Below are 57,671 nucleotides of genomic sequence, written 5' to 3'. Positions count from 1 at the left end.
ATAAATATCAATTCCATGTCGGAACGGTCACAGAAGCTGTATGAGGAACCCTTCGCCAATGTGGAGAGTTCCCTGCGTATGATTGCTAATCTGCAGTCTGTGGGGAAAAATGTGACACTCCTGATATCCACGGAGGATTTGGTGGATGAGGATGAGTATCTGGAAAAGACAAAACAGAGTGTGGAGGATATCGAAATACAGCTGGAAGAGCTGACAACCGGATATATAAGCGGGGCGGAAAAGGTCTCCGAGCTGGAAATCCAGTACGAGGAACTGAACGGGGTAAGAGAGCAGGTGCTGAAGCTGCGGGAGCAGGGGAAGGATGAGGAAGCCCTGGCCCTGTATATCAGCCAGTACGCCCCTAAATTCAATGAGGTAAGGGATACGCTGAGCCAGGTCATTGACTTATCCACGAAAGATGCAAATGACCGTCTGGCGGAGGGAAAAGAAGTGAGTGTCAGGGTGGTGATCCTGCTGCTGCTTCTTGCCGCAGTCAGCGTCGGGTTTACCGTGCTTTTGTGTGTCCTTATCATCAGAAGCGTGATACATCCGGTAAATGAAGTAAAGAAAGCGGCTAATGACATCGCCAACGGCCGCCTTACCACCAGCCTTGCTTATACCTCCCGGAATGAGCTGGGACAGCTGGCGGATGACATAAGAGATACGACGGAAGCCCTTAATCTGTATGTGACGGAGATGAGGAAGAGCCTGACTGCCCTGGGAAAAGGAAAGCTGAATTATCATTCGGATGCGGTATTTAAGGGGGATTTCATTGCGTTGGGAGAAGCAATGGAAGAGATTTCCGGCCTTCTGAGGGATTCTATCCAGCAGATCGGCAGCAGTGCGGAGATGGTATCGGGAGGAGCCGAGCAGGTATCAGGCGGGGCACAGGCCCTGGCACGGGGAGCGGCAGAGCAGGCGGGATCGGTGGAAGAGCTGGCAGTGAGCATCAATGAAATTGCGGAAAGCGTACGGGACAATGCGGATAACGCGGTGGAGTCCAGCCGGCTTTCCGACAAGGTGGGGAACAGTCTCATAGAAAGCGACAAACAGATGCAGGCGCTGATCCAGGCTGTTAATCATGTGAAGCTGAATTCCACGGAAATAACAAAGATCGTACAGGAAATCGAGGATATTGCGTTCCAGACCAACATTCTGGCCCTGAACGCTTCCGTGGAAGCCGCCAGAGCCGGAGATGCCGGAAGAGGTTTTTCGGTGGTGGCCGGCGAAATACGCAGGCTGGCGGCAAAAACCACGGCTGCCTCCAAACTGACGGCAGAACTCATCGACAAGAACTCGGAAGCGGTGGACGTGGGAATGAAAACAGCGGAGTCCACGGCGGAAACCCTAAAGGAATCGGTAACCGGAGCGCAGAAGGTGAACGGCATGGTGGAGAAGATTTCAGAGGTCTGTATCCAGCAGGCTGACGCCATTGCCCAGATCCGGAAAAGCATTGAGCTGATTTCCGATATCGTGCAGGGAAATTCAGCTACTTCCGAGGAAAGCGCTGCTGCCAGTGAGGAATTATCCGCCCAGGCCCAGGTGCTGAAGGAAATGGTGGAACAGTTTGAGCTCTGATAAGCCGGCAGATAAAGGGGAGGCCATGGACCAATATTCGAATTTGGATGAACTATCCAGGGATTTTTTAAAGGAACTGGGCAATATCGGCACCGGAAATGCGGTAACGGCGCTTTCCCAGATGTTGTTGGAGCCGGTGGACATAGAAGTGCCGGAACTGCAGATTATGAAATATCAGGACTGCTGTTCCCTGCTGCGGTCGGCGGAAGAGCTGATGACGGGAATTATGGTGGGAGTAAACGGGGATGTGAAAGGCGTGTTCCTGTTCCTGCTGGATGAAACCTTCACCATGGCGGTACTCGACAACGTTTTGGGAGTAGAAGAACGCAATCTGCTTTCCCTGAATGAAATGGAACGTTCCCTTATCTGTGAAATGGGAAATATCATGTGCGGTTCCTACATAGGCGCGCTTTCGGCGGTACTGGATTTGAAAATGGATGTTACGGTACCGGCTTTGAGCGTGGATATGGGGCTTGCGCTTCTGAGTGCCCCCGTAACGCATTATCTGAGGTTGAGCGAGGATATTCTGGTGATAGACAATCTCTTCCGTCTGGGAGGAAAAGCTTTTACAGGAAGGATTTTGTTCCTTCCGGAACCGGAAGCGCTGGAGAGGATGCTCCGGAGGCTTGGGGAGTGATGCCATGGATAAAATTGCAGTAGGAATCGGAGAAGGGAAAACCGCGGCGGACCCGCAGATACTCATCTCATATGCCCTGGGATCCTGTGTTGGAGTCTGTCTGTATGACAGTGGGAAAAAAATAGCGGGTATGGCGCACATAGTCCTTCCGGGGAAACTATCGGCTGTTAACCGGGAGAATCCGTTCAAGTTTGCAGATGAAGGGGTACGGGAGCTGCTGTGCAGGATGGAGCGCGCGGGTGCGGCCAGGATGCGGATTACGGCCAAGATAGCAGGCGGGGCCAGGATGTTTGAAACAGGATCCGGGCAATGGGAAATCGGGGAGCAGAATGTGGCGGCGGTTAAGCTTGCGCTGGCGGAGGAAGGCATAAGGCTCGTAGCTGAGGATACGGGGAATCATTATGGCAGGACAATATTGTTTTTTGCCGGTGACGGGAAACTGGAAGTCAGAACAGTAAGGCATGAAACAATAGTTCTGTAGAAAAGGCGGAGGAAAGGTATGGAAACTCAAAATAAACAGATTGTTCTGATTGTGGACGACAGTCTGCTTATCTGTGAACAGATCAAAGCATCCTTAAAGGAAGAAAATATCTTTATTACGGAAGCGCACACCGGAGAGGAGGCCGAGGCGATGGTGAAGCAGTACCAGCCGGATCTCATCCTGCTGGATGTGGTGCTGCCGGATGCGGACGGCTATACTCTTTTTGACAGGCTGAAGGCGGCGGATCAGAATGATGCGGCCATCCTTTTTCTCACATCAAAGGACAAGGACGATGACGTGGTAAAAGGCTTTTCCAAAGGGGCCTGTGACTATATCAAGAAGCCCTTTGTCAGGGGAGAGCTGCTTTCCAGAGTACATACCCATCTTCTGATCAAGAAGCAGAAGGACGATCTGAACCGCCAGAACCGGGAACTGCGTACCAATATGGAACGGCTGAATTATATGGCTTTCCGTGACGGCCTCACAGGGCTTTATAACCGCCGGTATGTAGTGGGGGATTTGATGGATGATATCCGGGATCATAACAGGGAAAAAACCCGGAATGTACTGATCCTCGCCGATATCGATGATTTTAAGAAAATAAACGATACCTACGGACATGATGCCGGGGATCAGGCGCTGGTCTGCATTGCGAATATCCTGGAGGGGTTCTGCCGCAGACATAAGGTGGTGCGCTGGGGCGGCGAGGAATTTCTTATCATATTGTTTGACGTAACGGAAGAAGAAGCGTTCCGGATCAGTGAATCCATCCGTGAGGAAGTGGAGCATTTCCCCTTTTTCTACGACAATACGGAATTCACCTGCACTCTCACTCTCGGACTGCATACCTACCATGAGCTGGAGGGGATTGAGGAAAGCATCAGCTGTGCGGATAAGGCGCTGTATAAAGGGAAGCGTTCCGGAAAAAACTGCAGTATCTGGTATGAGAAGGAATAGCAGGCGGAGAGAAAAATGGGATATTTTGAAGCGGATGCGGAAGATATGCTGGAGGTTTACCTTTTGGAAACCAGACAGCTGACCGGACAGTTAAGCGCGGTTTTATTGGAAGCGGAAAAAAAGAATGCATTTGCGGAAGAGGATATTCACAGTATTTTCCGTATCATGCACACGATAAAAAGCTCTTCTGCAATGATGGGGCTGCAGGAGTTATCCTCCATGGCCCATAAGCTGGAGGACCTTTTTGCCTATTACAGGGAAACCTACGGAAAAATAGAAAAGGCGGAACCGGAACTGTATGATCTGCTGTTTGCCGCCTCCGATTATATAGAAGCGGAATTAGACAGGATGCCCCGGGAAGGATATGTGCCTTGCAGTGCGGCGGAAATCGAAGCAAGGACGGACGCTTATCTGGACAGGGCGTCACGCCGGGAGCCGGATGGGGCGGAAGAAGCCGGGGATAGCCAGGATCCGGGGCCTGTGGTAATTCCCGAGGCTTTGAACGGAAAAGAAGGAACGGTGGTGCGCATCGTTTTTGAAAACGGCTGCAGGATGGAGAATATCAGAGCCTTCATGCTGGTGAGGCAGATTGGGAGTCTGTGTTCGTGCGTGGAGACCTGGCCCGGAGATCTGGAAAAATCCGTGGAGGGCAGCAGCTACATCAGCGAAAACGGCGTCTTTATCCGGTTTGAATCGGAGCATAAGCAGGAGGTGCTGGAAAGCCTGCAGAAGGGCCTTTTTGTTGCGGAATGCAGTATCCTGGCGGACAGCCGGCCCCCGGCCCCGGAGGAGCCGGCAGTACAGGAAAAACACAAGCCGGAAGAAAAAGGAAATACCGCAGAAAGCAGGGAAGCGGAGTTTTTCAATGTACGTTCCGACCGTCTGGACCGACTCCAGAACCTTTCCGGTGAGCTGATGCTGCATATGCTCACCTTGGATACGGAGCTGGAAAAGTATGGGCTGGATGACATAAAAGAAGGGACCGCGCACCAGATAAGCCGGCTGATCAGTGAAATGGAAAGAACCGTGATGGAAATGCGTCTGGTCCCCGTAAACAAAATCGTGCCCCGTCTGCGCCGGATCTTAAGGGATATTTGCAGGGATCAGAAGAAAGAGGCCGATCTCATCATCCACTGTGAGGATCTGGAGGCGGATAAGAGTGTGGTGGAATATGCCTCCGAGGCGCTGATCCACATTATCCGCAATGCGGTGGACCATGGTATTGAAACCCCGCAGGAGCGGGAGGCCGCCGGTAAAAGCAGAAAGGGCCGGGTCGTCTTTTCCGCAGAGAGCACAGCAGGGGAGCTGCGCCTGTCCCTCAGTGACGACGGCACAGGAATTGATGAGAAGAGAATCCGGGAACGTGCCAGGGAGCGGGGCCTCTTTACCCGGCCTGAAGAAGAATACGACAGCCAGGAAATACAGGAGCTGATATTGTGCCCCGGCTTTACCACCAATGAGCAGGTGACGGAATACTCCGGAAGGGGCGTGGGGCTGGATGTGGTTAAAACTATCCTGGAGGGAGTGGGGGGAAACCTATATATTCACAGCAGACCCGGCGAAGGGACTACTTTTACCATTGTAGTGCCCCTTTCCCTTGCTACAATGGAATGTATCCGTTTTAAAGTGGGAAATTACCGGTTTTCCATGCCTGCCCGGCATGTGTTCCGGTTTATGGACTGGGAAAAAAGCAGGGACAGCAGGGAAACCATTAATGGAAAGGATTATATCCTGTTTGAGGACAGAATGATCCCGTTTATCGATCTCCGCCGTTTTTACCATCTGGACGGAGAAACACCGGAGAACGCCATTGTTGTGTATATGAAGGGAAATGAAAAGGAAGGCTGTATTCTTGTGGATTCCATGTATGAGCAGAAGCGTATTGTGGTGAAACAGCTGCCCCCTTTATTCGGCCTGGATTTCCGTAAAAAAACCGGAATCAGCGGCTGCAGTATTATGGGTAACGGGAAAATATGCGCCGCGCTGGATACGGATATACTTATCAGCAGATACGAGAGGGAGGATAGGAATGGAAGCCTTTACTGGCAGAGAACTTCTCTGCATTCCGGGAAAAAATAAAAACTATGCCGTGGAAATTCCGTATGTCACAGAATTATGCATACAGATGCGGATATCTTTGCTCCCCTGTCTGCCGGATCATTTTGCGGGCGTCTGCAATTACAAGGGAAATATTGTCCCCGTGGTGGAGCTGGAAAGCGGCCAGAAGGAGGAAACCCGGGGAAAGCGCAGGGATATGGTGCTCCTCATGGAATGGGGGCGGTATCGGATGGGCATCCATTTTACAGGCGAGCCTTATGTGGTAAGCGTAACAGAGGCTGACAAAATCGAAAGCCCGGAGGAAATGGAGCCTTCCGGTATCTGGGCCGAGAAACAAATTTATAAAGCCGGGGATGCCGTTGTTTTTCTGATTGATATAGAAAAAACAATGGAGAGTCTGGTTATTTTTCCGTAACGGCGCCCTGCTTTCCACGATTGGATCCCTGCTGGTGGTCTCCTGAAAACCTCAGGGTTTTTTGGAGGCCTGACCGGGTAATGCCGTCTTGCGGAAGCTGCGCGGCGACATCCCGTAGGCGGCCCGGAAAACCCGGGAAAGATGGGCGGTTGAGGCAAACCCGCATTTGGCTGCGATATCACTCAGGGGCAGCGTGGTGGTTAGAAGGAACTGGTGTACCTTGGCCAGACGTACATTATACAGATATTCCAGAAAAGTGGCGCCTGTGGCTTCATGAAAGAGACGGCAGAAATGATACCGGCTCATATGCACCAGTTCCGCCGCTTCCTCCAGGGAAAGGTTTTCCTGGTAATGCCGGTTGATATAATGAATGACAGTGACGATTTCCGGCTGGATGCTTTTTCCCTCCAGAATATCCGGAAGCGCCGCTTTTTCCGTCAGCTCCGTAAGGAACAGGAGAAGCTGAAGGATAGAGGAGCATACCAGCTTTCCTGCCAGAAACCCGGTCCTTTTGTGGTAGCGTTCCGTTTTCCGGAAGCAGTCAAGGGCTTCGCCGGCCTGCTCCGGGGACAGATGCAGCACGCAGGATTCCAGTTTATCCAGCAGGAGCCGCGTCTCCCCTTCCGTCAGCAGGATGCGGAGAAAGGAAGTCGACAGATTAATGACATAACGTTCATAATATTCCGAGCCGCGGCTTTCGGTGTAATGGATCTCAAAGGGCTTTAAGATATACAGATCTCCCGGCCGCAGGGTGTAACAGATGTCGTTGAGGATCAGGGTCCGTTCCCCCGCCATCTGCAGATAGAACTCATATGTATCATGGTAATGCTGTACCTTCATATCATTTCTTTCCGGGTTCCGGACATATTCCACCAGAAAATCTTCATAGGGGGCAAATGAAGTGTGAAGCATAGGTTCCAGTACCTCCCTCCTGTTATACAGTCGATTTTCCTGCACGGCGTGTGCCGCCTGTAGGGCAGGCAGTACCGGCAGGGGACAGCTTCATTATAAACACAGAATAATTAAATAGCAATATATGAACGGTCAGGCCATACGGAAAGCATTTTTTTTACGGTATTATTAATTGTTGCGTGCTAGTATAGTGCTATAAGACGTGCTATTACAGCAGACAGAAGGAGGAACGGTATGAGGTATGTAAACGACAGGGCGGAAGATATCAAGATCGCATACATAGGAGGAGGTTCCCGGGGATGGGCATGGGGGCTTATGAGTGATCTGGCCGCGGCGGATGACATGAGCGGAAGCGTATATCTGTATGATATTGACCGGGAGGCCGCCGGTAAAAACGAAGTGATTGGAAATAAGGTGAAGGAGCTTGCGGACTGCCGATCCCCATGGGATTACAGGGCGGTGGATTCCATCGGTGATGCGCTTGAAGGAGCGGACTTTGTGGTGATTTCCATCATACCCGGCACCTTTGATGAGATGGAAAGCGATGTGCATACGCCGGAAAAATACGGTATTTACCAGTCCGTAGGAGATACCACAGGCCCCGGCGGACTGATCCGGGCGCTGCGCGTGGTTCCCATGTTTGAGGAAATTGCCCGTGCCATTAAAGAATTTTGTCCCAAAGCCTGGGTTATCAACTATACCAATCCCATGACGGGATGCGTGAAAACGCTGTATCATACCTTTCCCCAAATCAAAGCTTTCGGCTGCTGCCATGAGGTTTTCGGAACCCAGAAGCTTCTGGGGAAAGCGCTGGAAGATATCACAGGGATCCGGGATGCCCGGAGAGAGGATATCCGTGTCAATGTAGTGGGAATCAACCACTTTACCTGGCTTACCGCCGCGCAGTATAAGAACATGGACCTGTTCCCCGTATACCGGGAGTTCGCCCTGAAATACCGGGATACCGGCTTCGGAGAAAAAACAGATGAAAACTGGATGAACCGCTTTTTTGATTCCATGGAAAAAGTGAAACTGGATCTCTTCCTGAAGTACGGGGCTATCGCCGCTGCAGGCGACCGGCATCTGGCGGAGTTCTGCCCCGGATCCTGGTATCTAAGAAACCCGGAAACCGCCCATTCCTGGGGGTTTAACCTTACCCCCGTCTCCTGGAGGAAGGAAGATCTGGAAAAACGCCTGCAAAGAAGCGAAAGGCTGTATCGGGGAGAAGAACAAATGGTCATCCATACCACCGGAGAAGAAGGGGTACAGCAGATGCGTTCCCTGCTCGGCCTCCGCGACCTGGTTACCAACGTAAATATTCCCAATTACGGACAGATCCCCAACCTGCCTCTCGGCGCGGTGGTGGAAACCAATGCCCATTTCAGCGCAGATTCCGTAAGACCTGTCTTTGCAGGCCCGCTGCCGGAGAGCATTTATCCCCTGGTAAGCAGAGTTTGCGGTATCCAGGAACTTACCGTACAGGCTGCGGCCTCCAGAGATCTGGATCTGGCCTTCCAGGCCTTCTGCATGGATCCCAACATGGAAATCGGTCTGGAAGATGCCAAAGACCTGTTCGAAGCCATGATAGAAAACACAAAATCCTATCTGACCATGTACCGCAGATAGCCATTTCGCCGGTGCGGAGAAAAATCATTGGAAAAGTATTGGCATCCTGCCTGAAAAGCGATATACTTAACAACGGAAAACGAAGTATAGGACTGAAACTAGGAGGATGAAGATGAGTATTAGAATTGGTATCCTGGGATATGGCAATCTGGGAAAGGGCGTGGAATGCGCTGTCAGACAGAACCCGGACATGGAACTGGCGGCGGTCTTTACCAGACGTGATCCGCAGACGGTTTCCATTCTGACGGAAGGGGTTCCTGTCTGTAAAATAGAAGAGGCGCCGGACTGGAAGGATAAGATAGATGTAATGATACTGTGCGGAGGCAGCGCTACGGATCTGCCGGTACAGACGCCGGAATTTGCCCGGTATTTTCATGTGATAGACAGCTTCGATACCCATGCAAGGATACCGGAGCATTATGCGGCTGTAGATGCGGCGGCAAAGGAAGGCGGCAAGGTGGGGATTATTTCCTGCGGCTGGGATCCGGGAATGTTCTCCCTGAACCGGCTGTATGCCAACGCTGTCCTTCCCCGGGGGAAGGATGATACCTTCTGGGGGAAAGGGGTGAGCCAGGGGCATTCCGATGCCGTACGCAGGATCGAAGGGGTGGCTGACGCCAGGCAGTATACCATTCCGGTAAAGGAAGCCCTGGACCGTGTCAGGGCCGGTGAAAATCCGGAACTGACCACCAGGCAGAAGCATACCAGGGAATGTTTTGTTGTAGTAAAAGAAGGGGCGGATAAAGGGCGTATTGAAGAAGAAATCAAGACCATGCCCAATTATTTTGCCGACTACGACACCACCGTCCATTTCATCAGTGAAGAGGAAATGGCCCGGGATCACAGCGGCATCCCTCATGGCGGGTTTGTAATCCGCAGCGGGAAGACAGGATGGGAAGAAGAATATGGAAACGTGATTGAGTACAGCCTGAAACTGGATTCCAATCCGGCCTTTACCTCTTCCGTCCTCACGGCATTTGCCCGGGCGGCTTTCCGGCTGGGGCAGGAGGGCCAGAGCGGCTGCAGGACCGTATTTGATATTGCTCCTGCCTATCTGAGCGCCAAAAGCCCGGAGGAGCTGCGCAGCACCATGCTGTAGGATGCGGCGGCACATACCGGAGAAAGTATAATAAAACAGGGCTTCCCGGAGACTTATTCCGTCTCCGGGAAGCCCTGTTTTATTCCGTGCGTCTTTATTAATAACGGCAGCCGCGCCGGCGGTAACAGCAGGAGGGTTCCCCGGGCCTGCAGATACGGTTGGGAAGGCGGGGCCTTCCGGGCCGGAGAGGAAGCCAGCGGGCATAAAGGAGGAGGTCACCTGTGCTGCCCTGCAAAATTACCGTAACCAGGCGCCCGTTTTCCGGGGCATCATACCAGCCGGCAAACCGGTAGCCCGGCCTGGGATCCGGCGGATTTACATAAATATCCGGTGTATTGACCGTGTAGGTATCCGGATTGGTATGGCTGCTGCCTTCCAGGTTTTCATAATGTATCGTATATACGACAGGAATAAGCCAGATTTGGGTTTCGCCAGTACCCAGCCGGATTTCCCACCCTTCAAAGTCCTGAGGCGGTTTTCGGAAGGCCTCTGCATCCTGTGCGCTTAAAACCGGATAAGATGGGGTACCCTCCCCCACTATAATGGGGTTGCCTTCCGGGTTAGGGGAAACATAGCCCGAGTTATCCAGCTGAAGAAGGGAGCCGGAGGATAGCGGCCCTTCCAGAAAAACAACGGCATCCCGGTCTTCGATATAAAATCCGTTGGAAATATCCCTCTGGCCTTCCGTATAAAATTCCCCGTTGTTGTAAATTCCGGACGCATGGGATAAGGCGTTGTTCAAACCGGCGGACCCGAGGGAAGCCTTCTGTGTCATATAAACCTGGGAGCCGATGTCATTATAAATCCCGCCGCCCACAGAAGCCGTATTCAGGGAGATATCTCCGGCGCCCATATTGACGGTGCTGCCTCCGTGGTTACGGATTCCGCCTCCCTGCTTTCCGGCCGTGTTGGAACGGATCGCCGCGCCGTTTACCTCCAGAACAGAGTTTTCCGCCAGACTGATCCCTCCCCCGTACAGAAAAGCTCTGTTTTCAGAAAGCAGGCTGCCGGCATCCAGGATAATATGACAGGGAACTGCGCAGATTCCGCCGCCGTGCCCGCCGAAATCGCTTTCTTCCGTGCCGGCCTGGTTGTTCCGGATCTCCGCCGTGCCGTCCAGGGTGAGCGTGCCGTTATCCGTATTGCAGTAAATCCCGCCCCCGTTTCCAATACGGGATATATTATCCGCCGTCAGGGTTTTGTTGGAAAGCAGGAGGCTGGTATCCGGCCCTCCCATCCATATCCCGCCGCCGCTGTTATTGTCCGCCGTATTGCCTGTGATCCGGCAGCGTTCCAGGTTTGCACGGAGTGTGCCGGTGCCGGAATTTATGCGCAGGGCGCCGCCTTCATAACCCGCCCGGTTCCCTTCAAAGCGTACGTTGCCGGCGGTTAACCGGCTGTTTCCGCCGCCGTTGCTGTAATAAACAGCGCCGCCGCTGCTGCCCGCTTCATTGCCTGTAAAACGGCTGTCTGTAAACACCAGCGTCCCTTCCCCGTTTCCGCCCGCCAGCAGCCCGCCGCCGTGGGATGATGCGCTGTTTTCCGTTATATTACAGTCCGCCAGTTCGAAGGTACAGGCGGCGGTACCGCTGAACAGGGCTATAGCGCCTCCCTGGGCGGAGGCTTTATTATGGGCCAGAATACAGGAATGGAAGGAAAGCCGGGATGCATGACTGCCGGAACGATTCTGCAGCCACAGGCCGCCGCCGCTTCCGGAGGAACCGGATACCGCGGAATTTTGTTCCAGAGTACAGGACTCTGCCTGCAGTTCATATCCGGAGTCGGACAGGAGATAAAGAGCGCCTCCTGTTCCCGCCCGGTTTTCCCGGATAACCGTACCGGAAAGATGGATTTTGGCGGGGGATATCACTGCTGTCATAAAAATAGCGCCGCCGTTGCCTTCCGCTGTATTTTGGGAAAGAGGGGAGGAGGTGGAACTGTCCAGAATATCCCCTTCGTTGGAGCTGTAAAAATAGATGCCTCCTCCATGATAGGCCTGGTTGCCCCGGATAGCAGCTTTGCCGGTGAGGGTAAGCCGAGAGGCGGGACCGCCCCCGCCGCGGTATCCGGAAAAACAGATGCCGCCTCCCGTGGAAGACGCATGGTTTTCCCTGACTGTGGTTTCTCCCTCCAAAGTCAGGGAACATCCCAGGGATTCGGAAAGGGAACGCAGATATAGGCCGCCGCCGTTTGCCGCATAGTTTTCCGCAAGGGAGGCCTGCCCGGTCAGGGTGATCCGGTCATCTGCCGTTCCCGGAAACATGGCGGCCGCACCGCCGGAGGTTTTGGAAACGCAGCCGGTAATCCGGGAATCGCCGCTCATGACCAGGGAGTTGGGGAAGGAAGGATTGGCCTGGAGATAGATGCCGCCGCCCTCCGCAGCGGAATAATTGTTGCGCAGAACAGATGCGGTTTCAAGATAAAGAGAACCGCCGTTTACCCGTATCAGGGAACGGTTCGTGTTGTCCTCCTGTGAATGGGACTGCCTGTTCCCGTCCAGGATAATCCGGGACAGGCGGAGGGAGCCGCCGGACTCAATGCGGAATAAATTATCAGAAAAGGACGCCGCCTTGCTGAGCGTATAAAAGCCCGGAGAAAGGCTGCTCAGAGTTACGCTCCGGCGGACAGGAAGGGAAGCGGTAACGGATATGTCCGCTGTCAGCTGGATGGAAGAATCGGTACCGGCAAGGGCGGATGCCAGTTCCGTTTCATTGGATACCTGTGCCATAAAATATCACCTTTTTGTAACTGTTCCGTACCTTCACAGTTACCCCTTTTACATAATAATTCAAACTTCACAGGGCCATTTGACACCTGTGAAGTTTGAGATAATAACTTATTATATGCATGCGCCCGTGTAAAAGAGCCAGTCAATGGCAGAATAGGCCGGGGCAGGGAGGCGGGTTATGCATCCGGAGTTATTTCAAACAGCTCGTCCGGAGTGCATTGCAGTATGGTGCAGAGCTTTTCTATATTCTCATAACGAATGGCCCGGGTCTCGTTATTGACCAGGCGGTTAAAATTCTGATAGCTCAGATTCATTTGGATATACAGCCAGTATTTAGAGTGGTTTTGCTGGGCAAGAATGTCCAGGACTCTCAGCTTAATCATAATATCATAACCCTTCTTTTTGCTATTATGATATCCAAAATCTACTCTTTACATAACTTATGTATAAAGCATATAATGTATACATTAGATACTATATTTTGGGGGCTGCTGCGGGGAGAACAGATGAATAAAGATGTGGAAAATTACGTTAAGAAAAATGAGGAAATAGAGTTAATTACCGGGCTGTTACAGGAGCCGGATCTGCTTTTCCTGATCATGGACAGGGAACAGAAGGATTTCGTGTATCTTTCCCGGGGGATCCGGAGGCAGCTGGGGATAACCAAGGATGGCCGGATGGCGGATCCGGCCCAGGAGACGGGGGATTCCCTTATCCGGTGGCTGTACTGCCGTCTTATATCGTGGATGAAAGGGGAAAAAAGCGCGTTTTGTGTGTATAACTCCCTCAAAATGAAGAATATATGGCTGCGGGTGCAGGCTTCTTTCCCGGAGAAAGGAAATCCGGCACGGCAGGTCTTTCTCTTCAGTGATATCACCGGGGAGCAGGAAGAGATAGAAGCGCTGCGGGGAAAGCTTGAGGAAGCCGAACGCCGAAGCCGTGAAAAAACCCGCCTTGTCTCCGATATGTCCCATGAATTCCGAACACCTATCAATGCCATTATGGGTATGACCAGGCTGGCGCAGGCCAGTAAAGGAGAGGAAGAAAAACGCAGCCGTTGCCTGGAAAAGGTGGAAAATGCCTGTGCGTATCTGCAGGAACTGGTAAATGATGTGCTTGATATGTCCCGAATAGAACGGGGAAAATATACGGTGGACCAGGAGTCCTTTTCTCTTTCCCATCTGCTTGCGGGCCTGAAGGAGCTGATAGAAACCCAATGCGGGGAAAAACAGCTGAAGCTTACGTTTATCATGGAACAGGTGGTGCACGGGTCGCTTACCGGGGATGAACTCGGCCTGCGCAGAGTATTTTTAAACCTTCTGTCCAATGCTGTGAAATACACCCCCGAGGGAGGACAGATCACCTTCGGAGTGAAAGAGGAAGCGTACAATGACGGAACGGCTCATTTTCTTTTCTGGGTCAGGGATTCGGGAATCGGCATTTCCCCAGGATTTATGGCGCATCTGTTTGAACCCTTCCAGAGAGAAAGAAAAGACGGGAACGTGGAAGGAACCGGCCTGGGCCTCATCATTTCCAAAAGTATTGTGGAGGTGATGGGAGGCAGGATTTGGGCTGAAAGCGAAGAGGGGAAGGGCTCCTGCTTTTTCGTAGAACTTTCCCTGGGAACGGCGGGGACGTAAAACAGAAATGCAGGATGCACCCAAAAAGAGCGGCAGACAGAAATGGGAATGGCTGGCCGGAAGCCGTATCCTGCTGGTGGAAGACAATCCGTTAAACCGGGAAATCGAAGAAGAACTGCTGAAGCTGACGGGAGCCAGGGTGGAAACGGCTTCCGGCGGAAAAGAAGGGCTGGACAGGTATCTCGGTTCTGAGCCCGGTTCTTATGATGTGATATTAATGGATATCCGCATGCCCGGGATGAACGGCTATGACACTGTCAGACAGCTGAGGGCTTCCGGCCGCCCGGATGCATTGACCATACCTGTGATAGCCATGACGGCGGATGTCTTTGCGGAGGATATCCAGGCGGCTTTGGAGGCAGGGATGAATGATCATCTGGCGAAGCCCGTGGATATGGACCGGCTGGAGGAGCTTTTGGCTGCAATTCCTTCGGATATTCCCGGAAAAGAGGAGGGGTAACCGGGATAACAGTTCGGTGAATAAAAAAACAGAATGACAGAGGATGATGGAAATTACGGCCGGGTTGTGTTAAAATAAAAAACATACCCGGCTGACAGCATATCCGGAGAATGGAGTTTTCCGGCCTGACGGGGAGTCCCCGCCGGGAAAAACAGACAGCCAGGACGCAGGTGCCCTGCGACCGCAAGCTGTTCCAAAGTACATCAGCACACTCCCGTGTGCACACCGCCTGCGGCTGTACATTTCCACAGCTTACGGAATCGGTGTATTGTGTCAGCCGGTGTATCCGGCAGCAGTTAAGGCTCCTGAGCTTCCGGTTCAGGAGCCTGCTGCGTTGCCGCCGTTGTATTCGGAATCAGAATCGGCATCCGGAAAGGAACTATGCGATGGGAAACACACAGCTTTGGAAATATTGTACCACACGCCAGTGCCAGGATTTTATCCTGTCCCTCCGCCTGATCCCCGGCGGGGAGAAAATGAGCCGGGAAAAACAGCTGGCCTGCCTGTATACCCTGAGTAACCAGGGCATAAAAAATTACCGCCGGGTGACAATAGCCAAAAAAGGGGGAGGCAGCCGGCAGCTTCTGGTTCCCTGCGGTCTTTTAAAGGCAGTGCAGAGGAATATTCTGCACCATGTGCTCGATGAAAGGCCGGTATCCCCCTGCGCCCTGGCTTACCGCAAGGGGACGGATATCCGGGCAAATGCATCTGTTCATCTGGGTAAAAATAAGGTACTGAAGCTGGATATCAGCCATTTTTTCGACAGCATCCTGTTTCCCCGGGTATACGGCGCGGCGTTTCCCGACACTCTTTTTCCTCCTGCGGCGGCGATGCTCCTTACCAGCCTTTGCTGCTGTAAGGAGAGGCTCCCGCAGGGGTCCCCTGCATCGCCCGCCATATCCAATCTGGTAATGCGGCCTTTTGATGAATATATGGAAGGCTGGTGCGGGGAACGGGAAATCACCTATACCCGATATTGTGATGACATGACCTTTTCCGGCAGTTTCGATGCCCCAGCACTTATCACCAAGGTGAGAAGCTACCTGGAGGCCATGGGATTTTCCCTGAATGAAAAGAAAACGAAACTGCTTACAGAAGGTGTCCGCCAGTCTGTGACAGGGATTGTGGTGAATGAAAAGCTTCAGGTTTCCCGGGACTACCGGAAAAAGCTGCGGCAGGAGGTTTACTACTGCAGAAAGTACGGGATAGAAGCCCATCTTGCCAGAATAGAGGCGGCCGAAGGGATCCGTTGGGATAAAGAACGCTACATCGGCTCCGTGCTGGGCAGACTCCGTTTCGTGCTGCAGATAAACCCACAGGACGAAGAATTTGCGCGCTATTGCAGGGACTGGAAGGAACAGTACCTGGGATAAGAGAAAGAGGGAACGATTGAGATATTATATTGCGGACTGCCATTTTTTCCACGATGCCCTGAACAGAAGGATGGACAACCGCGGCTTTGAAAACGCGGAGGCCATGAATGCCTATATGCTGAAAAGATGGAACGGCAAGGTACGGAAAAAAGATGAAGTGGTTATTCTGGGGGATTTGTCCTGGGGCAAGCCGGAAGAGACGAACGACCTTCTGGAAAAGCTGCATGGGCGTTTATATCTGATTCAGGGAAACCACGATCCGTTTCTGAAGGATAAAAAATACAATGCCGGCCGTTTTGAATGGATTAAGCCCTATGAGGAACTGCGTGACAACCGGCGCAAGCTTGTCCTGTGCCATTATCCGATCCTGTGTTATAACGGGCAATATCGGCTGGATGAACAGGGAAACCCAAGATCCTATATGCTCCACGGCCATGTGCATGATACCCACGATCAACGGCTGATACAGCAGTTCCAGGAAATCACCCGCAGCACCGTCCTGCACTATCCGGATGAGGAGGAACGGCGTATCCCCTGTAATCTGATCAATTGCTTCTGCATGTATTCCGACTATGTCCCTCTTACGCTGGATGAGTGGATAGACAATGATTACAGGCGCAGGCTGGGCAGGGCACAAGGGGACACGGACAGTAACCGAAGTCGTTTTTAATGGGGACATATAATCCGTATCTTATGGTATTTATCGGTGCAAAGGTATATAATAGAAAATGTAAATCCGTTTGGCAACGGGTTTTTCAGAAAAGCCAGCCAGGTAAAAGGAGAAAGGGGAAATTATGGGAGCACAAGTAAAAGGGGTGGCACATGCAGCATTTAATGTGTCGGATATGGAGAAGGCTATTAAGTTCTATGAGGATGTCCTTGGGTTTGAAAAAGCATTCGAGCTGCAGCATCCGACAACAGGAGAACCATGGATCGTATATCTGCATGCAGGAGGAAACCAGTTTATTGAACTTTTCTACGGAGGGGTAAACGGTCAGGAATACAAAGATGAAAATATCGGTTATTCCCATCTCTGCCTGGAAGTAGAGGATATTCAGAAAATAGCGGATCAAATTACACAGGCCGGATGGGTGCTTGATTCTCCTGTTTCGCAGGGGATGGATAAGAACTGGCAGTGCTGGACACATGATCCGGATCATAACCGGATTGAACTGATGCAGATGGAGGAGGATTCCTTACAGTGCCGCTTCCTTAAAGAACATAATTTATAAGATAACCAGGAAAAAGAAAGTCTGAACCAATTACCGGGGCTCAGGCTTTCTTTTTTGTTGTAATTTTCTTTTTTTTCTTAATTATTCTATGATATACTGAAAGGCAGATAGACGGTAAAAGATATAGCGGTACAAACGGACGGTCTTGCGGAAGGATTGTACAAGCAAAGGAGGAAAATAAAATGGCGGGATTTCAGGTTAAAGTAGTTTTGGAAGGAACTAAGCCCCCTTTATGGCGCAGAATTTTGCTGCCGGATCATCTCAGCTTTGCAGATCTGCATGACATCCTGCAGATTGTATTTGGATGGGAGGAGGAACATCTGCATGATTTCTCTTTCCAGAACAGCCGGGCGAGAATCAGTAATACGGATTACGCGGATGCGGATATGGATGAGCGGGAAGTGGCGGCGGACGCGTATCTGAGGAAAGGCTGGATCCGATATACCTATGATTTTGGAGACAGCTGGGAACATAAAATTACGTTGGAAAAAGAAATGGATGATTATGATAAGCGCTATCCTGTTGTGCTTACACACAGACGCAATAATATGGAGGAAGACAGCGGCGGTGTGTGGGACGGGGCAGAAAGCAGTGAGCCATATGATGAAGCGGCTGTGAATATACATCTGAAGGAAACCTGCTTTTGTGAGCCGTTGGCAAACGGAGAAAGTCCGGAATTAGAGGAAGAAAGGGAACTGTTACAACTCCTTTGGAATAAATTCAGTAAAGGGCAAAAAAAACAGCCGCCAAAGAAAAAATCAGATTTGGAACGCAAGCTGGAAAAAATCAACAGCTTTTATGAGGCGGCTGACAGGAAAAGAGCTTCTGATAATGCAGCAGGACAGCCGAAGGACATACAGCGGCCCGGGGAAGGACAGCTCGTTTTCAACTTTGATACGGGAAAAACGGATGTGGAGAAAGCGCCGCCGGACTATTGTATTTATAAATGTGACCGTGATATTACACAGGAACAGCTTTTGGAAGAGAATTCAGAACAACAGATGGCAGACTATGCAAAGTACCTGCTAATCCCAGCAAGCCCAGGCAGAAGTAAGAATGAAGCAAAGAAAGCCATTTTGACAGTACTGGAAGCGCATCCTGAATATTATCTGATTTTGATGGATGAAATAACTGTAAAAATTTATCTTTTAAGCACGGAAAAGAAAGCAGGTGAGGTTCTTGGCGTTGTCCCTGAAAAAAGTATGGTGACGTTGTGTGCCTGGGGACTATGGGACGTGCAGATTTTTAAAAGCCGGGAAAATAATAGGATGGAAGTTGCCGTTGCAAAAGGAAACGAAAGTTTTGTGCAGTTTCTGAGGACAGCGAGGCTCCATCAGTTTTTCAGTACAAAACAATTAATCACCGACGGTATCTTTTATCTGCTGCAAAGTTATGGTTTTATAGGATTAGGAGCTCTTCATGCGAAATACCAAAAGGCATTCGGCCCCATATCCTATGAAGATTTAATGCGTTATCTCTATCTTGACGGGCGGTTCTATGGGGAATACATAACAGGAGAATGCCTGATAGATAATTCCGCCACCTCTTTTGCCGCGGTGAATGGGCTGGATCCGGAACGGGTACTGGCACAAATGAGTGAGTTTGGCCAGGAACTGGAATATGCCGATTTTAAGAACCGCCAGCTTTTAAAATGGAAAGAAGGAATCGGCAGCTTTGTGCCGGAATGGGATGAACTGGCGGACACGCTGGTAAATTTGGATGTGGTATATCCGGAAGAATTAAGCGGATTTTTACCGGATTTGTATTTGGATACCATATCAGGGCTGGAATTGGATGAACTGCTTTATATTATAGAAAATACTTTTATTGAGGGTCCGGAGGAACCCCGGAATATGCTGGCCCTTGCGATGATCTGGATAAATGCGGCTGCCTGCTGGCTGAATACGCCGCTGGCCTGCCTGAAGGGTTACAGCCGCGTGGGACTTTCCCGCCGGACAGGCAGGGAAGCATTTTCCATTGCGGCGGAGGAAGAGGAATATATAGTTCCGGAGGAACTGGAGGGAGACGAACAAATCTATGAGCTGCCATGGAAAATGCAGCAGGAGCTTTATTATCTGCTGTCCGACCGATCAAGTAAAAAGGGCCGCAAACTGGCAGCGGAAGGGGTGCGGAAACTGGCACAAAGTGTTGGAAAGGAAATGCAGATTTTTGAAGTGCTGGAAGCTTTACTTACGCTGGAATAGATAAAGGGGAATCCCGGTATGAAGATAGAAGCTTATGATGTGGACTCTCTTAGAAAAGCAGTCAGGGATTTACAGGCGGAGGAATAAAGCACTACTTATAGAAGTATATACAAGTGCAATAATACAGAGAGAACGATTTGCGATTTTCTAAGATTTCATAGGTGTTGTGATGAAGAAACTGTTATCAGTCCCATAAAGCATTATTCACGAGATGAAAAAAGATCTAGATCTTCTGTATGAATATGCGAAGACGTTCAAGGCAGCAAAAGAATTAAAGAAATATTTGGAGATACTGTTATGAGTTTAAAGGCAATGAGCTTTAAAGCAAAAATAAATAATTATGGGAAGTACAACAATATAACTGTACAGGTTATTCCCTAAAATTATACTTGTACTGGTAAAAAAGGAAATGATAACAAGTGTGATCATGAACTGCATAAAACGATAAGGTTCGGTGTGATTATAGAAGGTTTATGCGATAAATGTGAAGTAAAGATTGCGAGGTGCTGTAATTAATGAACACATTTTCTGAGAAAGACTGGAAGATATTTCGGAGTAAGATTGCCGGCTGGCAGGAAGCTTATATGAATAAGCTGAATAAAGAGTATAGTAAAATCCTCAGCGGGGAAGGAAATCCATCGGATAAATTTTGGGAGCTTGAGAAACGGATTAATGAGGACAAAAAGGATTGTGGAGTCTGTTGTAAAATGAGCAGATCTAATCAGTTTTATATTATGATGTCACTGCTGAATGAAGGTGCAATTACCATGGAGGATCTGGAGGATTTTAGTGATGATTTGAAAGATACGATAAAACATTTTGCAGGAAGATAATTTGGGGTTCAAGGTGAATAATGATGCCTTCAATGCATTGGTAAGGGCAAACTACAATGACCTGCAAAATGGAGTTCATGCAACAACAAAGTTTTTTTAAAATATTCTTTAGCAATCTGATTTTAGGAACGGAATATGAGCTAAAAAATAGATATATGCATGTGGATTATGTTCCAGAGCAAAGTGATAATATGGTGCAAAGTGCAATAGGAAATGGTTCAAAGGGCAAAATCAGCTAAATGAGGTAATGCGTGTTATGAAAAGGGTAGAAACCAGACTTGATACAAAACAAGTTTTGCCGGTGGTTGAAAAATATAGTCAGGCGCTGGAACTTTTGTATGCTTACGACCATCAGAATATGAGCCGCCCAACTGGAAATAAGGCAACCTATATCTTGACTTATGAAGAATGTAGAGAAGTAATTAACAGCATGAAATTTGGTGACAGCAGTTCTCTTTTCGGAAATGAAAAGATGTTTCCTTTAAGGGGAGTATTGGGGCAATTTATCAAAGTTTTGCAGGTGAAGATGTGTATACCACACTTGAAGAAAAAGCTGTAAATCTTCTATATTTTGTGACAAAGAATCATAGTTTTTCTGAAGGCGAAGCGCGTGTCGAATTATGTCGTATAATGTAAAGCAAATAATTGATATGTGTTTAGTTTTGAAATTGAATAAAGAAGGTGAAAAACTTGTCAAAAGATTTAAAGATATTTAATGATTCCTATTTTAAGGAATGGATTAAAAGCATAAAGCAGAGAATAAAACAGAGTCAATTAAAAGCTGCTGTGCGTGTAAACACTGAATTGTTACTTCTCTATTGGGATATAGGAAAAGACATTGTTCAAAGGGATATCGAGTCAAAGTGGGGTAGCAAAATATACTCTACATTGAGTGATGAATTAAAAGATGCTTTTCCGGGAATGAAAGGTTTTTCTGTTACAAATTTAAAGTATATGAAACGATTTTATCAGTTTTATTCAGTTGAACAAGAAATTGGTCAACAACCTGTTGACCAATTGGAGAACATTTATATAATTCCATGGGGGCATCAAATATTATTAATCTCAAAATGTGATACTGTGAGAGAAGCATTATTTTATGTTAATAAAACATTAGAGAATGGCTGGAGCAGAGCCGTGTTGTAAACTTTTTGGATACTGGTTTATTTGAGCGACAAGGCAAAGCAATAACTAATTTTTCGAGGTTGCTGCCAGATATACAAAGTGACCTTGCAAAGGAAACCTTGAAGGATCCTTATAATTTTGACTTTCTAGCTTTGAGCGAAGGGTATCGTGAAAGGGAATTAGAGGATGCACTAACTTCAAATATCACAAAGTTTTTATTAGAACTGGGACAAGGATTTGCTTTTGTTGGAAGGCAGATTCCTATTCAAGTTGGTCAGAAAGAGATATATTTAGACTTGCTCTTTTACCATATAGAACTTCGGTGTTATGTGGTTATAGAATTAAAAGTATGCGAATTTGATCCGGCATTTACAGGTCAATTAGGTGTTTATGTAGAAGCAATTAATCACCAAAAAAAGAAGGTAACTGATAATGAGACGATTGGATTGTTGATATGTAAAACTAAAGATGACGTAATGGCAGAATATTCATTGGAGGCAAGTAGCCAGCCAATTGGCATTTCAGAATATAAGTTAAAAGATTTGCTGCCTATTGATTACGCAAGTTCTTTACCTACGATTGAGGAAATTGAAGAATCATTGAAAGACTTATAAAATTACTATAATAATTTTGTCCCATACTTGACATGCGCTGATGGAAATAAAAGAATAGCAGCTACAATGTGTCTTTATTTTTTGTACAAAAATAATGTATTGTTCAAAAATGGAGACAAATTGATAGACGATCACACACTTTTCGCTCTTACAATCATGATTGCAGAATCCAATCAGGAAGAGAAAGAAATGATGGTGAGTGTGATCATGAATTGTATAAAAGGGTGAAATTGAACTACGACCAGTGTTGATAAAGTAATATGAATACCACTTTACTACACCATTTGCCAATGAATTTGCGTAGATTTATAAAGAATGGCGTAGGTTTGGGGTAAAACATGAAAAATGAAAAAAGCGCCGGAAAGCCCGATATCAGGGTTTAAAGGCTCATGAAAGGATATATTCAAGATGATAAAAATACTATTCGTCTGCCACGGCAACATCTGCCGCTCCCCCATGGCAGAATTCATTCTGAGAGACATGGTACGTACCAAAGGCATCGCCGGCGGGTTCCATATCGAATCCGCCGCCACCAGCACGGAAGAAATCGGCAATCCGGTCCATCACGGAACCCGCCGCAAGCTTCTGGAGCATGGGATTTCCAAGGAAGAAATCTCCTTTAAGCAGGCCCGCCAGATGCGGAAAGAAGATTATGCCAAATTTGACTATATCATAGGCATGGATGAAAGGAACCTGCGCAATAGCATGCGTATCCTTCGTTCCGATCCGGAAAACAAAGTCCATCTCCTTCTTGACTATACGGATCGCCCCGGAGCCATAGCCGATCCCTGGTATACCGGCGATTTTGAAGCCACCTACCGGGATGTATGCGAGGGCTGTGAAGGGTTCCTGAAAAGCCTGGGCTTCTGACCGTGAACGGCTACTCATCCCCATAGTCCCCCGCAACCCGTCTGTACTGCAGCGGTGTCAGCCCGGTGGTCTTTTTAAACTGCCGGCAGAAGGCCGGCGAATCCGTAAAGCCGCAGGAATAGGCGATTTCCGTGATATCCCTTCCTGATTTCTTCAGCATATCCATAGCCGCGGTAAGACGCAGATCCGACAGATACTGCTGCACGCTTTTTCCCGAATGGGAAATGAATATTTTATACAGATAAGTACGGCTGACCCCGACCTGGCGGGCCAGTTGTTCTATTTTTACAGGATAACTGAAGTTATGCTCCAGATAATCCACCGCCTGGCGGTAATACAGCTCCTGCAGCGTGCCCGCAGGCGCCGATTTCCGGGAAGGCGGCAGAAGCTGTATCGGCAGCTGCTCCTGATACATGCAGGAAAATAACAGATAGAAATTACCCATAATCTCCAGAAGGTTCTGGCAGTTTTCATGGAAGCTGTTTTCAAACACATAGGTTTGTGACAGGAGCCTTGCCGCACTGCCTTCATCCGGGGAGCGGTAAACCACCTGGGTATCCGTGAAACCGCAGTGCTTCAGCAGGGTTTTAGCGTCAGGTCCGTCAAAGGCGATCCAGGTATACTCCCAGGGGTCTTTTTCATCCGCAATATATTTAGTCGCCTCTCCGGGAAGAATCAGAAAAGCATCCCCCTTTTCCAAATCATATACGCTGTCCCTGCGAAGGTATCTTCCCCTGCCGCTGCGGATAAAATGAATCAGGTAATGAGGCCGGATGGCAGGGCCGAAAAAATGGCCGGGCGCACAGGATTCACTGCCGGAATAATAGAGCCGCAGGGCGATGCGGGTCTGGGATTCGGTGAGCAGCCGAACCGTCTCTCTCGTGTTGTTTTTTTCTGTGGGATCCTTCATGATAAAAATCTCCTGAGGAAACAATAATTCAAAAATAAGAAACAAAAAATAAAGAAAATATCCTGAAAAATCGTAAAATAAAAGCAGATACTTCATTTTACAGGAATCATTTCATAAATTCAATCACAGGAGGGTTACTTTATGATTAAAATCACATTTTTAGGTGCAGGCAGCACTATTTTTGCCAGAAATGTTCTGGGTGACTGCATGTGTACACCGGTGCTGAGGGAGGCGGAGATCGCACTGTACGATATCAACGCCAAGAGGCTTGAGGATTCGGAAATTATTCTCAGGGCCATCAACCACAATGTGAATGAAGACCGGGCGGTAATCAAAACATATCTGGGTGTGGAAAACAGGAAGGAAGCGCTTAAGGATGCGGATTTTGTGGTGAATGCCATACAAGTCGGCGGCTATGAGCCCTGTACCGTAACGGATTTTGAAATCCCTAAAAAATACGGCCTTCAGCAGACCATCGGCGATACCCTGGGAATCGGCGGTATCATGCGCGGCCTTCGTACGCTGCCTGTCATGGAAGGGTTTGCAAGGGATATGGAAGAGGTATGCCCGGATACACTGTTCCTGAATTATACCAATCCCATGGCAATTCTCAGCGGTTATATGCAGAGATATACCAAAATCAGGACCGTAGGCCTTTGCCACAGCGTGCAGGTCTGCACAGAAGGGCTTTTAAAAGGACTCGGGATGGAAGACAAGCTGGAAGGGGCCACGGATTATATCGCAGGAATCAATCATATGGCATGGCTTCTTGAGGTAAAAGACAAAGACGGCAACGATCTGTACCCGGAAATCAAAAAGCGTGCGCTGGAGAAAAACAGCAGGGAAAAACATAATGATATGGTACGCTATGAATATATCAAAGCATTAGGCTACTATTGCACCGAATCCAGCGAACATAATTCCGAATACAATCCATTTTTCATTAAATCCCGTTATCCGGAAATGATAGATAAATTCAATATCCCGCTGGATGAATACCCCAGACGCTGTATCAAGCAGATTGCCGAATGGGAAGAGGAAAGAAACAATATTCTCAAGGACGGTAAGATTACCCATGAACGTTCCCGGGAATATGCTTCTTATATCATGGAGGCGGTGGTGACCAATAATCCTTACCAGATTGGCGGAAATGTCCTGAATACCGGACTGATTGACAACCTTCCTGCCGATGCCTGTGTGGAGGTACCCTGTATGGTAAATGCAAAGGGAATCAATCCCTGCCATGTGGGACGCCTGCCTGTACAGCTTGCCGCTATGAACCAGACGAATATCAATGTGCAGCTGCTCACTATTGAGGCGGCCAGGACGAGAGACAGAAACTGCATTTACCAGGCCGCCATGCTGGATCCCCATACGGCAGCAGAGCTGAATATCGACGATATCCGCAGTATGTGTGATGAATTAATCGATGCACATGGGGAATATATGGCAATGTATAAATAATAGGATTACAAGCTGCAACAGAAAGGACTGCACATCACGCGTGCAGTCCTTTCGTGCAAAAAAAAGAAATAATAGTGCACATCACCCTCTTTTGTGGTAAAATGGCAGACGAACCGCATAGTATGAATGGTTACCATTTGTCCCGTGCCGCCCAGGCGGCATGGCCGGAAGACGGATAAAAATGTGCAATCCGCCTTCTGAGGAATAAGCGGCGACAGCCGTATGCGTGCCGCAGCGCGCGAAAGAGGTGTAAGATGAAATATTTTGGAACAGATGGATTCAGAGGAAAAGCCAATGAGGTCCTGACAGCGGACCATGCCTTTACAATCGGAAAATTCCTGGGCTGGTATTTTACGGACGGCGCCCATAAGAAAGCCAGCTGTGTAATAGGGAAGGACACCCGGCGTTCCAGCTATATGTTTGAATATGCCCTGGCTGCCGGCTTAAGTTCCGGAGGCGTGGATGTCTATCTGCTTCATGTGACCACCACACCCAGCGTATCCTATGTGACAAAAAGCGGGGATTTTGATTTCGGTATCATGATTACTGCCAGCCATAATCCCTTTTACGATAACGGCATCAAGATTATAGATAAGGACGGCTATAAGATGGAGGAAGCTGTTCTGGAAAAAGTGGAGGAATATCTGGACGGACAAGTGGAAATCACCTGTGCCCGGAATGAAAATATCGGTAAAATTACGGATTACATCCAGGGACGGAACCAATATATCAGCTATCTGACCTCCACCACGATCCATTCCTTCCGCGGCTATAAGGTGGGGCTGGACTGTGCCAACGGGGCCGCCAGCAGCATAGCTAAAACCGTATTTGAGATGTTGGGAGCCAGAACCTACATGATCCATGATGAACCGGACGGCCTGAACATCAATGTGGATTGCGGATCCACTCATATAGAATCCCTGCAGAAGCTTGTGGTGGAGAAGGGCCTGGACGTGGGTTTTGCATTTGACGGCGATGCGGACAGATGCTTTGCGGTGGATGAACAGGGAAATGTGCTTGACGGCGATTTACTCATGTATCTGTGTGCCGTGCATATGAAAGAAGCGGGCGCGCTGATTGACAATACCGTGGTTGCCACCATAGCCTCCAACATGGGCGTGGAAAAAGCCCTGGAGAGGCAGGGGATCCGCATGATACGCACCCCCGTAGGGGATAAATTCGTTTCTCAAAAGATGCAGGAGCATGGCTACAGCATAGGCGGAGAGGAATCCGGCCACATTATTTTTAACAAATACAGTACCACCGGAGATGGTATCCTCACCGCAATCCGTGTGATGGAGATCATTGTGGGCAAAAAGACTATGGCTTCCTTCCTTACCGCAGGGGTCAGCCTGTTCCCCAAGGTACAGATCAATAAGCGGGTAAAGGACGCGTCACTGGTACTGGAGAACCCGGCTGTCAAAGAGGCCATTGACCAGGCATCCTCCCGTCTGGACGGATCGGGACGCGTCCTGATCCGCAAGAGCGGCACCGAGCCGGTTATCCGTATTCTGGTGGAGGCCCGGGAGGAAGAACTGTGCCGGACCCTGGCGGAAGCAATCGCTGCCAAAATGGATGAAACAGATCAATAAAAAAGACCGCAAAGGACGTACTTCTGTAAAAAAGGCAGGATACGTCCTTTGTTACGGTTCACTCCGTGACCAGTAACGTCCTTTTTCCTTTCAAACAATTATTCCCGGATTATGTAGAAAGCTGTACTTTTTGATGCTATACTTCTGGTAGGACAGGGGAAAGGAGAACGGGAATGAACCGCAAAAAATACGCAAAACGGATGGAATCGGTGTTACTGATAGCGCTTCTGCTTATCACCGCCGGCTGCGGGAGGCAGGCGGAGGTACTGCCGGAAAAGCCCGTAAGGACCGTGGTTACCCTGTGGCACTATTGGGATATACCTGCCTGCCAGAAATCTATGGCGGGGCTTGCCCGGGAATTCAATGAATCCCAGGACCGGATAACGGTGGAGATAAGGTACGTACCGGACGAGGATTTCAAAAAACAGCTGGCGCTGAGTATGGCGGAAGGTTCCATGCCGGATATCGCGCTTGTGGATTCTTCGGATTTCCAGTTTTTCCATACGATGAAAAGCTTTCTGGATCTTACCGATGAGCTTCCGGAGCTGGCTTCTTATATGCCGGAGGCCCTGGCACCCTGTGAAAGCGGAGGCAGGATTTACGGGCTTCCTTTCGGAATGAACTGTCCGGCCCTCCTTTATAACAAGCAGATGCTGGAGGAGGCGGGGTGCAGTGTTCCCCGGACCTGGGAGGAATTCTGTAATACGGCGGTGCGCACCACCGGGGATTCCCATTACGGCTTTGCCATGGCAGGTATCCAAAGTGAGGAAAGCCTGTATGCGTTTCTGCCCATACTCTGGTCCATGGGCGGTGACGTGAAGGAAATCAGCAGCCCGGCAGGGCAGGAAGCTTTCGGAATGCTGGCCCGTCTGGCGGAACAGGGGGCGCTGAACTGCCAGAGTGTCAGCATGACGCTGGCGGATTTGATGTACCAGTTCTCCAAAGGCAGAGTGGCAATGATGTTCAATACCAGTATGTCGGCAGTCTATATCAGAAAGAACGCCCCGGAAATCGCATTCGGAGTCGCTCCGGTTCCCTCCGGCGGGGAGGCTGTGACCGTTATGGGCGGCGAAATCATAGGGGTTTCCCCGGAGGGTCATGTAAAGGAAGCGGTGGAATTTCTGCATTTCCTTGCGGATCCGGACAGGATGCGAAGGTATCTGGATGAAGCCGGGTTCCTGGCCCCCAGGAAGGATGTGATGGAGCGGCAGTTCCCGGAGGACGAACAGATGCAGGAGTTTATCCGTATTTTTTCCGGGGCAAGGTGCCGGGAGTTTGCCCCCTGGTGGCCGGAGGTGTCGTCCGCGGTTACCTCCGCCATGGAACAGGTCATACTGGGAGAGGATATAGAAGCCGTCCTTCAGGAAACGGACGGAGAAATCGATCAGGTTCTGGAGAGGGGAGGCGCCCGATGAAAAAACCGGGAGGTATCCGGATTCGGCTGATCTTCATGCTGATCCTGCTTATTTTCATTCCCATATTGCTTTTCGCGGCAGTTTCCCAGCTGCGTCTGAATTCCGCCATGCGGGAAAGTCTTGACAGCCGGGTGCAGGCCGGTCTGGAAAAATCAAACAAGAGCCTGACCCTCACCCTGGAAAAATACAATACGCTCCTGTACGATCTCAGCACCGACGACGATATCATTGAAATGGTGGAAAGCCTGAATGCAGGCGGGGAAGACAGGGAAACGATGAAAATCAACCTCCGCCGGGAGCTGAAGCATATCTGCAACCGCAATGAGGATGTGGCAGGCCTGGCTGTATTCACGGCAGACGGCAGCTGTGTTTATTATGACGGCTTGTCCTCCTCCTCCACCGAGAGCCTCTGGATGAACGGCAGCATGGATCTTCTGGAGGAGGGAATAGAGATGTACCAGCCCGTCAAATATGCGATGGCGGCCCCGGATGCGCCGGTCTATGTGTTCTCCATACAAAGAAAGCTGATTGATTACCGGGATATTCACAAAGAGGTGGGAAGTGTTCTCATCTGTGTGAATGAAAAAGTACTGCAGAAAACCATGGAAAGCACCTCCCATGAGATTTATTTCCTGGAACAGGAGGGACGGATCCTGAGCGCGCCGGACGATTCCCTGATTGGGGCCACCATAAGCTGGGAAGGGGTGGGGCGTATCGGAAATAAGAAATACCAGGACTATGTGGTCGCCTCGGTCATGAATGAAGAGAGCGGCTGGAATATCGTGGAATTTTATTCCATGGCCCATTATCGTACCACCATGCACGACCAGTTACTGCTGCAGGTCGGCATGGTTCTGGGCGTGTGGGCTGTTCTGGTTGCCGCAGTGATACTTGTTACCCGCCCTGTAATCGTTTCCGTGGAGTCCGTACTGCATGCCATGAACCGGGTGGAGGAAGGCGATTTTTCCATACGGGTGGAAAAGCGGAAAAATATGCCCGCTGAAATGGCGGAGATTGCCGATGGTTTTAACGAAATGGTAAAGCGGACGGATCTGTTGCTGGCACAAGTAAGGCAGGCGGCACTGGAACAGAAAAATGCCGAAATATCCGCGTTGGAAGCGCAGGTCGATCCCCATTTCCTCTATAATACACTGGACACCATCAATTGGAAGGCCATTGAAAAGGAAGAGTACGAGATCAGCGAAATGGTGGGGGATCTGGGTGATATCCTGCGTTATGCCATTAAAAATGCCGGCGGTATTACCACCCTTGGGGAAGAAATCGCCTGGCTGAAAAAATATGTGCGCCTGCAGCAGGAAAAGCTGGGCCAGGAAATCCAGATTTTCTGCAGCCTGGATTCGGCAGCGGCAAAAGCCCCCATGCATAAGCTGCTTCTTCAGCCCATTGCGGAAAACAGTATTAAGCACGGCCTGCACGGAATAACCAGGGCGCCTCTTCTTATCCTCACGGGAAAACGGGAAAAGGACGGCCTCATCATAGAAGTGGAGGACAATGGGAAGGGTATGCCGCCGGAGCTTCTTGACATCCTGAACCGGAAGGACTTCCACCGGGAAGATCATTTCGGTATAGAAAATACAAGAAAACGCCTGCGGCTTTACTACGGCGATGAGGCGGCACTTCATTTTGAAAGCCGCCCGGATAAATATACACGGGTAACATTACGCATTCCGATATGGGAGGGACAAAAGAGTGAGAATCGTGATCGTTGAGGACGAAGCGCCGATACGCGAGGGAATGGAAAAGATCCTGCAAAAACTGAATCCTTCCTATGTGCTTGCGGGAAAAGCCGCCGATGGACTGGAGGGGCTGGAAGTAATCCGTAAGGAAAAGCCGGATGTGATCCTGATGGATATCCGCATGCCGGATATGGATGGACTGACCATGCTGGAACAGCTGCGGAAGGAGGGGATCACCAGCAAAGCGGTGGTACTGAGCGCTTATTCCGATTTTACCTATGCCAAAAGGGCCATGGAGCTGGGCGTGAACTATTATCTCCTGAAGCCGGTAAAAATCCAGGAGCTGCGGAAGGTATTGCAGCAGACACAAGAGGAGGTCCGGGAGGAAAACAGCCGGGGAATGCTTCTGAGCCTGGAAAGCATAGCCCGCAGTGCCCTTACCGGAATTCTGGAAAAATCGGACGAGACCACCGCCGCCCTGGAAAAAAACTTCGGCGTGGATCCCAGTGATCCCATGGCACTTTTTATTGTATGGCTGGACGGCCATTATGAAGAACGCAAGGATATTGTGATGCGGATCCTCCAGGAAGTGGCGGATCATGCGGACGGGTTCCGGAGTATTGTTACGGCTTTTGCGGAGAGGAGCCAGTGTACAATGGTGCTGTACCACATGGATACTTCCCATGATTGGGAGGAATATTTCGACAGCTCCGTCGTTCCTATGCTCCTGTCCAATACGGAGAATAAGGCGTTGTGTGTGTGGGATGAATGCAGCGGCTTCTATGAGCTGGAGGAAGGCCGCAGACGCATCCGCCGTCTGCTGGACTGGAGCCTCGCCCTGGGAAATGAAAGGCTCATCTCCCTGAAACGGATTGAAAGTATCGCTGTCTCCCCCCTGAAATATCCGCCGGAACTGTCCCTGCGGCTGAAGCAGTCCGTGATAAAAAAAGAAGAAAAGGAATTTGCCGCCTGCTTCGCCGAATTCCTGAATTACTGCCGGGATCAGGTGCACAGTCCCAGGGATATTAAAGAAGCCTGCATCACGTTTCTGTGGACAGTGCTGAATACCGCAAGGGAATACATCTCCTTCGAAGAAAACGAACTTGAGGTCCAGGAGCTTCTGGAAGCGATTATGAATGCATATACCTGGGATGATGTAGGCGCCGTCATGCGCCGGCTTTATGACAAGGTGATGTATGGAGGAAGCGGGGAATCACAGGAGAGCAGCCCGCTGATCCAACGTGCCAGGCGTATGATAGAGGAATATTACAGCCAGGGCATTACTATGGAAGAGGTTGCCAGGAAGCTGGGAGTTTCCCCGGAATATTTGAGCAGGCAGTTCAAAAAAGAAACCGGCATTTCTTTTACGGAAGAAATCCGTAATGTAAAGGTGGAGAAGGTTAAGACACTGCTGCTGGGAACCAGCCAGAACCTGACCCAGATTGCCGCGATGACCGGTTTTTCCGATCCCAAATACATGAGCAAGGTGTTTAAGGAAGTGGTGGGTATTCTCCCCGCAGAATACCGCCAGATGAACAGTTAATGCAAAAAACAGGCAGAAAAGTACAAATATTTCCCCCTATGTTAAAATTTTCCTCCTAACATAGGGGGCTTTTTTTTGTATGATAAGGAAAATAAAAATGCAGAGCTATACCAATGAGAAAATACAGGAGGTATCATATGGATTCCGTAAAAATTTATTTGGAAAACACAGCGGCAGCTGAGTCATTTGTACAGACAATGAGACAGTTTGAAGGAGAATACGACCTGGCGCTTGGCAGCTATACCGTTGATGCCAAATCCATTTTGGGAGTATTTGCCCTCGGTATCGGGAAAGTACTGGACCTGGTATTCGTTAACTCCAAAGGAGAAGACCGCGATGTGATGAATGCGGTGGAACGGTACCGCATGGCGGCATAGAAGGTTACCCGGCAGGACGGGCCGCCGTATTTTTACCGGCTGCTGACGAAAATTTCAAATGCAGAAAACAGAATGAGGAAGCAGTGGTTCCGGGACCCCGGATGCCGCCGCTTCCCTTTTTTTATGATGGAATCGAATTGTGGAAAGGAAAAATCAATGATAAACTTAAAAGAAGCATAACAGTAGTAAAAAGCGCCGTCAACGGCGGAAAAAGAAAGAAAAGGGTGGGAAAATGGAGAGGTACCGCGTTTTTTTGGTGGATGATGAGCCGTGGGCGCTTGTCTATCTGGAAAAAATAGGAAATTGGGAGGAGATGGGGTTTTGCATTACAGGAAAGTTCGAGAATTCGGTGGAAGCCTTTAACCAGGCCGTATCGGATCCGCCGGATGTCATTTTTATCGATATACGTATGCCGGAACTGGACGGGCTTGGTTTTATGAAAAAGGCGCTGGAGGCGGGACTGCCCTGCCGGTTTGTGGTAGTCAGCGGATTTGCGGAGTTTGGCTACGCACAGGAAGCGATACGGATGGGGGTGGTATACGATTATTGCCTGAAACCCATTGCCAGAGACAAGCTTACCATGCTTCTTTCCAGACTTCATAAGATACTGGAGGATCAGAAACAGCCGGAACCTGAAAAGGAAGAGGTCCCGCTGACGGAAAATCCCGTATTCCAGGAGCTGTTAACCTATATGCACAGGCATTTCCGGGACAAGCTGATATTGAAAGAACTGGCGGAGCAGTATCACCTTAACGCCAATTACTGCTGTGCTCTCTTCAATAAGGAAACCGGGGTCTCTTTTTCCGAATATCTTACCTCCATACGTATGAGGGAGGCGGAGCGGCTTTTGACCCATACTACCTTGTCTCTGGAGGAAATCGCCGTACAGTGCGGAATCCAGGATTACTATTATTTTAACAAGGTGTTTAAAAAGTACAGCGGTGAAACACCCAGCCAGTACCGGAGGCAGAAAAAGAACGCAGGCAGCCAAAATGCGGATGGGGGATGCTATGAGACTGAGCTTTAAAAAAAGTATTGTGCTGATCATTCTGGCCGCTATTCTGATCCAGGTGGGAAGCCAGTTTATCTATATCAGGAAAATTGCTGAGAATTCCGCCCAACGTCTGCTGGCCTATACCAATACTACGGTGAAGCAGATAGAAAACAATCTGGATTCGGCTTTTAAAAGCATCGCTTATACCACCACCTATTTTTCCATCAATTCCGCCGTACAACGTTTTTTGACGGAAGAAGAGCAATTGGAAAAATACAAGCTGCTGACCTTTGTAAATGATACCTGCCAGGCGGCTATGGCTATGAACTCCCAGATCCAGACGGCCCTGCTGTTTGATAAGGAAGGAAACTGTGAATTCAGTTACAGTTCTTCGGAAATGAAATTCCATGAAGAGCTACAGAAGGTGGAGCGGGAATGCTACAGGGAGGCAGTGAACAACCGTTTTATCTTTTATCAAGGAGAGGATGGCAGGGAAATACTGCTGTGCATCACCCCCATATATTCCAATAAAGCGGCTATTTTTACGGAAAGCCAGCGTATCGGTACGGTGATGCTTGTCATACGCCCTGATTCCATCATGAAGGTGCTGGAGGAAACAGGAAATGCACAGGAGGTGGAATTTTACCTGCTGGATCCGGAGGGCAGTATTATGGCTGCCAATTCCGGGAAAGAGGCCCTGGAAAGAGATCTGCCGGGATATACTTATCTGGAACGGGAAATATGGGGAGGCCAGGGTTTCCGTATTGTAGGAAAAATAAACAACCATCAGGTGGTCAGGGAATATGATTTGTTCAGAAGCCAGATGCTGCTCAGCTGTGCCGTTATGGTGGGGATGCTTCTTCTCATAGGCTGGCTGTTCAACCACACCATTGCCCATCCCATCGACAGGCTGATTGGGGAGGTGGCCGAGCTGGGAACAAACCGGAGGAAGAAGCAGATAACCGGGAAATATCATTTCCAGCTCACCCCCCTTGTGGATAAAATGAATGAAATGCTCAAAAATAACGCACAGATGTCCCGGCGTATTTTTGACACGCAGAAACGGTTATATGAAGCAGAGCTATTAAAAAACGAGAGCGAAATTTATGCCCTCCGAAGCCAGATTAATCCGCACTTTCTGTACAATACCCTGCAGTGCATGGGAGGAATCGCCCTGATGAACGAGCAGCCTGTGGTGGCGGAAATGGCTTCCAATATGGCGGAAATCTTCCGTTATTCCATTAAGGAAGGGGATAAAGTGACGGTGGCGGAGGAGAAGGATTTCCTGAAGAAATACCTGGATATCTGTGACGTAAGATTCAACGGGAGATTCCGCTGGGAAATGGAAATGGAAGAAGGGGTGGAGGATCTCTGTATTGATAAAATGATATTACAGCCTCTGGTGGAAAATGCAGTCTATCATGGGCTGGAAAAACGCACCCAGCCGGGAGGCATGCTTTGGATAAAAGGAAAACGGGAAGGAAAAAGCCTTGTTTTTTCTATCGTGGATAACGGAGGGCAGTTGAACCCAGAGCGGCTTGCCAGGCTGCAGGAAACACTGGAAAACAGAGAACTTCTTGAGCAGGAAAGACGTGCCAGGAAACGAATCGGGCTTGTCAATATCCAGAGCCGGCTGAAGCTGATGTATGCCGGCGAGGGTGGGCTTACTATGGAAGAAAGCGCGGGAAATGTGACGGTGACTGTGAGATTTCCTGCAAAAGAGACGGATACCCGGCAGTGAGCATGCCGGGAACGGAAGGAAACAAAAAGCGCGTGGGTGCAGCAGACACGCGCTTTCTTATATGAAAACTGAGTTTATTACAAAAAATGCTGATTTCGTTTCATAGGCGTATTCCCATTCCTTTGTTACTATATGTTTATCAGAAAAAAGAAAGGAATGAGGGGCTTTGAAAAACAAAGGAATGTTCAGGAAAAACCTGAAAAAGAATGGGGTGTTGTATTTATTTCTGTTCCCCATGATCGTCTATATTGTTATCTTTCATTATATGCCTCTGGCAGGTCTGCAGATAGCTTTTAAGGACTTCGTGGCAACCAAAGGCATCTGGGGCAGTGAATGGGTGGGTTTCCGGTATTTCCGGCAGTTTTTTGACTCGCCCATGTTCTGGAAGCTGCTGAAAAACACTCTGGTAATCAGCCTCTACCAGCTGGTATTCAGCTTTCCCATCCCTGTCATACTGGCGCTGATACTCAATTATACGCCCAGCGGAAGGCTGAAGAAGATAACCCAAACTGCGACCTATGCGCCTCACTTCATATCCACGGTAGTGCTGGTAGGCATGATGTTCGTTTTCTTTGACCCGGCATCGGGAATCGGTACCGCCATATTGAAGGGCCTTGGTATGAATAATCCCCAGGTACTCACGGATCCGGCGGCCTTCCCTCACCTGTACGTCTGGTCCGCCATCTGGCAGACAACCGGCTGGTCGTCCATCATTTATATTGCGGCGCTTTCCGGTGTCAGCCCCGAGCTGCACGAGGCGGCCATAGCGGACGGGGCCAATAAGCTGCAGCGGATTATCTACATAGATATTCCCATGCTGATACCCACAGCGGTGATACTGCTCATACTCAACTGTGGGAATATCATGAATCTGGGTTTTGAAAAGGTATATCTGATGCAGACGGCGCCGAACCTTTCCACATCGGAAGTCATAAGTACCTATGTATACAAAATCGGCCTTCAGGGGCAGCAATACTCCTATGCTTCGGCCATTGGACTATTCAACAACGTCATCAATTTCACCATCCTGGTTCTTGTCAACCGGATCGCAGGGAAAACGACGGAAAATTCATTGTGGTAAAGGAGGACGGCTATGGAAACCAAAAAAATCAAAGCCGGAAGGGAAGACCGGATATTTAATATCACAGTGACGGTGATATCCCTTATCGTTCTGGTTATTGTGTTATATCCCCTGTATTTTGTTGTCATCGCTTCCATCAGCTCCCCGGAGGATATTTCCCTGGGAAAGGTGGTATTCCTTCCGTCGGGCATTAATTTCTCAGCGTATAAATTCGTGCTGGAGGAGTGGAAAATCTGGAGGGGTTATCTGAATACCTGTTTTTATACCCTTTTCGGAACCCTGCTGGGAACCGGCGTTACCCTGATGGCGGCCTTTGCATTATCCCGAAAGGATTTGTTCGGACGGAATGTAATAACGAAGCTTTTTGTATTCACCATGTTTTTTTCCGGCGGGCTGATTCCTACCTATATGGTGGTCAGCGGAATGCATCTGGTCAATACCAGAACCGTACTGGTGGTGATGGGAACGGTTACCGTCTATAACATGATTATAGCCAGGACCTTCTTCCAGAACAGCCTGCCCGAGGAGCTTTTCGAAGCAGCGGAGTTGGACGGGTGCGGCGTGGGAAAATTCTTTTTTATGATTGCCTTACCCTGTTCCAAAGCGATTATTGCAGTTATCGCCCTGTACGTGGGAGTCAGCCAGTGGAACTCTTACTTTACAGCCATGATTTATGTTACGGACCAGAAAATATACCCGCTGCAGCTGGTACTGCGGGATATCCTGATTCTGGGACAGCAGCTGACACAGATAACGGATCCGGCTGAAATAGAAGCCCTGGTGGAACGCCAGAAGGTAGCGCAGATAATAAAATATGTGGTAATTATTGTTTCTTCACTGCCTGTCATCTGTGTGTATCCATTCCTGCAGAAATTTTTTGTAAAAGGTGTTATGATCGGCTCCGTTAAGGGATGACGGCAGCTTGGCATATAGAGAACATGATCAGAAAAATGGAGGGAGAATGTATGAAACGGAAACAATTAGCCGCAGCGGCGGCAGCAGCAGCTCTTGTGATATCCTGCCTTGCGGGGTGCGGAAACACAGCGGCATCGGAAAGTATGGAGAGTGTTCCGGCAGGGACAGCGGAGGAAAGCGGTACGGCCCGGGCAGCCGAGGCGGTAAATAAAACCGGATACCCTATAATGAATGCGGACTACACGTTTAAGATTGTGTACCCGGTAGCTTCCACGGATAAAATCGGAGGCTGGGAAAATAAAGATTTTGTGAACAAGCTGGAAGAAGAGACCGGCCTTAAAATCCAGTGGGTGGGCATCCCGGAGGCATCCTATAACGATCAGGTGGCAATCATGATTGCTGCCGGGGATTTGCCGGATGCTTTTATCGGCCAGATTCCCAACTTTGCGCAGTTCCTGGATTCCTTTGTCCGGATGAATGATATGATCGATGACTATGCACCGTCTGCAAAAACGTTTTTTGACCAGTACCCCAATATTAAACTCGCAGGCATGTTTCCTGACGGCTCCATATATGGATTGCCGGAAGTGCAGCTGGACGGCTATGTGGCGGGTAAGAGCCTGGCAATCAATCAGTCATGGCTGGAGGCCGTTGGTATGCAGATGCCTGAGACGGCGGACGAGCTCTTTGAGGTTCTCATGGCGTTTAAAACCCGGGATCCCAACGGAAACGGCCTGGCGGATGAAATCCCCTTTGCCTTTTATAAAGACAGGAAATTTGATCTTCTTAAGTCGGCTTTCGGGTTTGCCGGTTATGATGAAAAGGATTACAAATACCCTTATTTACAGGTGGTGGATGGAGTTGTGGATTTTTATCCGGTTTCGGACGCTTATTATGAATACCTGAAATATCTGAATAAGCTGTACGTAAACGGCCTGATTGATCCCAACGGGTTTATCCAGGAAGAAGTGGATATGATTGCAAAGGGTACCAATGCCCAAATCGGGGTTTTTCCCAATTATTCCTACGATGATATAACGGTGGGGGATTATGCGGAGGATTATACCTACCTGCTTCCCTTAAAGGACAGCAGCGGCATAAGACATTATCAGCCCAGCGCGTGGTCAGGGACCGTTATAGTGAACCAGTTTTCCATAACCAATAACTGCCCTTATCCGGAAGCTATGCTCAGACTTTATGATTACATCAACAGCTCCTTTGACAACAGGCTGTTGTTTGGCTGGGGACCCAGGGATATGGCTTGGGTGGACAACGGGGACGGAACCATTTCCAAAAAGGCCGATCCGGTTCTGGAAGGCTATAACAGCTATGCGGAGGTGCGACATACCTTATCTATGGGCATAAAGGGTGTTTTCTTATGGACGGAAGAGGATAATGCCAAATTCGCTGTGACTTCAGACCGTGAAATCAAGTATATGGAGAGGCAGGATCCATACATGGAATGCGCGGTGGAGGAGTTCATACCGGATGGACAGGATTATCCGGAAAATACACAGGAAATCAATGTCCTTCTTACGGAGCTTCGAACCTATATGGATAACTTTATGGCGGAAAGTGTCATGAACGGAATCGACGATGCCAAATGGCAGAAGCATTTGGAGGACTGCAAAAAATTCGGCTATGAAAGATATACCGTGTTGAACCAGGAATATTATGATAGAATGAAGAGACTGGCGGAAGAATAAACATAAAAAGGCCATGCCGCCCTGGCGGTTCTACAGACAGGAGAAAGAACGGCACTGGTATGGCCATGACCTGTATTCCTGTAAGCTGGAACATATGACAGAAATGGAGAAAACAGTATGAAAGCAATCATGATCATGTATGATTCCCTGAACCGTCACATGCTTTCCCCCTATGGCTGTGACTGGACGAGGACGCCCAATTTCCGGCGTCTGGCGGACCGCTGTACCACCTTTGACAAATGCTACGTGGGAAGCCTGCCCTGTATGCCTGCCCGCAGGGAAATCCACACCGGACGCTATAACTTTCTGCACCGCAGCTGGGGCCCCATGGAACCCTACGACGATTCCATGCCGGAAATATTGAAGAAAAGCGGGATTCACTCCCATTTGATCAGCGACCACTACCATTATTGGGAGGACGGCGGCTGTACCTATCACAGCCGCTACAGTACCTGGGAAAATGTGCGGGGGCAGGAAGGGGATCCTTGGAAGGCTTTTGTGGGAAATAAGGATCTTCCTCCCCATCTGGGACAGTGCATTAAGCAGGATATGGTAAACAGGGAATATACGGATACCGAAGATAAAATGGCACAGACGGCAACCTTCCGGGCCGGCATGGAATTCCTTGACCGCAATCACGGGGAAGACAACTGGTTTCTTCAGGTGGAAACCTTCGATCCCCACGAGCCTTTTTATGTGCAGGAGGAGGATCTGCTGGGCTTTGAGCCATCCTATGACGGCCCCTTCTTCGATTGGCCGGGATATCATCCCGTGACGGAGGAAGAAAGACCTTATCAGCAGCATGTACGCAATAAATACGCGGCGCTGCTTCGGATGTGTGACCGTAACCTGGGCAGAATCCTGGACAAAATGGACGCTTACGATCTGTGGGAGGACACCATGCTGATCGTCAATACGGATCATGGTTTTCTGTTGGGAGAACATGACTGGTGGGCGAAAAGCAATGAAATCAATTTCTACGAAGAAATCGTACATACCCCTTTATTCATCTATGATCCCAGAAGCCGGGCATCCGGCCGCTGTGATTGTTTGGTGCAGACCATTGATCTGGCACCCACCCTGCTGGAATTTTTCGGCATTCCGGTTCCGGAGGATATGCTGGGCTGTCCGCTGAAGGAAACCATTGCGGAAGGCAGGCCCGTGCGGGAAACCTGTCTTTACGGGACCTGCGGCGCCCAGATCAGCTGCACGGACGGCCGTTATGTCTACGTGCTGGCGCCGGTAAACAAAACCAATGATCCGCTGTACAATTACACTCTGATGCCCACCCACATGCGGGAAATGTTCCCGCCGGAAGAACTGCAGGAGCTGGAACTGAGCGAGCCATTTTCTTTTACAAAGGGCTGCCGCCTGCTGAAAATCAAGAACAGGGAAAAATCCCAGTATCTGGATGAAAGGGGAGAACATCCGTATCGTACCATGCTTTTTGACCTGGAAACGGATCCGGGCCAAACAAATCCCCTGTCCGATCCGGAACGGGAATCTTATTTCCGGAAGGAAATCGTCCGGCTTATGAAAGAGAATGACGCACCGCCGGAGCAGTACGAGAGAATGGGACTTCAGGCAGAAAGGGAATAGGGCTGTCAGGCAATAAAACATCATTCAGGGAACAGGAATTTCAGATGGACTGCTATCCAGATCTTTTTGGGACAGCAGTCCTTTTTGCGCTTTTTTATTCCCGCAGACAGCAAGCCATACGGAACAAAAGGTACAAAGGCCGGATGGAGCAGTAGTACATTTACACAAAAATGGACAATGATTTTTGTGCACAGGCATGAAAAGTAAAAAAGGGGACAAAAACAGGTTGCTTTTTAGTGTTAGGTATATTAATATTAATCTACAAATGTTGCTAATATGATTAATAAAATATAATTAAGATACTTTGCATAATATTAAATGGATTTGTTTTTTGACGAATCCCTGTCTTACTGTTATGATAGGAGCGGTTAAAGGATGAGCGTATGTGACAGGCATATCTATGAAAATTATTTGAAAATACTGCATTCGGAGCTGATACCGGCAATGGGATGTACGGAACCAATTGCCATAGCGTATGCGGCCGCCAGACTCCGGGAGGTGCTGGGTAAGATCCCGGAGAGTATGACGGCTTGCTGCAGCGGTAATATTATCAAAAATGTAAAAGGGGTTGTGGTGCCCAACGCAGGCGGTTTAAGAGGCGTGGAAGCAGCCGCCGTACTGGGGGCGGTCGCGGGAAAGGCGGAACGGGAGCTGGAAGTGATCAGCGAGGTGACACCCGAAGAGCAGGCGGAGGTGAAAAGGCTGTGTGAAAAAGGAATGTGCAGCTGTTCGCTTGTGACGGGAGAAGAGAACCTGTACATCAGGATAAGCGGAAAAGCAGGTAAGGATCAAGCTTCGGTCGTGGTACAGGGAGCGCATAACCATATTGCACGGATTGAAAAAAACGGAGAAGTATTGTTTGAACAGCCCCAGATTCAAACAGAGGAATCCGGGGATAAATCACTTCTGAATATCCGGGACATTCTGCAGTTTGCCAAAGAGGTGACTGTAGACGAAGTAAAGATGCTGCTGGACAGGCAGATTTCCTTTAATTCCGCAATCTCGGAAGAAGGCCTGTCCCATAACTGGGGGGCGGAGGTTGGCCGTACCCTGTACGAAACGGAAGGCAACGGCCTGAAAACCAGGATTAAGGCTGCCGCGGCAGCAGGATCGGATGCCAGAATGAGCGGGTGCTCCCTGCCGGTGGTAATCAATTCAGGTTCGGGAAACCAGGGCATCACCGTATCCATGCCCGTTATTGTGTATGCGGGGGAAACAGGGGCGGATGAGGAAATGCTCTACAGGGCCTTGATCGTTTCCAACCTCATTTCCGTACACCAGAAAAGATATATTGGTAATTTATCCGCATATTGCGGAGCGGTATCTGCGGGAACGGCGGCCGTATGCGGGATTGCTTATCTGGATGGGGCGGATTATGACATAATCGGCCGGATTATCATAAATTCCCTGGGTAACGTGGGCGGAATCGTCTGCGATGGGGCGAAGTCCTCCTGCGCTGCCAAAATAGCCAGCGCCGTGGAAGCCGGGCTGCTCGCTTATGAAATGGCGAAGAACGGTAGAACCTTCGCTTTCGGAGAAGGGCTGGTGGAAGGAGACTATGAACAGACCATCCGTAATATCGGCAGAATGGGCAGGGAAGGAATGAAAGCCACCGATGAAGAGATTCTTCATATTATGATAGGCGCATAGGACAGCATACATAGCGGACTGTGAAAGCTTTCCGGACAGCAAGATGCCGGAAAAAACAAAAAAGAGTTCAGGCCGTCCCGGGAAGGATGGCTTGCATATAAAAAGGAGGAAATGAAAAATGGATAAAAGAACAAGAGTCTTAAACGCAATGAACAAAAAGGAGGTGGATCACGTTCCGGTGGGCTTCTGGTTCCATTTTGGCGGGGAAGAAGCCTCCGGCCAGGGCTGTATAGACGCACATCTGAAGTATTACCGGGAAACCGATCTGGATTTTGTAAAAATCATGTGCGACGGTTATTTCCCGTATCCCCTGCCGGAAATCAAAACGGCGGCGGACTGGAAAACCATACAGCCGTTAACCGCAGATCATCCCTTTATCAGGGAACAGGTGGAAAGGGCTAAAGCTATTGTGGCGGAAATCGGAAAAGAACGCTGCGTATTCTACAATGTATTCGCCCCCTTTTCCTCCCTGCGTTTCGGTGCCGAAGCAGTGGGCGTTACGGATGATATGGTAATGGAATACATCCGGGAAGATAAAAACGCGGTAATGCAGGCGCTGGATGTAATTGCACAATCCAATGCCCTTCTGGCACAGCTGCTCATCACAGAAGCGGGCTGTGACGGTGTTTATTACTGCGTGCAGGGAGGGGAATATGATCGTTTTACCCCCGAAGAATACCGGAAAACCATCACGCCCAGCGACATGTATGTCCTGGAACATGCCAACCGTTTTTCCGACAACAATATTATACATATGTGCGGCTGGGCAGGTAACAGGAACCAGCTGGCAATCTGGCAGGATTATCCGGCCAAGGTAGTAAACTGGGCTGTGTTTGTGGAAGGGCTGACCCTGGATGCAGGACGTTATTTTATTGGCGGAAGAACCTCCCTGGGCGGTTTTGAAACCCATTGGGATGAACATACCCAGCAGGGAATCCTCTATACCGGAACTAAAGAGGAGCTGCAGAAGTATACCACCGATTTGATTCTTAACCATGGGAAAATCGGCCTGATGCTGGGCGGGGACTGCACCATCGACGCCAAGCTGGACTGGGAAAGAATCCGTTGGATTGTGGAAGCGGCAAGGAGCATCTGATAAGGAAAAGGGGGGCCGGGTGTGGGTATGGCAGCACCCGGAAAATAGCTTCAAAATAGGAAAAAGCATCTGAAAATAGAAAGGAAATGGATTATGAAAAAGTGGAATAAATTAATGGCACTGGGAATGGCATTATGCCTGGGTTTGGGGCTGACCGCATGCGGAGGCAAGGCAACGGATACTGCCGGCGAAGCCGCTGCCGAACCACAGAGCGCCGCAGCATCCACGGCAGAGGAACCGGCGGCTTCCGGGGAAGCGGACAGCGGGGAAAAGACCTATGAGCCAACCACGCTTACCTTCTGGAACGGATTTACCAGCACGGACGGGGAAGTGCTCCAGCAGATTGTGGATGACTTTAACGCTGCCAATGAATGGAACATCACCATTGAGATGGATGTAATGCCCTGGGCCACCTTTAATGAAAAGCTTCCCGCAGCCATAGCTGCAGGCAATGCGCCCGATTTTGTCCTTTGTTCCTCCGGCTACTATGCCCCCTATGTGGAAGCAGGCAGTTTCCAGGATGTGGCGGATTTCTATGAACTGCCTGAAGTGAATGCCGATGATTTCGACAAGAACGTGGTGGATCTGCTGTATTATGACGATTTATGCGTAGGTATTCCCATGCAGATGGTTTCCCATTATTTCTATTGGGATAAAGACCTGTACGAAGCGGCGGGCCTGGATCCGGAATCCCCTCCGGAAACCTTTGAAGAACTGGTGGAAAATGCAAAGCTGCTTACCGATAAGAGTAAAAACCAGTATGGCTTCTGTGTACCCACCAACAACAACGTAACGGCCCAGTACACCATGTATGCGTACGGCGGCGGTTATGTGAATGAGGACGAAACCCAGGCGGTATTCAACTCCGAAGAAAACGTAAAAGCCTTTGAAACCCTGAAAACCCTGTATGAATGTTCTCCCAAGGATTCCGACGACAATACCTACATCAGCGGCCAGCTGGGCCAGTTCATCAACGGGCCCTGGATCATCAACGGCCTGCGTGAAAACGAGATCAATTATGGGGTAAAGGCCGTTCCTTCCTGTGTGGGTGTAGAACAGGATGCGGCAGTCATCCCGGTAGGTTTTTCCATTCCCAAAACCACCTCTGAGGAGCATAAGGAACTGGTTTACAAATTCGTCAACTACTGGAATTCCGAAGAAATCGGCACCAAATGGACAAAGGAATGCGGCACCCCTGCCTACCTGATTTCCGCACAGGCTAATTTTGCCGATGATCCGCAGACGCTGGCACTGTCCGAGCCTCTTTCCTACGGACATATCGAATGCAAGAAAAACGGTGTGAACACAATATCCACAGACGGTTTGTATCCTGCTATGGAAGAAATTTTCGCAGGAGCCGATATCAAGGCCACACTGGATAAATACAACGATGTTATCCAGGGGATTTTAAAATAGTAAATTCTGATGTAACGGTGAAGGTACCGGAACAGATACATGCAGAAACGTTTTGATAAAGGATGCTGCTGCCGGCACAGTACCCTGTCGGCGGCGGCATCCTTTCTGCAGAAGGGAGCCGAGGATGGAAAAGAGCAGCCCGATCAAACGATTTACAGCAAAATGGACGGGAAAGGACAGGGTGGGATACCTGTTCATTTTTCCCGCAATACTCGTATTATTTGTATTTACTATTATTCCCTTAGTGATTTCATTCATTATCAGCCTGACAAACCTGGATATTTTCCTGGCATTGCCCGATTTTGTGGGGCTGGAAAATTTCAAGCGCACACTGGGGGACGAACGGGTCTGGAATGCGTTTAAAAACACCTTTTACTATGTGGTGATATCCGTGCCGATCCAGTTGATTATTGCGCTGGTACTGGCCTACTGGCTGTACAAACCCACCCGTTTTAATAAGATGTGCCGATCTGTTTTTTATGTACCGGTGCTGTGTTCCTTTACCGCCATCGGTATCTTATTCAACCTGATACTGAATTCCACGGTGGGTTATATCCCTTACTTAATCAGTCTCGTATGCGGCGAACCCATAGCCCTGCTCAGTGAAGTACGGTTCGCAATGCCCATCATTATTTTTATATCCGTCTGGAAGGCCTTCGGCAAAACACTGATTATCCTGGTAGCCGGTATCAATGATATCCCGTCCACCTATTTTGAAGCTTCGGAGATCGACGGGGCCACGAAAACACAGCAGTTTTTCCATATCACCCTGCCCAACCTGCTTCCCACCATTAATTTTACTCTGCTGACCACCATAATCGGTGCTTTCCAGGTTTTCGACGTGGTTTATGTGACAACAGGGGGAGGCCCTCTTTACAAAACGGAGACGGTGGTGCAGTACATCTATAACAGAGGGTTTTCCGCACCCTATGATCTGGGCTACGCGTCGGCTATGTGTATTGAATTATTCTTTGTCATCGCCGTCATCATTTTGATTTTCAAAGGGTATATGGAACGCAAAATTGCGAAAAACATGTAGGAGGAGACAGGATGAAGAAAAAAATAAAAGGATATGACATTATCAGGATTGTTCTGTGCCTTTTCGTGCTTTTTCTGATCGTGTTCCCGTTTGTCTGGCTGCTCTTAAGCACCTTCAAGCTGCAGAAGGATATCATAAAGTGGCCGCCCACCCTGTGGCCCAAGGCGTGGACAATTAAAAACTACATACAGGTATGGTCCAGGATCCCTCTGGCGGATTACATAAAAAATACGGTAATTTTCGCCGGCGTGGTGTCGGTCTGCTCCGCCCTTCTGGATTCCATGGCCGGCTATGCCTTTGCACGCCTGGAATTCAAGGGAAAGGAAATGATTTTTAATATTGTCCTGCTCACCATGCTGATTCCGTTCCAGATCATCATGATCCCCCTGTATCTGGAGCTGCACACCTTCGGAATCCTGAACACCTATATCGGGCTGATTCTGCCTCGTGTGGCCTCCGCATACGGGATGTTTTTCATGCGATCCTTTTACATGGGGCTACCCAAGAGCCTGGAGGAAGCGGCCAGGATCGACGGAATGAATGAATTCGGGATATTTACGAAAATCATGTTTCCCTTATGCAAACCTGCCTTCGTAACCTTTTTCATTTTCTGCCTCACATCCAACTGGAATGACCTGATTTATCCGCTGATGATGACCAATTCCACCAAAATGAGGACACTCTCCGCGGGACTTGCCATGTTTGTGGGGGAAGGCGTGCGGGAAACCGGGCCGGCTCTGGCGGGCGCACTGATATCCATGCTGCCGCTTCTCCTCTTATACTGCTTTGCCCAGGAATTTTTCGTGGAAGGAATTGCCGTATCCGGCATGAAGGAGTAAAGGAATGTTTGAGAGAATCGGAGAAAAACTGTCCGCTATGGCGGCAATCCCTACGGTAAGCGGAAAAGGGGAGGATGCAGATAACCAAATCGGGAAATACCGGGCCTTTCTGGAAACGGCTTTCCCGTCCCTGTTTGCCTCGGCATCCGTAATACCCGTAGGGGAAGCCCTTCTTCTTTCGCTGGAAGGGTCCGGCAGGCAGGCCCTTCCGGTCCTGTTCACCGGACATATGGATGTGGTTCCGGCTGACGGTACAAAAGGCTGGAGCTATCCGCCGTTTTCCGGCAGGATTGCGGACGGCTGCGTCTGGGGAAGAGGCACGCAGGATATGAAAGGGCCGCAATGCGCGTTACTATCCGCCTTCGATGCCCTGCTGCAAGGCGGCTGGAGGCCCGTGCGGGATATCTGGCTTTATCTGTCCTGCGATGAAGAAACCGGCGGCCATACCACAACCCGGGCGGCGGAGCTTTTACGGAAGAAAAAACTGCATTTTGAAACGGTATTCGATGAAGGCGGCACTATCTGTGAAGATTTTATGGGGCTGGTCAAAGGGAAGGCCGCCTGTTTCGGCATCTCTGAAAAAGGCTCCCTGGAATACCGGTTTACCGCCCTTTCCCAGGGGGGACATTCCGCCAATCCCCCGGCCCATTCGGCTATTGTACGGCTGGCGGACTTCATACATGAAGTGGAATATTCCGGTTTTTTCCGGCGGGAGCTGAGTGAGGGAAACCGGACAATGCTGCGCAGTGCGGCTCCATATGCGCGGCCGGAAATACGGGAAAAGCTTCTTCTGGCAGCAGACGAGCGGCAGAGTTATCCGGTTCTGCATGAAATCTGTAAGGATGCCGGGACCCTTCTGGGTGCGACCATCGCTTTTACCATGATAGAAGGAGGGACCGCTTTTAACGTGATGCCCAAAAAGGCGGTGCTGACAGCTAACGTACGTGTGCCCTCCACGGAAACCGTGGAAGAAATAACCGGAAAACTGGAACGGGCGGCCGGGAAACACGATCTGCTGTGTGAGCTGGCGGGAGGCAGAGGGGCCGCGCCGGAAAGCCCCACGGACGGGCCGGGATACCTGGCGATGAAGGCCAGTGTGGAGGAAATCTGGCCGGAACTGCCGGTCATCCCCTTTGTCCTGGGCGGCGGTACGGACTCCAGACATTTTCTGGAGCTGACGGATGAAGTACTGCGTTTTTCCCCCATGTATGCCACCCCGGAACAGGGAAGAGGTGTCCATGGGGATAACGAATACGCCTCCATACAGGCGGTAAGAGAAGCGGCAGAGTGCTATACTGTCCTGCTGAAAAAAATGTAGCGCGCTTTTGGTGCGCGGATAGGAGCGATTATGGATAAAATAAGCAGACTGCAGCGGGCCATGCCTTCTTCCATGGAGGCCGTAATCCTGCGGGACGGCGCCAACCGTTTTTACCTGACAGGTATGAAGTCCTCCGCAGGCACGGTGCTGATCACCAGAAAGAAAGCCTGGCTTCTCATTGATTTCCGTTATTTTGAACAGGCGCAGGCAAAGGTAAAAAACTGCTGTGTAATCGAAGAAAAAAATTGGTGTTCCCAGGTAAAAAGCCTCCTTGGACAGGAAGGCATCGCATCCCTCTCCCTGCATACCGGGCTGGTAACGTTAGAAGAATACAGACAGATGCAGGCGGATTTGGCAGGAATCTCCCTGGACGCGTCGGACGGCCTCGCCCTGCTCATGGATTCGCTGAGAAGGGAAGAGGACGAGGAAGAAATTGCCTGCCACAGAAAAGCCCAGCAGATTACGGATCACACCTTTTCCCATATTTGCGGCCTCATAAAACCCGGCATGACGGAAATCGACATAGCAGGAGAAATCGGTGCCACCCTGACCAGGCTGGGTTCGGATGAGAAAACCTTTAACTTTATCGTCGCCTCCGGGCCGAACAGTTCCCTGCCACACGGTTTTGCAACAAACCGGCTGATCCGGAAAGGGGACTTTATCACTATGGACTTCGGGGCCGTATATGGGGGATATCTGGCGGATATGACCCGGACGGTGGCTGTGGGCAACGTGACGGAAGAGCAGCGGAAGGTTTATGAGACAGTCCGGGAAGCACAGAAAAGGGCTTTTGATGTGATCCGCCCCGGAGCGGTATGCCGGGAGGTGGATGCCGCCGCCCGGAACTATATCTACAAAGAGGGCTACGAAGGTTGTTTTTCCCATGGGCTGGGACACAGCGTAGGTGTGGAGGTCCATGAGAACCCCCGGTTCAATGAGGTATGCGGCGACCGGCTCATCCCGGGTATTGTGATAACGGTGGAGCCGGGCATCTATCTGAAAGGGAAATTTGGAGTCAGGATAGAAGATATGATCGTGATCCGGGAAAACGGATTTGAGAATCTGACCAATAGCCCGAAGGAATTACTTATATTATAAGGCAACCCGGCTTTGCCGGAATAAGAAAGGGAACAACGATGAACGGATTTGAATTTCAATGTGCCACCAAAATGATTTTTGGCAGGGAGAAAGAGCTGTGTGTGGGAGAAGAACTGAAAAAACAGGGGGCTTCCAGGGTTCTTCTCGTTTACGGCGGCACCTCCATTAAAAAAAGCGGCCTGTATGACAAGGTGGTAAAAGCCTTGGACGAAGCCGGGCTTTCCTTTGATGAACTGCCCGGCGTGGTGCCGAACCCCCGGGTATCCCTGGTGAGAAAAGGAATCGGATTATGCCGGGAAAAAGAGGTTGATTTCCTTCTTGCCGTTGGCGGCGGAAGCGTCATTGATACCTGTAAAGCCATATCCTTCGGCGTTTTCTATGAAGGCGATGTCTGGGACCTGATATCCGGGAAGGTAAAACCCGGAGACAAAAGGATACCGGTAGCGGATATCCTCACCCTGCCTGCCGCAGGCAGCGAAGAAAGTGACAGTTGTGTCATCTCTGATGAAACCATTCCTATGAAAACCGGCTTCGGTTCGCCTCTGATGCGTCCGGTTTTCTCCATAATGAATCCGGAACTGACCTATACCCTTCCTCCTTACCAGACCGCCTGCGGCTGTATGGATATCATGGCCCATGCCATGGAACGGTACTTCAGTCCGACGGAACACGTGGAGATGACGGATCGGGTGGCGGAAGGCATTCTGGCCACCGTAATCCACAACCTGCCGATAGCCTTGGAAAACCCCCGGGATTATGCCGCAAGGGCGGAAATCATGCTGTGCGGCACCTGGGCGCAGAATGACATGACGGGCTGCGGAAGGCAGCAGGACTGGTTCAATCACGGACTGGAGCACCAGATCAGCGGCTTCTATGATATCGCCCACGGAGCGGGGCTGGCCATATCCTTTCCCGCCTGGATGGAATACCTGTGCACCAAACAGGAATGCGTCCCCAAGCTGGCCCAGATAGCGGTCCGTGTATGGAATGCCCCGATGAACTTTGAAAACCCTGCGGAAACGGCAAAAGAAGGGATAAAAAGACTGCGCGGCCTCATCCGGGAAGCCGGCCTGCCCTTAACCCTGGGCGAAGCCGGCGTAGGGTCGGAAAGGTTCCAAGAGATTGCGGATGCCATGACGGATAAAGGAAGCCATACCTGCGGGGCTTTCTATCCCATGAGCAGGGATGATATTCTTTCATTGCTTCAAAATATGGCATAATAACAGGAACAGAGGATGGGCTTTTACCGGCGCCGGTAAAAGCCCATCCCTTTGTAATTGTGCATTACATTAAATATTCTTCCACATAGTGGGAGGCGGTGGCCCCGTCGGCCGCGGCGGTTACGATTTGGCGCAGGGCTTTGGTACGTACATCGCCTACGGCAAAAACGCCGTCAATATTGGTGCGGGTGCTTTCATCCGCGATGATATACCCCTGGGGATCCAGCTCTAACTGGCCTGCGAACAACGCCGTATCGGGGACACGCCCCACGGCCACAAAAACGCCGTCAGCGGGAATTTCCCTGGTGGTACCGTCTTTTACATTCTCCACACGCACGCCGGTCACCCGCTTATCGTGCAGGATTTCCGTGATTTTGCTGTCCCAGATGAATTCCACCCCGCTTTTTTCCAGAGGCTCCATATAAATACGGGAGGCCCGCAGGCTGTCACGGCGGTGTACCAGATATACCTTACTGCATATTTTGGAGAGGAACAGGGCGTCGGCCGCGGCGCTGTTTCCGCCTCCGGCAATGACTACGGTCTTGTTCCGGTAAATCTGGCCGTCACAGGCCGCGCAATAGGCCACGCCCCTTCCCCGCAGCTGCCGTTCCTCCACAAGCCCCAGCTCCCTGGGAGAGGCTCCCGTGGCCACAATCACACTCCTGGCGGATACCGGTCCGGAAGAAGTGGTTATCTGTTTGATTTCCGGTTCCAGATCCACAGAACTCACCTCTGCATATTCGGTCTCCACACCGAAACGCTGGGCGCCGCGCTGCATCTTTTCTCCCAGCTCAAAGCCGTCTATCCCCTCATCAAAACCGGGATAATTATCCACCTGTCCCGTAGTGGCCATCTGGCCGCCTGCGGAAAGCTTCTCAAGCACAAGGACGGAGTAACCGCTTCTGGCACAATACAGCGCCGCGGAATATCCGCCCGGCCCTCCTCCGATAACTGCCACATCATAAAGGTCTTTTTTCATTCGGATTCCCTTCTTTCTATATAAAACGGAAATGGTATCACTCCACGCCGTTTTCCTTCAGCCAGTCCGTTACCTGCACCTTTGCCTGGGGCGCTACCAGGTATACGGGTTCTTTCCCCTTTTGGAATAAGAACAGAGTGGGGATGGTTTCCACATCATAGGAATCAGCCAGCTCCGGCTCTTCGTCAATATCTACTTTACGGATGGAAAGACGGCCTTCATAAGCGCTGTCAAGCTGATCGATAACCGGACTGAGCCTGCGGCAGTATCCGCACCAGGGCGCCCAGAAATCCACCAGAACGGGTATCTCGGACTGCAGTACCTCTTGTTCAAAATTTGCTTTTCCAATTGCTGTAACAGACATATGAATATCCTCCTTATCTTTTGTTGTGTTTGTATGATTTTATTCTGTAAAAATTGTGATTACAGTTTATACTGTAACTATAATGTTTACAGAAATGATTGTCAAGAGGAAATTAAAAATTTTTATAAGAATAGGGATTTTAATGCCGGCACATACTATCATGAAAAAGATCCTGAAAAACAGGTTGTCCGCCTGAAGGACAGAGGGAGAAAGATTATGAGAAGGCTTTCCTCACAGATTGATACCAACATACAGACAGCGAAGGAGATTCTGCCTATTGGAATCAGCTTCGACCTCATAACCAGGGATTTGTTCCTGGGAGATACAAGAGGCTATTGGATCGGCATTAATGGCTTCTGCAGGACGGAAATTCTGCAGCAGATTTTTTCGGATCTCCAGAATCCTCTTTATATGAAAGACTCCTGCATCGAAGATATCCGGCATTATATGAATGCCAAAATCGGCTATGCCCAGGCAACCCTAACGCAGGACTGGGAAGAAATCGTCAAAAATGTCCTCAGCGGGCCTTCCGTCCTGCTGATTGACGGCTTTGACCAGGCCATCATTATCGATGTACGTACCTATCCTGCCAGAAGCATAGGGGAGCCGGATACGGAAAAGGTTACCCGGGGGGCCAGGGATGGTTTTGTGGAAACCATGCTGTTTAATACCAATCTGATACGGCGCAGGATCCGTTCCCCGCAGCTCACCTTTGAAGTGAAAAGCGTGGGTTCGGAAAGCAAGACGGATGTGGCAATCGCATATATGAAGGATTCCGTAAATGAGGACCTCCTGGAGTCCCTGCGGGCAAAACTGGACAGCCTGCAGGTGACCGGCCTCACCATGGGCACCAAAAGCCTGGAAGAGCTTCTGGTGCGTAAAAGATGGTATAATCCCCTGCCCAGCGTGCACAGGACCGAACGGCCGGATGTGGCCTGCAGCTTTCTGATGGAAGGGCATCTGCTGCTTATTGTGGACAATTCCCCGGAGGTGCTGATCCTGCCCTGCACCATATTCCAGTTTACCCAGAGTCCGGAGGACTATTACAAAAGCCCTGTGGTGGGGAATTACTTCCGGCTGGTACGCTTCGGCTGTATTTTTATCAGCCTGCTCCTGATGCCCCTCTTTTTGCTGATAACCGCATATTATCCCCATCTTTCCGATGAATGGCAGCTGCTTTCCACCGGCAGGTGGCCGGCTCCCACCCTGATTTTCTATGTGCTTGTGGTGGAATTCGGCCTGGATCTCTTTAAAAATTCCGCTTCTCTGAGCTCCAGCCGTTTTTCCGGTTCCCTGTCCGTGGTGGGCGGACTTATTATAGGCGATATTGCGGTCAGTTTGAACTGGGCGACGGTGGAGGTATTATTTTACGGAGCCATCACCCTTCTTACCAGCCTTTCGCTTTCCAGCATGGAATTCGGGGATGCCATCCGGGTTTACCGTATATTTATTATTGTTATGACCGCTGTTTTCCATCTGTGGGGTTTTCTGGGAGGGCTGATCCTCGTACTGCTGTCCGTCATTACCACCCCCACATTCGGCGGATCCAGTTACTTCTGGCCTCTTTTCCCGTTTAACTGGGCCGCACTGAAAACCCTGCTGTTCCGTTACCCCACGTACCGTGCCCAGCCCAGCCATGTCTGGAAGCATCATTAATAGAAAGTTTGCTTTTAATACCGCTGTTTTTCTGTTACAATAGCTTTATAGATTTAACAGGCTAAATGCTTCTGATAAAACATTTGCCGGAAAGATATATGGTATGAAAGACAAAGGGATTAACTGGAAAAAAGGGATGGCACTATTCTTGCTTCCGGCACTTTTAGCGGCCGGCTGCAGCGGAAGGGGCAAAGTGGAGATCTATACGGAGAATACCGAACCCCGGGTGGAACTCACCTTCTTCGGAAATAAATATGAACCGGAAAATGTAGTGGTTATCGAGGAAATCCTGACTACCTTTATGGAAGAGAATCCGGATATACGCATTTCCTACGAAAGCCTGAAGGGAAATGATTATTATGATGCCCTTATGAAACGGATGAATACCGGAAACGGGGACGATATTTTTATGGTAAACCATGATACGGCGCTGGAGCTGGAAGAGGAAGGAAAGCTTATGGAGCTGTCCGGTCTGGAAACACTGCCGGATTTTTCCGTCCGTGTCATGGATCAGATGGATAAAGACGGGAAAATCTATTGGGTGCCCACCACAGTTTCCGCATTTGGATTATACTGCAATCAGGATCTCCTGAAGGAGCATGGACAGAAAATACCCCAAACCCTTCCGGAATGGGAACAGATATGTGATTATTTTGTGGATCAGGGAATCACACCTGTTATCGCCAACAACGATATTTCCCTGAAAACCCTGGCGATCGGCCGCAGCTTTTATTCGATGTATCAGGAAGGGACGCAGAAGGAGGTTTTCGACAGGATTAATAAAGGGGAGGAATCCCTGGGATCCTGTCTGGAGGATGGGTTTTCCATAGCGGAAGAATTTCTGGAAAAAGGATATATCAATGCAGAGGAAGCCCTGAATACGAAAAAAACTTCTGATGATCTGGCACTTTTTGCAGAAGGAAATACCCCGTTTATGCTGACAGGCGGCTGGGCCGCCGACCGTGTGAAGGCTATGGATCCCGGCTTTTCCTTTACCGTGGTCCCCTACCCTGTCCTGGAGGAGGGAGCGGTTCTGGTGATTAATGCGGATACCCGGATTGCGGTGAACCAGGACAGCCGTTATAAGGAAGAGGCGGAGCGGTTTGTGGAATTCTTCACCACACGGGAAAATATCGGAAAGTTTGCGGATAACCAATGCTCCTTCAGTCCGTTGAACGGAGGGGAGCCTGCATCCTGTGAGGAAATACAGCCGCTCATCGATACGTATCAGGAGGGGAAAACAGTAATAGGCTCCGACAGCGCTTTACAGATGCCGATATGGGATCTCACCGCAGACTGTTCCGTGAAGCTGCTATCCGGTGATGATCTTTCCGAGGTTCTGGCGTGGCTCGACGGACAGCTGGCAGCGGGAGGAGAACAACAATGAAAAAGAATGAGACGCGGGCAAGAAGATGGTTCCTTTTTGCCGCCGCCGGGGTAGGTATTTTGCTGGCAGCGCTCACATTCGCTTTTATAAATGAAGTGAGGGAACAGCTGTGGGAGCAGTCTCTGCGTGCGATTACAGAGAGCACCAGTCAGGGTGAGAACGCTCTGGAAATACAGTTAAGAGAAGATTTTGAATCGGTTTATGCGGTGAAGGATTATCTGGAGAGCCTGCCGGCTGATAAGATCGGTTCAGCCGGAGAAGTCATAGAGGCATTTTCGGTTGCCGAGCAGGGCGTCCGGCTTTATTTTCCCGACGGCACCTGTGTGCCGGAATATGACGGTGCGGACCAGAATCTGCCGGATCAGTTCAGCGGGGATACCGGCGTGATCGCTCCCCACATCAGCAGTGCAACCGGAGTCAATGTATTTAATCTGTATTTGAAAGTCCGGTTTGCCGACGGCAGTGTCAGTTATCTGGTGAAGGAATACACGGTCGCAGCCATAGCGGATGAATTCAGTCTGTCCTTTTATAATGGCGCCGGTTTTTCTTACATAGTGGATGCGGAAGGAGAAATCCTGATCCGTTCCCCTCACCCCGGCAGCAATAAAACGGTAAAGAATATATTCGATATGCTTCCCCGTGATAAAAATGACAGCGGTGCCCTGGAAGAATTCCGCCGCTCTCTTCATGACGGAAAAAGCGGCTGGGCTGTTTTTGCCTATGGGGACACCGGTATGGTTTTCTGTTATGTTCCCATGAAAGGGTTATCGGACTGGTATCTACTGTCCATGATTCCGGAAAATGTGGTAAGAGCCCAGACAAATGATATATTGCGGAGGACGTTCCTTTTTGTGGGGGCTATTTCTTTGGCCATTATCCTGCTGGCGCTTGTCTATATCCTGCAAATGAAAAAGGCACATAGAAGGCTGCGTACCCAGGCATCCTATATTGACCGCCTGTACAATGCGGTTCCCGAAGGCGTCGCCCTGGTTTCCCGGGATATTCCGCTGCGTTTCCTTCAGATAAACCAGGAAGGCCTGCGTCTGCTGAATTTTCCCCGGGAGGCCTCCCAGGAGGCCCTTACCGGGAAATATCTCAGCGAATGGATCCATCCGGAGGATTGGGAGGAGACACGGCGCTTTTTCCAGGAGGCTATGGAAACGGAACGGAAAATCACCTATGTCAGCCGTTTCAGCCGGCTGGACGGCACCTACTTCTGGGCCTCGGGCATTATAGAAAAAATGCTGGATGAAGAAGGGGAGACAATCCTCATTGCCACCTTCCACGATATCACCTCAGAAAAGCTGGCCCAGGAAGAGGAAAAGCGGGAGAAGCTTCTGGAACGCAGTACGCTGATCCGGGCCATTTCCGATACCCATGCGGTAATTCTCAGCGTAAACCTGAGTATGGATGCACAAAAAAGCATCTATGCGGCCCCCGGATTTCTGGAAGAGCTTCAGGGGTATGGCAGCTATTCCTCCCTTTTGGAGTATATGGACGGCAGGCTTCATCCGGACTATAAAGAGCGGTTCCGCGTGCGTTTCACGCCGGAACACGTCATGCAGGCGCCGGACTCCCGATCCTCCGAAGTATTCGCCCAGTGCCGGCTCCTTTTGGATGACGGACAGTATCACTGGGTGCTGGTGCAGCTCATTCATGTGGATAATCCATATACCGAGGATCGCCTTGCTATTTTCCTCGCCCGCTGTATTGATGAACAGAAGTATGAGGAGGAACAGCAGAGACAGGCACTGCAGAGCGCTCTGGATACAGCCCGGTCCGCCAATGAGGCGAAAAGTAATTTCCTGTCCAACATGAGCCATGATATCCGCACCCCAATGAATGGGATTATCGGTATGACCGACATAGCCCGGGAACATTTGGACGACAGGGCGCGTATTGAGGACTGTCTGAATAAAATCAGCCTGTCCAGCAACCACCTGCTGAGCCTGATCAATGATATTCTGGATATATCCAAAATCGAAAGCGGTAAATTTGCGCTCAAAGAAGAAGTATTCTCTTATTACCGGCTGATTAGTGAAGTGGCAGAGCTGATGCGGCCCCAGGCAGAAGAAAAACAGCTGGCGCTGGAAGTCCATATTCCTGTCCATTCCCAAGACACCGTGATGGGAGATCCCCTGCGCCTGCGTCAGATCTACGTAAACATTATAAGCAACGCCATAAAATATACGCCGCCGGGCGGCAGGGTAGAGATCGATGTATGGCAGGAGGATGCCGTGAACCGGGGGTACGCAAGCTACGGTTTCCGGTGTGCGGATACGGGAATCGGGATGACCCCGGAATTCCTGACAAGAATCTTCACCCCGTTTGAACGCTCCCGGGAGAATGACGTGGAACAAATAACAGGTACCGGGCTGGGAATGGCTATAACCAAAAATATCATTGACATGATGAACGGAGATATCCAGATTGAAAGCACGCCCGGAAACGGCTCTGTCTTTACCGTTACCGTAGCCCTCCTCCGGAACGAAGCGCTTCCGGCACAGGATACGGATACCCGCTCCCTGCCGGATTCCTCCGGCCTGGGAAAAGACAGGACGTCCTGTTCCTTTAAGGGAAAACGGCTGCTGTTGGCCGAAGATAATGAACTGAACCGCGAGATAGCCCTGGAAATGCTGAAGCCCACCCAAATAGAGCCTGAGACCGCATGCAATGGGGAAGAGGCCCTTCAAATGGTGGCAGACTCCCCTGAAGGTTACTATAACATCATCCTGATGGATATCCAGATGCCCCGGATGGATGGATACGAAGCGACACGGGAAATAAGGAAGCTTGATCGCTCCGACGTCTCCGCCCTGCCCATCGTGGCAATGACTGCAAACGCGTTTGCCGAAGATGTGCGTGACGCGCTGCGCGCGGGCATGAACGCCCACATTTCCAAACCGATTGAACGGAAGAAACTGCTTGATACCATAGGCAGCCTGTTATAGATGCCTTAAAAAGGAGGAGCGAACCGCGGCTGGCCGGATAGTTGGAGCAAACGGTATTTATCAGATCACGATTTCTATCAGTGCAGAAGCCGCCGCGGAACCGGACGAAGTACAAGCATACCTGAAGGAAGGAGATAAAACAGGAGCCAATAGCAGCACGGCCTTCTTAAAGCGGATGCTTAATGCAGTGGGAAATTACCTCCTCGCCCCGTCCGGGCCGACTTCATAGCCGTCCACTTTCGTATTCACAGCCATGATGCCGCTCTCGTCAAAGTAGTACCGCTTTCCGCTGATTTCCCTCCAGCCGGTGACGGCCTTACCGCCCTGGTAGTAGAGCAAATGGCCGGAATCGTTCTTTGTCCAGCCGGCAGCCGCGGCCGGGTCAATTATAACTTCTATAAACCGGCGCAGCACCGCCGAACCTTCCGCGCGGGTGGCGTTTCCCTGCGGGTCGAAGCGGTTCCCGTCTTTGCCTCTCACGATCCCGGCCCGCTGCATGGCGGCGACTTCCTTTGCCGCCCACGCGCTGATCTGATTACTGTCCGCGAAGGTGACGGACGCAAGCGGGGTGGGAATGGAGTAGCCCATCTGTCCGGCGTAGTTCACCATCATCACCGCCATCTGTTCCCGCGTCACCGGCGCGTCGGGGCTGAACAGCTTATCGCCGGTTCCCTTGACGATGTTTTTCTGCGCCGCCCACTCCACATAGGCCGCATAATAGGCGTCGGACTTTACGTCGGTGAAGCTGCGGGTTTTGTAGCTGTCCGGGTTAATGCCAGCCA

47 protein-coding genes and 1 pseudogene (1 of these 48 running past the window's edge) are annotated in these 57,671 nt (G+C 50.0%); 41 read left to right on the top strand and 7 right to left on the bottom strand.

The window, feature by feature from the left end; all coding sequences use genetic code 11:
• The 6 genes in view from DXA36_RS20565 to DXA36_RS20540 are tightly spaced (at most 25 nt apart) and all read left to right on the top strand, a layout consistent with a single transcriptional unit that may run on beyond the window.
• A protein-coding gene (locus DXA36_RS20565) for a methyl-accepting chemotaxis protein (RefSeq protein ID WP_118681327.1) crosses the window boundary here: on the top strand, positions 1-1,578 show its 3' portion. 99 nt of this gene lie to the left of the window's left edge; 1,578 of the gene's 1,677 nt are visible here — the last part of the coding sequence; its start codon lies beyond the left edge, outside the window; it ends in the stop codon at positions 1,576-1,578.
• 25 nt (positions 1,579-1,603) lie between these two features.
• Positions 1,604-2,215: a chemotaxis protein CheC gene (locus tag DXA36_RS20560; RefSeq protein ID WP_118681369.1), complete on the top strand. Its 612-nt coding sequence runs from the start codon at positions 1,604-1,606 to the stop codon at positions 2,213-2,215.
• 4 nt (positions 2,216-2,219) lie between these two features.
• Positions 2,220-2,696: a chemotaxis protein CheD gene (locus DXA36_RS20555; RefSeq protein ID WP_118681370.1), complete on the top strand. Its 477-nt coding sequence runs from the start codon at positions 2,220-2,222 to the stop codon at positions 2,694-2,696.
• Between the two features lie 18 nt (positions 2,697-2,714).
• A complete protein-coding gene (locus DXA36_RS20550) occupies positions 2,715-3,653 on the top strand; it encodes a GGDEF domain-containing response regulator (protein ID WP_118681326.1) in 939 nt (312 codons plus the stop codon).
• Between the two features lie 15 nt (positions 3,654-3,668).
• Entirely contained in the window at positions 3,669-5,732 is a 2,064-nt protein-coding gene (locus DXA36_RS20545) for a chemotaxis protein CheA (RefSeq protein WP_118681325.1), read from the top strand.
• Positions 5,683-6,126, top strand: coding sequence for a chemotaxis protein CheW (locus tag DXA36_RS20540; RefSeq protein WP_118681324.1), 444 nt, complete (start codon positions 5,683-5,685; stop codon positions 6,124-6,126). Before DXA36_RS20545 ends, DXA36_RS20540 begins: the two co-directional genes overlap by 50 nt.
• Before the next feature lie 51 nt (positions 6,127-6,177).
• On the opposite strand, the gene DXA36_RS20535 is transcribed toward DXA36_RS20540, so the two are convergent.
• Positions 6,178-7,038, bottom strand: a complete 861-nt coding sequence (locus tag DXA36_RS20535) for an AraC family transcriptional regulator (RefSeq protein ID WP_118681323.1) — start codon at positions 7,036-7,038, stop codon at positions 6,178-6,180.
• A 234-nt stretch (positions 7,039-7,272) separates the two neighbouring features.
• Here DXA36_RS20535 and DXA36_RS20530 point away from each other — a divergent pair, with 234 nt between their 5' ends.
• Positions 7,273-8,664 (top strand): family 4 glycosyl hydrolase, encoded by a 1,392-nt coding sequence (locus tag DXA36_RS20530; RefSeq protein ID WP_118681322.1) that lies wholly within the window; start codon positions 7,273-7,275, stop codon positions 8,662-8,664.
• 112 nt (positions 8,665-8,776) lie between these two features.
• The gene (locus DXA36_RS20525; RefSeq protein WP_118681321.1) at positions 8,777-9,763 is read left to right on the top strand and encodes a diaminopimelate dehydrogenase; all 987 of its coding nucleotides are present in this window, start codon (positions 8,777-8,779) and stop codon (positions 9,761-9,763) included.
• Between the two features lie 97 nt (positions 9,764-9,860).
• Here the strand turns inward: DXA36_RS20525 and DXA36_RS20520 are convergent, their stop codons facing one another.
• Both DXA36_RS20520 and DXA36_RS20515 read right to left on the bottom strand, forming a co-directional pair.
• Complete coding sequence (locus DXA36_RS20520) at positions 9,861-12,491, bottom strand: InlB B-repeat-containing protein (RefSeq protein WP_118681320.1); 2,631 nt, start codon at positions 12,489-12,491, stop codon at positions 9,861-9,863.
• A gap of 176 nt (positions 12,492-12,667) precedes the next feature.
• Entirely contained in the window at positions 12,668-12,874 is a 207-nt protein-coding gene (locus tag DXA36_RS20515; protein ID WP_118681319.1) for a helix-turn-helix domain-containing protein, read from the bottom strand.
• A 123-nt stretch (positions 12,875-12,997) separates the two neighbouring features.
• On the opposite strand from DXA36_RS20515, the gene DXA36_RS20510 reads away from it, so the two are divergent.
• From DXA36_RS20510 to DXA36_RS20455, 10 genes and pseudogenes are all read left to right on the top strand, one after another.
• The gene (locus DXA36_RS20510) at positions 12,998-14,131 is read left to right on the top strand and encodes a sensor histidine kinase (RefSeq protein WP_182479192.1); all 1,134 of its coding nucleotides are present in this window, start codon (positions 12,998-13,000) and stop codon (positions 14,129-14,131) included.
• Positions 14,132-14,138: 7 nt separating this feature from the next.
• Positions 14,139-14,591 carry a response regulator gene (locus DXA36_RS20505; RefSeq protein WP_118681317.1) on the top strand — a complete coding sequence of 151 codons (453 nt, stop codon included), beginning with the start codon at positions 14,139-14,141 and terminating at the stop codon, positions 14,589-14,591.
• Positions 14,592-14,977: 386 nt separating this feature from the next.
• Positions 14,978-15,964 (top strand): reverse transcriptase family protein, encoded by a 987-nt coding sequence (locus DXA36_RS20500; RefSeq protein WP_118681368.1) that lies wholly within the window; start codon positions 14,978-14,980, stop codon positions 15,962-15,964.
• A gap of 16 nt (positions 15,965-15,980) precedes the next feature.
• Positions 15,981-16,634, top strand: a complete 654-nt coding sequence (locus DXA36_RS20495) for a metallophosphoesterase (protein ID WP_118681316.1) — start codon at positions 15,981-15,983, stop codon at positions 16,632-16,634.
• 124 nt (positions 16,635-16,758) lie between these two features.
• The gene (locus tag DXA36_RS20490; protein WP_118681315.1) at positions 16,759-17,196 is read left to right on the top strand and encodes a VOC family protein; all 438 of its coding nucleotides are present in this window, start codon (positions 16,759-16,761) and stop codon (positions 17,194-17,196) included.
• A gap of 182 nt (positions 17,197-17,378) precedes the next feature.
• Positions 17,379-19,400, top strand: a complete 2,022-nt coding sequence (locus DXA36_RS20485) for a plasmid pRiA4b ORF-3 family protein (protein ID WP_118681314.1) — start codon at positions 17,379-17,381, stop codon at positions 19,398-19,400.
• Positions 19,401-19,984: 584 nt separating this feature from the next.
• On the top strand, positions 19,985-20,233 hold the full coding sequence (locus DXA36_RS20480) for a hypothetical protein (RefSeq protein ID WP_243114698.1): 249 nt from the start codon (positions 19,985-19,987) through the stop codon (positions 20,231-20,233).
• 256 nt (positions 20,234-20,489) lie between these two features.
• Positions 20,490-20,792: a hypothetical protein gene (locus tag DXA36_RS20470; RefSeq protein WP_182479191.1), complete on the top strand. Its 303-nt coding sequence runs from the start codon at positions 20,490-20,492 to the stop codon at positions 20,790-20,792.
• Positions 20,793-20,923: 131 nt separating this feature from the next.
• A pseudogene (locus DXA36_RS34280) lies at positions 20,924-21,972 on the top strand (PDDEXK nuclease domain-containing protein).
• Positions 21,973-22,380: 408 nt separating this feature from the next.
• Positions 22,381-22,842 carry a low molecular weight protein-tyrosine-phosphatase gene (locus tag DXA36_RS20455; RefSeq protein ID WP_118681312.1) on the top strand — a complete coding sequence of 154 codons (462 nt, stop codon included), beginning with the start codon at positions 22,381-22,383 and terminating at the stop codon, positions 22,840-22,842.
• A gap of 10 nt (positions 22,843-22,852) precedes the next feature.
• On the opposite strand, the gene DXA36_RS20450 is transcribed toward DXA36_RS20455, so the two are convergent.
• Positions 22,853-23,752, bottom strand: a complete 900-nt coding sequence (locus tag DXA36_RS20450; protein WP_182479190.1) for an AraC family transcriptional regulator — start codon at positions 23,750-23,752, stop codon at positions 22,853-22,855.
• A 141-nt stretch (positions 23,753-23,893) separates the two neighbouring features.
• Here DXA36_RS20450 and DXA36_RS20445 point away from each other — a divergent pair, with 141 nt between their 5' ends.
• From DXA36_RS20445 to DXA36_RS20350, 20 genes are all read left to right on the top strand, one after another.
• Positions 23,894-25,216, top strand: coding sequence for an alpha-glucosidase/alpha-galactosidase (locus DXA36_RS20445; protein ID WP_118681310.1), 1,323 nt, complete (start codon positions 23,894-23,896; stop codon positions 25,214-25,216).
• A 254-nt stretch (positions 25,217-25,470) separates the two neighbouring features.
• Positions 25,471-26,808: a phosphoglucosamine mutase gene (gene glmM / locus DXA36_RS20440; protein ID WP_118681309.1), complete on the top strand. Its 1,338-nt coding sequence runs from the start codon at positions 25,471-25,473 to the stop codon at positions 26,806-26,808.
• A gap of 173 nt (positions 26,809-26,981) precedes the next feature.
• Entirely contained in the window at positions 26,982-28,223 is a 1,242-nt protein-coding gene (locus tag DXA36_RS20435; protein WP_118681308.1) for an extracellular solute-binding protein, read from the top strand.
• Positions 28,220-29,953: a sensor histidine kinase gene (locus DXA36_RS20430; RefSeq protein WP_118681307.1), complete on the top strand. Its 1,734-nt coding sequence runs from the start codon at positions 28,220-28,222 to the stop codon at positions 29,951-29,953. Before DXA36_RS20435 ends, DXA36_RS20430 begins: the two co-directional genes overlap by 4 nt.
• Positions 29,934-31,463: a response regulator transcription factor gene (locus tag DXA36_RS20425; protein ID WP_118681306.1), complete on the top strand. Its 1,530-nt coding sequence runs from the start codon at positions 29,934-29,936 to the stop codon at positions 31,461-31,463. The genes DXA36_RS20430 and DXA36_RS20425 overlap by 20 nt, the downstream gene beginning before the upstream one ends.
• Positions 31,464-31,600: 137 nt before the next feature.
• Complete coding sequence (locus DXA36_RS20420; RefSeq protein ID WP_118681305.1) at positions 31,601-31,840, top strand: HPr family phosphocarrier protein; 240 nt, start codon at positions 31,601-31,603, stop codon at positions 31,838-31,840.
• A gap of 232 nt (positions 31,841-32,072) precedes the next feature.
• Positions 32,073-32,867 (top strand): response regulator transcription factor, encoded by a 795-nt coding sequence (locus DXA36_RS20415; protein ID WP_118681304.1) that lies wholly within the window; start codon positions 32,073-32,075, stop codon positions 32,865-32,867.
• On the top strand, positions 32,851-34,575 hold the full coding sequence (locus DXA36_RS20410) for a cache domain-containing sensor histidine kinase (protein WP_182479189.1): 1,725 nt from the start codon (positions 32,851-32,853) through the stop codon (positions 34,573-34,575). Before DXA36_RS20415 ends, DXA36_RS20410 begins: the two co-directional genes overlap by 17 nt.
• Positions 34,576-34,741: 166 nt before the next feature.
• Positions 34,742-35,656, top strand: coding sequence for an ABC transporter permease (locus DXA36_RS20405; protein ID WP_182479188.1), 915 nt, complete (start codon positions 34,742-34,744; stop codon positions 35,654-35,656).
• Positions 35,657-35,668: 12 nt separating this feature from the next.
• A complete protein-coding gene (locus DXA36_RS20400; RefSeq protein WP_118681302.1) occupies positions 35,669-36,571 on the top strand; it encodes a carbohydrate ABC transporter permease in 903 nt (300 codons plus the stop codon).
• 50 nt (positions 36,572-36,621) lie between these two features.
• A complete protein-coding gene (locus DXA36_RS20395) occupies positions 36,622-38,277 on the top strand; it encodes an extracellular solute-binding protein (protein WP_182479187.1) in 1,656 nt (551 codons plus the stop codon).
• Positions 38,278-38,394: 117 nt separating this feature from the next.
• Positions 38,395-39,876, top strand: a complete 1,482-nt coding sequence (locus DXA36_RS20390; RefSeq protein WP_118681300.1) for a sulfatase — start codon at positions 38,395-38,397, stop codon at positions 39,874-39,876.
• Positions 39,877-40,251: 375 nt separating this feature from the next.
• On the top strand, positions 40,252-41,526 hold the full coding sequence (locus tag DXA36_RS20385; RefSeq protein ID WP_118681299.1) for an L-cysteine desulfidase family protein: 1,275 nt from the start codon (positions 40,252-40,254) through the stop codon (positions 41,524-41,526).
• Between the two features lie 118 nt (positions 41,527-41,644).
• Positions 41,645-42,622 (top strand): uroporphyrinogen decarboxylase family protein, encoded by a 978-nt coding sequence (locus tag DXA36_RS20380; protein WP_118681298.1) that lies wholly within the window; start codon positions 41,645-41,647, stop codon positions 42,620-42,622.
• A gap of 93 nt (positions 42,623-42,715) precedes the next feature.
• Positions 42,716-44,038, top strand: coding sequence for an ABC transporter substrate-binding protein (locus tag DXA36_RS20375; RefSeq protein WP_118681297.1), 1,323 nt, complete (start codon positions 42,716-42,718; stop codon positions 44,036-44,038).
• A 124-nt stretch (positions 44,039-44,162) separates the two neighbouring features.
• Entirely contained in the window at positions 44,163-45,077 is a 915-nt protein-coding gene (locus DXA36_RS20370; protein WP_118681296.1) for a carbohydrate ABC transporter permease, read from the top strand.
• A gap of 11 nt (positions 45,078-45,088) precedes the next feature.
• Positions 45,089-45,916 carry a carbohydrate ABC transporter permease gene (locus tag DXA36_RS20365; RefSeq protein WP_118681295.1) on the top strand — a complete coding sequence of 276 codons (828 nt, stop codon included), beginning with the start codon at positions 45,089-45,091 and terminating at the stop codon, positions 45,914-45,916.
• A 4-nt stretch (positions 45,917-45,920) separates the two neighbouring features.
• On the top strand, positions 45,921-47,234 hold the full coding sequence (locus DXA36_RS20360) for a M20/M25/M40 family metallo-hydrolase (RefSeq protein ID WP_118681294.1): 1,314 nt from the start codon (positions 45,921-45,923) through the stop codon (positions 47,232-47,234).
• 30 nt (positions 47,235-47,264) lie between these two features.
• Positions 47,265-48,332: a M24 family metallopeptidase gene (locus DXA36_RS20355; protein ID WP_118681293.1), complete on the top strand. Its 1,068-nt coding sequence runs from the start codon at positions 47,265-47,267 to the stop codon at positions 48,330-48,332.
• 38 nt (positions 48,333-48,370) lie between these two features.
• Entirely contained in the window at positions 48,371-49,552 is a 1,182-nt protein-coding gene (locus DXA36_RS20350) for an iron-containing alcohol dehydrogenase (RefSeq protein ID WP_118681292.1), read from the top strand.
• 64 nt (positions 49,553-49,616) lie between these two features.
• Here DXA36_RS20350 and trxB read toward each other — a convergent pair whose 3' ends face one another.
• Together trxB and trxA are read right to left on the bottom strand one after the other, a co-directional pair.
• Positions 49,617-50,531: a thioredoxin-disulfide reductase gene (trxB, locus tag DXA36_RS20345; protein WP_118681291.1), complete on the bottom strand. Its 915-nt coding sequence runs from the start codon at positions 50,529-50,531 to the stop codon at positions 49,617-49,619.
• 37 nt (positions 50,532-50,568) lie between these two features.
• Complete coding sequence (trxA, locus tag DXA36_RS20340; RefSeq protein ID WP_118681290.1) at positions 50,569-50,895, bottom strand: thioredoxin; 327 nt, start codon at positions 50,893-50,895, stop codon at positions 50,569-50,571.
• 216 nt (positions 50,896-51,111) lie between these two features.
• Here trxA and DXA36_RS20335 point away from each other — a divergent pair, with 216 nt between their 5' ends.
• From DXA36_RS20335 to DXA36_RS20325, 3 genes are all read left to right on the top strand, one after another.
• Positions 51,112-52,551 (top strand): spore germination protein, encoded by a 1,440-nt coding sequence (locus DXA36_RS20335; protein WP_118681366.1) that lies wholly within the window; start codon positions 51,112-51,114, stop codon positions 52,549-52,551.
• A 103-nt stretch (positions 52,552-52,654) separates the two neighbouring features.
• Positions 52,655-53,938 (top strand): ABC transporter substrate-binding protein, encoded by a 1,284-nt coding sequence (locus tag DXA36_RS20330; protein WP_118681289.1) that lies wholly within the window; start codon positions 52,655-52,657, stop codon positions 53,936-53,938.
• Complete coding sequence (locus DXA36_RS20325; protein WP_118681288.1) at positions 53,935-56,889, top strand: hybrid sensor histidine kinase/response regulator; 2,955 nt, start codon at positions 53,935-53,937, stop codon at positions 56,887-56,889. Before DXA36_RS20330 ends, DXA36_RS20325 begins: the two co-directional genes overlap by 4 nt.
• Before the next feature lie 195 nt (positions 56,890-57,084).
• Here the strand turns inward: DXA36_RS20325 and DXA36_RS20320 are convergent.
• On the bottom strand, positions 57,085-57,671 hold a 587-nt coding region (locus DXA36_RS20320), incomplete at its 5' end, for an S-layer homology domain-containing protein (protein WP_182479186.1).

Origin of the sequence: Eisenbergiella sp. OF01-20, assembly GCF_003478085.1 — a bacterium.
In the GTDB taxonomy this organism is placed as follows: Bacteria; Bacillota; Clostridia; order Lachnospirales; family Lachnospiraceae; genus Eisenbergiella.
This window is presented reverse-complemented; position numbering and strand designations above follow the sequence as displayed.

Coding starts and splice junctions, on each gene's coding strand:
- DXA36_RS20560 (WP_118681369.1), top strand. CDS start 1,604: ATGGACCAATATTCGAATTTGGATGAACTATCCAGGGATTTTTTAAAG.
- DXA36_RS20555 (WP_118681370.1), top strand. CDS start 2,220: ATGGATAAAATTGCAGTAGGAATCGGAGAAGGGAAAACCGCGGCGGAC.
- DXA36_RS20550 (WP_118681326.1), top strand. CDS start 2,715: ATGGAAACTCAAAATAAACAGATTGTTCTGATTGTGGACGACAGTCTG.
- DXA36_RS20545 (WP_118681325.1), top strand. CDS start 3,669: ATGGGATATTTTGAAGCGGATGCGGAAGATATGCTGGAGGTTTACCTT.
- DXA36_RS20540 (WP_118681324.1), top strand. CDS start 5,683: ATGGAAGCCTTTACTGGCAGAGAACTTCTCTGCATTCCGGGAAAAAAT.
- DXA36_RS20535 (WP_118681323.1), bottom strand. CDS start 7,038: ATGCTTCACACTTCATTTGCCCCCTATGAAGATTTTCTGGTGGAATAT.
- DXA36_RS20530 (WP_118681322.1), top strand. CDS start 7,273: ATGAGGTATGTAAACGACAGGGCGGAAGATATCAAGATCGCATACATA.
- DXA36_RS20525 (WP_118681321.1), top strand. CDS start 8,777: ATGAGTATTAGAATTGGTATCCTGGGATATGGCAATCTGGGAAAGGGC.
- DXA36_RS20520 (WP_118681320.1), bottom strand. CDS start 12,491: ATGGCACAGGTATCCAATGAAACGGAACTGGCATCCGCCCTTGCCGGT.
- DXA36_RS20515 (WP_118681319.1), bottom strand. CDS start 12,874: ATGATTAAGCTGAGAGTCCTGGACATTCTTGCCCAGCAAAACCACTCT.
- DXA36_RS20510 (WP_182479192.1), top strand. CDS start 12,998: ATGAATAAAGATGTGGAAAATTACGTTAAGAAAAATGAGGAAATAGAG.
- DXA36_RS20505 (WP_118681317.1), top strand. CDS start 14,139: ATGCAGGATGCACCCAAAAAGAGCGGCAGACAGAAATGGGAATGGCTG.
- DXA36_RS20500 (WP_118681368.1), top strand. CDS start 14,978: ATGGGAAACACACAGCTTTGGAAATATTGTACCACACGCCAGTGCCAG.
- DXA36_RS20490 (WP_118681315.1), top strand. CDS start 16,759: ATGGGAGCACAAGTAAAAGGGGTGGCACATGCAGCATTTAATGTGTCG.
- DXA36_RS20485 (WP_118681314.1), top strand. CDS start 17,379: ATGGCGGGATTTCAGGTTAAAGTAGTTTTGGAAGGAACTAAGCCCCCT.
- DXA36_RS20480 (WP_243114698.1), top strand. CDS start 19,985: ATGAATAAGCTGAATAAAGAGTATAGTAAAATCCTCAGCGGGGAAGGA.
- DXA36_RS20470 (WP_182479191.1), top strand. CDS start 20,490: ATGAAAAGGGTAGAAACCAGACTTGATACAAAACAAGTTTTGCCGGTG.
- DXA36_RS20455 (WP_118681312.1), top strand. CDS start 22,381: ATGATAAAAATACTATTCGTCTGCCACGGCAACATCTGCCGCTCCCCC.
- DXA36_RS20450 (WP_182479190.1), bottom strand. CDS start 23,752: ATGAAGGATCCCACAGAAAAAAACAACACGAGAGAGACGGTTCGGCTG.
- DXA36_RS20445 (WP_118681310.1), top strand. CDS start 23,894: ATGATTAAAATCACATTTTTAGGTGCAGGCAGCACTATTTTTGCCAGA.
- glmM (WP_118681309.1), top strand. CDS start 25,471: ATGAAATATTTTGGAACAGATGGATTCAGAGGAAAAGCCAATGAGGTC.
- DXA36_RS20435 (WP_118681308.1), top strand. CDS start 26,982: ATGAACCGCAAAAAATACGCAAAACGGATGGAATCGGTGTTACTGATA.
- DXA36_RS20430 (WP_118681307.1), top strand. CDS start 28,220: ATGAAAAAACCGGGAGGTATCCGGATTCGGCTGATCTTCATGCTGATC.
- DXA36_RS20420 (WP_118681305.1), top strand. CDS start 31,601: ATGGATTCCGTAAAAATTTATTTGGAAAACACAGCGGCAGCTGAGTCA.
- DXA36_RS20415 (WP_118681304.1), top strand. CDS start 32,073: ATGGAGAGGTACCGCGTTTTTTTGGTGGATGATGAGCCGTGGGCGCTT.
- DXA36_RS20410 (WP_182479189.1), top strand. CDS start 32,851: ATGAGACTGAGCTTTAAAAAAAGTATTGTGCTGATCATTCTGGCCGCT.
- DXA36_RS20400 (WP_118681302.1), top strand. CDS start 35,669: ATGGAAACCAAAAAAATCAAAGCCGGAAGGGAAGACCGGATATTTAAT.
- DXA36_RS20395 (WP_182479187.1), top strand. CDS start 36,622: ATGAAACGGAAACAATTAGCCGCAGCGGCGGCAGCAGCAGCTCTTGTG.
- DXA36_RS20390 (WP_118681300.1), top strand. CDS start 38,395: ATGAAAGCAATCATGATCATGTATGATTCCCTGAACCGTCACATGCTT.
- DXA36_RS20385 (WP_118681299.1), top strand. CDS start 40,252: ATGAGCGTATGTGACAGGCATATCTATGAAAATTATTTGAAAATACTG.
- DXA36_RS20380 (WP_118681298.1), top strand. CDS start 41,645: ATGGATAAAAGAACAAGAGTCTTAAACGCAATGAACAAAAAGGAGGTG.
- DXA36_RS20375 (WP_118681297.1), top strand. CDS start 42,716: ATGAAAAAGTGGAATAAATTAATGGCACTGGGAATGGCATTATGCCTG.
- DXA36_RS20370 (WP_118681296.1), top strand. CDS start 44,163: ATGGAAAAGAGCAGCCCGATCAAACGATTTACAGCAAAATGGACGGGA.
- DXA36_RS20365 (WP_118681295.1), top strand. CDS start 45,089: ATGAAGAAAAAAATAAAAGGATATGACATTATCAGGATTGTTCTGTGC.
- DXA36_RS20360 (WP_118681294.1), top strand. CDS start 45,921: ATGTTTGAGAGAATCGGAGAAAAACTGTCCGCTATGGCGGCAATCCCT.
- DXA36_RS20355 (WP_118681293.1), top strand. CDS start 47,265: ATGGATAAAATAAGCAGACTGCAGCGGGCCATGCCTTCTTCCATGGAG.
- DXA36_RS20350 (WP_118681292.1), top strand. CDS start 48,371: ATGAACGGATTTGAATTTCAATGTGCCACCAAAATGATTTTTGGCAGG.
- trxB (WP_118681291.1), bottom strand. CDS start 50,531: ATGAAAAAAGACCTTTATGATGTGGCAGTTATCGGAGGAGGGCCGGGC.
- trxA (WP_118681290.1), bottom strand. CDS start 50,895: ATGTCTGTTACAGCAATTGGAAAAGCAAATTTTGAACAAGAGGTACTG.
- DXA36_RS20335 (WP_118681366.1), top strand. CDS start 51,112: ATGAGAAGGCTTTCCTCACAGATTGATACCAACATACAGACAGCGAAG.
- DXA36_RS20330 (WP_118681289.1), top strand. CDS start 52,655: ATGAAAGACAAAGGGATTAACTGGAAAAAAGGGATGGCACTATTCTTG.
- DXA36_RS20325 (WP_118681288.1), top strand. CDS start 53,935: ATGAAAAAGAATGAGACGCGGGCAAGAAGATGGTTCCTTTTTGCCGCC.